We start from the raw sequence: 57,135 nt of genomic DNA on the forward strand, positions 1-57,135 counted from the left end.
GTGACCAACTCGGCGGCGGACAGGTCGGGCGGCAGGCAGTCGTGCTCGGGCATGTAACCGACCCGGGCGCGGACCTCCGCCGCCTCGGTGGTCGGGTCGAGACCCAGCACCTGAATCCGGCCGGCGGTCGGGGTCAGCAGGCCCAGCAGCAGCTTGATCAGCGTCGACTTGCCGGCACCGTTGGCGCCGACCAGGCCGACGACGCCCGGCTCGACCGTGACGGTCAGCTCCGACAGCGCGGTGACCCCGCCGCCGTAGACCTTCGTCAACGACTCGGTTGCGATCAGTGTCACGTCGACAGCCTAGAGAGAAAAGACAACGCCACGGCCCTGGCCACGACCCGGCGTTTCCCTGATTCTGCTCCGCCGGCAACCCCTAGGGATTTGGTAACCGCTCGGGGGGCTGACTGGCACGGCGCTGTCGGAGACACTGGCGGACATGATCAGCCGCCTGCTCCGTACTCCGGTGACCTGGATCGCGGTGGCCGTACTGGCCGCCGGATCGGCGCTCGGCCTGTACTGGTTCCAGCCGTGGAAACTGTTCACCAACTCCGAAGTGGCCGAGCAGTTGACCGTCGTCGCCACGCCGGCCGGCCCGAGCGCGTCCGCCGAGCCGAGCGCGTCCGCCGAGCCGACGCCCGCCGCCACCGGGCCCACCCTGGTCGGCTCCGGCGACTTCGTCAGCCACGAGCACGAGACGTCGGGCAGCGCCCGCATCGTCCGCACCGCCGACGGGCGGCACCGGCTGGAGCTGGTCGGGCTGGACACGTCAAACGGCCCGGATCTGCGGGTGTGGCTCACCGACCAGCCGGTGCTGCCCGGCAAGGCCGGCTGGCACGTGTTCGACGACGGCCGCTGGGTCGAGCTGGGCCGGCTCAAGGGCAACCGCGGCGATCAGGGGTACGACATTCCCGCCGATCTCGACCTGGCCGGTCTGACCAGTGTCTCCATCTGGTGCAAGCGGTTCGCGGTCTCCTTCGGTGCGGCTGCGCTGGACCGGACCTGAGCCGGGTCGGAACGGACCCGCCGGACCGGACGGCAGCCGGGTCGGGCCGCACCCGGGCGAAGCGGGGTCACCAGAGCAGTGGTGCTCTCGACCGATCGGCGGAGGGCTGCGAAACTGTGTGCCGGTCGCCGGAGTTGGGGGTTCGATGAGCAACGGGTGGGTGCTGCCCGACGAGGTGCTTCGGGACGCACCGGCATACACGCCGCGTCCCGGCGAGCTCGCGGATCTGGAGCTGTTGCTGACTGGCGCGTACGCGCCGTTGACCGGCTTCATGACCCGGGCCGACCTGGTCTCGGTCAGCCGGCGTGGCCGGCTGGTCGACGGCGCGCCCTGGCCGGTCGCGGTGACCCTCCAGGTGCCCGCCGCGCTGCTCGCGCAGCTCGACCTCACCGACCCGCAACGCCGCACGATCGTGCTCACCGACGGGGAGGGCGCGCCGGTCGCGGCGCTTGAGGTGGCCGACGCGTGGCAGGTGCGCGACGGGGTGGCGGGGGTCGGCGGGGCGGTCCGCCGGCTCGGTGACGGTGGACACGGGCCGTTCCAGCGGTTGCGGCGTACGCCCGAGGAGCTGCGCGCGTTGCTGCCACCGGGCCGGGTGCTCGGGGTGATCGCCGACCGGCCGTTGCACCGGCCGCAGCTGGCCCAGATCGCGCACGCCGTGCGTACCCTCAGCGCGCATCTGCTGGTCATGATCCCGGTGGGCGAGGACGGCACCGGCGGACTGCCGCCGGAGGCGCTGGTGCGCAGCGTCTTCGCCGCCCGCGACCGGATGCCGCCGGCGACCCTGGTCGCCGTGCCGCTGGCCCGCCGGCCGGACGAGATCAGCGACGCGCTGCTGCGGGCCCGGGTCTCCGCCGCGTACGGCGTCACCCACCTGCTCTCCACCGGCGAGATGCTCTCCGGGGCCGGGCTGCGGGTGTTGGTGCCGCGCGAGCTGGCCTACGACAACCGCGACGGCCAGTGGCGCTGGCGTGAGGACATCCCGCCACGCAACCGGCGTCTCGCCCTGACCCAGCAGGAGATCGAGGACCACCTCGACCGGGGGTTCCCGCTGCCCGAGTGGCACACCCCGCCAGCGGTGGCGAAGGAGTTGAGCCGGGCCCGGCCGCCCCGGCGGCACCGGGGTCTGGTGGTCTTCCTCACCGGCCTGTCCGGCTCGGGCAAGTCGACGATCGCCCGTGGTCTCGCCGACTCCCTGCGCGAGCAGGGCGATCGCACGATCACCCTGCTCGACGGCGATGTGGTGCGGCGCGAGCTGACCGCGGGGCTGGGTTTCAGCAAGGCGGACCGGGACACGAACGTGCGGCGGATCGGCTGGGTGGCCGCCGAGATCGCCCGCCACCGGGGCATCGCCATCTGCTGCCCGATCGCGCCGTACGCCCAGGCCCGGGCGGCGGCCCGGGCGATGGCCGTCGCCGCCGGCGCGGGCTTCCTGCTGGTGCACGTCGCCACGCCGCTGGAGGTCTGCGAGCAACGCGACCGCAAGGGCCTGTACGCGCGGGCCCGCGCCGGCCTGCTCACCGGAATGACCGGCATCGACGACCCGTACGAGGAACCCACCGACGCCGAGCTGGTGGTGGACACCACCGATCTCGGTGTGCACGAGGCGGTCCAGGCGGTGCTGCACCACCTCAACGAGACCGGGTGGGTCGAGCCGCGCCTGCCGTCGGTCTGACGCGGCGGAGAAGGCGATGAAGCGTACCGAGATCAGGCTGGCCGACGGCCGGGAGCTGATCTACTTCGACGAGCGCGACGACGCCGTCCGGGATCAGCCGGACCGTCGTGAGCTGCCCCCTCCCCCACCCCCCTCGCAGCTTCGGCACGATCCGCTCACCGACGAGTGGGTGGCGTTCGCCGTGCACCGGCAGACGCGGACCTTCCTGCCGCCGGCCGACCAGTGCCCGCTCTGCCCCTCGACGGCGCAGCGGCTCAGCGAGATTCCAGCCCCGGACTACGCCGTCGCGGTCTTCGAGAACCGGTTTCCGGCCCTGGGTGGTCGGGTGGTCGAGGAGCCGGCGGAGATCACCCCGTTCACTCCGGTCCGGCCGGGCCGGGGACGCTGCGAGGTGGTCTGCTTCACCGACGACCACCACTCCTCCTTCGCGGCTCTGCCGCCGAGCCGGGTCCGCACCGTGCTCGACGCGCTCGCCGACCGGACCGTGGCACTCGGCGAACTGGACGAGGTCGAGCAGGTCTTCTGCTTCGAGAATCGGGGCGTGGAGATCGGGGTGACCCTGCACCACCCGCACGGGCAGATCTACGCGTACCCGTTCCTGCCGCCGCGTACCCGGTCGCTGCTGGCCGCGGCCCGCCGGTACGCCGAGCGCACCGGTGGGCGCAACCTCTACGCCGACGTGTTCGCCGCCGAACGGGCGGCTGGCGAGCGGGTGGTGGCGGCGAACGAGCACTGGACGGCGTACGTGCCGGCGGCGGCCCGCTGGCCGTTCGAGGTGCAGATCGCGCCGCACCGGCCGGTGCCGGACATCCCCGCGCTCACCGACGCCGAGCGGGACGCCTTCGGCCCGCTCTACCTGGACCTGCTGCGCCGTTTCGACGGGCTGTTCGGCGTGCCGATGCCGTACATCGCCGCCTGGCATCAGGCGCCGGTAGGCGTCGACCGCGAACTGGGCCATCTGCACCTGCAACTGTTCAGCATCCGGCGGGCGGCGGACAAGCTGAAGTATCTGGCCGGCTCGGAGTCCGCGATGGGCGTCTTCATCAACGACGTCGCCCCGGAACGTGCCGCCGAGCTACTGCGCGCCGCCTGATGCCCACCCCGGTCCGCCGCTCGCTGCGGCGGAGCCTGGACGCACGGCGCCCGGCGCGTCGCACGCCGCTGCCGCGCGACGAACCGGCCGGTCGCAGCCCGGGACGCAGGCCCCGGGACGCAGGGCGCGGGGGGCCCGGGACAGGGCCCCCCGCAAGGGAAGGGACGGCTGGCTGTGCACGACAGCCGGGAAGGCTGGTTGCTCGGCGTTGCTGCCGGGCGGCGGTCACGGTCAGCCTTCCGGGGACGGGACTGGCATCTCGTCCACCCGGTACAACGAGGTGCACCGGCCCGGGTGACGCGCCCGGCGGGTGGCGCGACCCGGCGTACCGGAAGCGTCGAGCCCGCCGGCACGCGGTGCCGGCGGGCTCGATGGGGTGCTGGGGTGGCTCAGGCGGCCAGGCGGCGCGCCAGGTTCTCGTCGAGCGTGTTCATGAACTCGTCGGTGGTCTGCCACGGCGCGTCCCGCGAGATCAGCAGTGCCAGGTCCTTGGTCATCTGGCCGCTCTCGACGGTGTCGACGATTACCTGCTCCAGCGTGGTGGCGAACTCGGTGACCGCCGGGGTGCCGTCCAGCTTGCCCCGGTGGGCCAGGCCCCGGGTCCAGGCGTAGATCGAGGCGATCGGGTTGGTCGAGGTCTTCTCGCCCTTCTGCCACTGCCGGTAGTGCCGGGTGACGGTGCCGTGCGCGGCCTCGGCCTCGACGGTGCGGCCGTCGGGCGAGAGCAGCACCGAGGTCATCAGGCCGAGCGAGCCGAAGCCCTGCGCGACGGTGTCGGACTGCACGTCACCGTCGTAGTTCTTGCACGCCCAGACGTAGCCGCCCTCCCACTTGAGCGCGGCGGCGACCATGTCGTCGATGAGCCGGTGCTCGTAGGTGAGGCCGGCGGCGTCGAACTCCGCCTTGAACTCGTTCTCGAACACCTCGGCGAAGATGTCCTTGAACCGACCGTCGTACGCCTTGAGGATGGTGTTCTTGGTCGACATGTAGACCGGGTAGCCACGGTCCAGGCCGTAGCGGAACGACGCCCGGGCGAAGTCCCGGATCGAGTCGTCGTAGTTGTACATGCCCATCGCGATGCCGCCGCCGGGGAACTTGGCGATCTCCATCTCGACCGGCTCCGACCCGTCGGCCGGGGTGTAGGTGATGGTCACCGTGCCCGGTCCGGGCACCACGAAGTCGGTGGCCCGGTACTGGTCGCCGTGGGCGTGCCGGCCGATGATGATCGGCTTGGTCCAGCCCGGCACGAGCCGCGGCACGTTCGACATGATGATCGGCTCACGGAAGACGACGCCGCCGAGGATGTTGCGGATGGTGCCGTTCGGCGACCGCCACATCTTCTTCAGGCCGAACTCCTCCACCCGGGCCTCGTCCGGGGTGATGGTGGCGCACTTGACGCCGACGCCGTGCTCCTTGATGGCGTTTGCGGCGTCGATGGTCACCTGGTCGTCGGTGGCGTCGCGGTGCTGGATCGACAGGTCGTAGTAGTGCAGGTCGACGTCGAGGTAGGGCAGGATCAGCTGCTCCCGGATCTGCTTCCAGATGATCCGGGTCATCTCGTCGCCGTCGAGCTCCACGACCGGGTTGTTTACCTTGATCTTCGCCATCGGCCGGCGCTCCTCTCGGGGGACACGTGCTCAAGCAGTACGAGCGTACTGGATCCGCCTCGACCGGGAGCGCCTCGGCCACCCGGTTCGCCGACGAGCGGGCGCCGGACGCGCCGTCCGGGCCTGGCGGGACTTACCCCGCCAGGCCCGGCGCATGCGCGGTGGATCAGCTGGCCTGCTCCGGGTCGTGCACCCACTGCACCAGCTGAAGGATCACCCCGTTGGGGTCGGTCACCTGGAAGAACCGCTCTCCCCAGGGCTCGGTCTGGATCGGCGTGGTGATCGGCACGCCGGCCGCCTGGATGGTGGCGTACTCGGCGTCGATGTCGTCCACCACGAAGGCCACAAGCACGCCCTCGGCCCGCTGGTGCTTCAGGCTCTCCGGCTGGAGGCTGGCCAGCCCGGTACGCAGGAAGACCAGGTTGAACCCGACCCCGTCCCGGGCCAGCGAGACGAACCCGTCGGCCGACATCTCCTCCCGGAAGCCGAAGTGCTGCTTGACGAACTCGGCCGAGGCCGACACGTCCTGGACGTTTAGCGAGATGGCGGATCCGGTGATCTGCACGGGCCCTCCCCCGGAGAGTGGAAACTTTACTTCGTACATTGTACATCGTACTGCGTACGGCGATTTGGCCTGCGAAGATCGGAGGGTGCCCAACCACCGCACCGGAGGCGGCGATCCCGCCCACACCCTGCGTCTGCTCTGGCGGCAGCCCGACGAGGGCCCGCGCCGTGGCCCACGCCAGGGTCGCTCCCTGGACGACATCGTGACCGCCGCGATCGCGCTGGCGGACGCCGAGGGGTTGGACGCGGTGACCATGCGGGCGCTCGCCCAGGCGGTCGGGGTGGCCCCGATGACCCTCTACACCTACGTGCCGGGCAAGGCCGAACTGCTCGACCTGATGCTGGACGCGGTCTACGCCGCGATGCCCAGGCCGGACCGTTCCAGCCAACCGTGGCGGGCGCGGGTGGCCGCGCTCGCCCGGGACAACCGGGACCTCTTCACCGCCCACCCCTGGGCCGCCGAGGTGGCCACCGGCCGGCCACCGCTGGGGCCGGGCCTGATGGCCAAGTACGAGCACGAGTTGAGCGCCTTCGACGGCACCGGCCTGGACGACGTGACCCGGGACGCCGCGCTCACCTACGTCCTCGACTTCGTCCGGGCCGCCGCCCGGTCGGCGGCGGATGCACGGTCGGCGCAGGGCGACAGCGCCTGGACCGACGAGCAGTGGTGGGCGGCGAACGCCCCCCTGCTGGCTCAGGTGCTCGACGAGCAGCGGTACCCGACCGCCGTCCGGGTCGGCGCCGCGGCGGGAGCGGCCCAGAACGCCGCCTACCACCCCGACCGGGCGTACGAGTTCGGCCTGGCCCGCGTCCTGGACGGCCTGGCCGCCCTGATCGACGCCGCCGAACCCATGCAAGGAAGGGCCCCTTCTTAACGCCTGCGGTATAGAAAGGGCCCCCTATTAACATTCGCGGCGGCCGGGGGTGCAACGGCGAGCGCCCCGCGACCGGTGGCCGCGGGGCGCTGTCAGCGAACTGGTCACATACTTGCGATGTCGGCCTGCTTGGCGCGGACGGCCTCGGCGGCCTCCTTCAGAGCGGCCAGCTCGTCGGCGTCCAGGTCGGTCTCGACGACCCGCCGGACGCCGTCGCGGCCGATCTCGGCCTCCACGCCCAGGTACACACCGGAGATGCCGTACTCGCCGTCGACCCAGGCGCAGACCGGCATGACCTCGCCGGAGTCCTCCACCACGGCCTTGGCCATCCGGGCAGCGGCGGCCGACGGAGCGTAGTACGCCGAGCCCGTCTTGAGCAGCGCCACCACCTCGGCGCCACCGTTGCGGGTCCGGACCACCAGCTCCTCGATCTGCTCGGCCGGCATGACGTCGCGCAGCGGCTTGCCGTCCACGGTGCTCTTCGACGGCACCGGGACCATGGTGTCGCCGTGCGAACCCAGGGTCAGCGTCTTCACCGACTTGACCGCCACGCCCAGCGCCTCGGCCACGAAGTTGGTGAACCGGGCGGTGTCCAGCATGCCGGCCTGGCCGAGCACCCGGTTACGCGGGAACTGGGTGGCGATCTGGGCCAGCGCGGTCATCTCGTCCACCGGGTTGGAGACCACGATGACGACGGCGTTCGGAGCGTACTTCGCGACGTTCTCGGCGACCTGCCGGACGATCTTGGCGTTGGTCTCCAGCAGGTCCATCCGGCTCATCCCCGGCTTACGGGGCAGACCGGCGGTGATGACCACCACGTCCGAACCCTCGATGGCCTCGTAGCCCTCGCCGTTCGGGCCGGTGGTGACGCCTACCACCTTGGTCTCGAAACCCTCCACCGGGCGCGACTGGTTGAGATCGAGCGCGATGCCCGCAGGCTTGCCCTCGATGATGTCGGTGATCACGACGGTGTCGAAGACGTCGTACTCGGCCAGACGCTGCGCGGTGGTGGAGCCGTAGAAACCGGCGCCGACGACAGTGACCTTCTTACCCATGGTCGTCCCACTCCCTGATACCAGTCGGTTTTCCGGACGGTATCAGCCATCCTGGCACCGATCAGGGCAGGGGCGGATGGCCTTCCTTACATCTCCGCGCGTTCGACGACGTTGGTGAGCAGCATGGCGCGCGTCATCGGACCGACGCCGCCGGGCATCGGCACCAGCTTGCCGGCCACCTCGGCGACCTCCACGTCCACGTCGCCGGTGTAGCGGCCCTTGCCGTCCGGGCCGATCACCCGGGTGATGCCGACGTCGACCACCACCGCGCCCGGGGTGATCATGTCGGCGGTGAGCAGGCCGGGCACCCCGGCGGCGACGATGACGATGTCGGCGGCGCGGGTGTGCGCGGCAAGGTCGAGGGTGCCGGTGTGACACAGGGTCACCGTGGCGTTCTCGCTGCGCCGGGTGAGCAGCAGCCCGAGCGGGCGCCCGACGGTGTTGCCCCGACCGACCACCGCGACGTTTGCGCCACGCAGCGGCACGTCGTGCCGGCGCAGCAGCTCCACGATGCCGCGCGGGGTGCACGGCAGCGGCCCGTCGTAGCCGAGCACCAACCGGCCCAGGTTGACCGGGTGCAGGCCGTCGGCGTCCTTGTCCGGGTCGATCAGCTCCAGCACCCGCTGGGTGTCCAGGTGGGCCGGCAGCGGCAGCTGGACGATGTAGCCGTGGCATGCCGGGTCGGCGTTCAGCTCGGCGATTGTCTCGTCGACCTGCTCCTGGGTGGCGTCCGCCGGCAGCTCCCGGCGGATCGAGGCGATGCCCACCTCGGCGCAGTCGCGGTGCTTGCCGTTGACGTACGCCTGCGAGCCGGGATCCGACCCGACCAGCACCGTACCCAACCCTGGCACGGTGCCCCGTTCCGCCAGCGCCTTCACCCGCGTCCGCAGCTCGTCCTTGATTTTCGCCGCGGTCGCCTTGCCGTCCAGAAGCCTCGCCGTCACGCCTCAGATCGTCTCACGGCCCGCTCCGTCGAGAACACGCGCCCGAGAACCGCTTAAGGAAGGGCCCCCTATTAACGCCTCGTGTATAGGAAGGGCCCCCTCTTAACGCCTAGCTCAGTGGAAGAAGTGCCGGGTGCCGGTGAGGTACATGGTCACGCCGGCCTGCTTGCACGCGGCGATGACCTCCTCGTCGCGGATCGAGCCGCCGGGCTGCACGATCGCCCGCACGCCAGCGTCGAGCAGGATCTGCGGGCCGTCGGCGAACGGGAAGAACGCGTCCGAGGCGGCGACCGCACCGCGCGCCCGCTCGGCACCGGCCCGGCTGACCGCCAAGCGAGCGGAGTCGACCCGGTTGACCTGGCCCATCCCCACGCCGACCGTCGCGCCGTCGCGGGCCAGCAGGATCGCGTTGCTCTTCACCGCGCGTACCGCCCGCCAGGCGAAGGCCAGGTCGGCAAGGGTCGCCTCGTCGGCCGCGTCGCCGGTGGCCAGCCGCCAGGTCGTCGGGTCGTCGCCCTCGGCGTCGATGGCGTCGCGCAACTGCACCAGTACGCCGCCGGTCACCTGCCGCCACTCCGCCGGCAGCGGCTGGAACTCCGGAGCCCGCAGCAGCCGGATGTTCTTCTTGGCCTGAAGCAGATCGGCCGCGCCCGGCTCGTAGCCCGGTGCCACCACGACCTCGGTGAAGATCTCGGCGATCTGCCCCGCCAGTTCCACCGAGACCGGCCGGTTGACCGCGATCACGCCACCGAACGCGGAGACGGGGTCGCAGGCGTGCGCCTTGCGGTGCGCCTCGGCCACGTCCGCACCGACCGCGATGCCGCACGGGTTGGCGTGCTTGATGATCGCCACCGCCGGCTGGTCGGCGAAGTCGTTCGCCGCCCGCCACGCAGCGTCCGCGTCGACGTAGTTGTTGTACGACATCTCCTTGCCGTGCAACTGCTCGGCCTGAGCCAGGCCGGACGGACTGGCCGGGTCGGTGTAGAGCGCGGCGGCCTGGTGCGGGTTCTCGCCGTAGCGCAGCACCGCCTGCCGGCGCAGCGCCTGCCCGGCGAACTCCGGCCAGCCGTCGGCGGCCGGGGCGAGGGTGCTGGCGAACCAGTCGGCGACCGCCACGTCGTACTCGGCGATGTCGGCGAAGGCCCGCGCGGCAAGCGCCCGGCGCTGCGCCAGCGTGAAGCCGCCGGCTTCGAGCGCGGCCAGCAGCATCGGGTACGCGGCCGGGTCGGTCACCACCGCCACCGAGGCGTGGTTCTTGGCGGCGGCGCGCACCATCGCCGGGCCGCCGATGTCGATCTGCTCGACGCACTCGTCCTGGCTGGCGCCGGAGGCGACGGTCTGCTGGAACGGGTACAGGTTGGAGACCAGCAGGTCGATCCCGGCGATACCGTGCTCGGTGAGCTGGGCGGCGTGGGCGTCCTTGCGCAGGTCGGCGAGGAGGCCGCCGTGGATGCCCGGGTGCAGCGTCTTCACCCGGCCGTCGAGGATCTCCGGGAAGCCGGTCACCTGCTCGACTGCGGTCACCGGCACACCGGCACCGGCGATCGTCGCGGCGGTGCTACCGGTGGAGACGATCTCGACGCCAGCGGCGTGCAGTGCCCGGGCCAGCTCGACCAGGCCCGTCTTGTCGTAGACGCTCACCAGTGCCCGCCGCACCGGACGACGCCCGTCCTGGATGGAACCCACTCCGACCTTGACCTTTCTTCCGGTGATCGTCCAGCCCTCGCGGACCAGCCGGCCCACCTGCTCGACGAGTTGCTGCCGCTCGGCTTCCTTGATGCGCTCGGTGAGCGTGTCGACGTCGTCGTCGTCGCGGACCGGCACCGTCACCTGCGCGACGATCGGGCCGGTGTCCATCCCGGCATCGACGAAGAAGAGGGTCGCCCCGGTGACCTTCACCCCGTAGGCGAGGGCGTCGCGCGGGCCGTGGATGCCGGGGAAGGCCGGCAGCAGGGTGTTGTGCGTGTTGAGGTAGCGGTCGCCGAAGGCGGCGAGGAACCGGGGCCCGACCAGCTTCAGGAAGCCGGCGGAGATGACCAGGTCGGGCCGGTGCTCGGCGACCCGCGCGGTGAGCGCGGCGTCCCACTGCTCGCGGTCCGCATGGTCCTTGACCCGCTCCACGAAGGTCGGTACGCCCGCCGCGCCGGCCCGGTCCAGCCCGGCGATCCCGTCGCGGTCCGCGCCCACCGCGACCACCCGTGCGCCGTACGCCGGGTCTGCGGTCGCGTCCAGCAGGGCCTGGAGGTTGCTCCCGGAGCCGGAGACGAGGACGACGATGCGGGCGGGCTCGGTCACCGGCACACCCTATCCGGCGGCCGGTCGGCGTCCGGACGCTGGGCAGCGCCCCCTTCGCTGATCACCTGGGTCGCACGGACCGGGTACGCTGCCGGTCGCTCGGACCGGCGCACCTGCGGCCCGACCCCTTCCGCGAACATGTCTAAGGAGCACCCGCCATGCAGCCCGGATACCCCTCTCAGCCACCCCAGCAGATCGACAACAACATGACAATGTCGATCGTCGCGATCTTCCTGTTCTGGCCGCTGGCCATCCCGGCGATCATCAACGCGTCGAAGGTCAACCCGCTGCTCCAGCAGGGCGACTACGCCGGTGCCCAGGCCGCGGCGGCCGAGTCGAAGAAGTGGTCCAAGTGGGCCCTGATCGTCGGCATCGCCTGGATCGTGCTGATCATCATCTGCTGCGTGGGCACCAGCCTGCTCGGTGCGGCCAGCAACAGCGCCCTGGGCTACTGAGCCCGGATGCACTCCGGTAACCCCGGTCAGGACCCGTACGGCCAGCAGCCGCCGTACGGGGATCCGACCGCTGCACCCGCCGACAACCCGTACGCCCCGCCACCGGCCAACCCGTACGCCCCGCCACCGGCCAATCCGTACGCTTCGCCGGCCGAACCGTACACGCCGCCGGTCGACCCGTACGCCCCGGCGGCCGAGCCGGGTACGCCACCGGTCGACCCGTACGGCCAGCAGCCGCCCACCTCGGGACAGCCGTACGAGTCACCGGCCTCGGGGCAGCCGTACGAGCCGCCGGCCTCGCCCGCGCCGTACGACCCGTACGCGCCGCCGCCCGCCGGGCAGCCCTCGGCGTACGGGTCGCAGTACGGGCAGCCCTACCCGCCGACGTACGCCCCGCAGCCGTACGGCGGCACGCCGATGTACCCGAACGCCGGCTTCGCCGGGCCGGGCGGCCAGGAGAACACCCTCGGCCTGGTGGCGATGATCCTCGGCATCGCGGCGATCCCGTTGAACTGCTGCTACCTCGGCATCCCGCTGGGGTTGGCCGCGGTCATCACCGGCTGGCTGGGCAAGCAGAAGGCCGACCAGGGTCTGGCCAGCAACTCGGGGCAGGCCCTCGCCGGCCTGATCTGCGGCGCGGTCGGCCTCCTGCTGGGCTTGCTGCACATCGTGCTGCTGACGGTGAACTTCGCCCTGCCGGTGTAACCCTGAGCCGACTGGGTTCGCGGGGTGTCCCGGAATACCGGGACACCCTTCGACCTTTTCCGGCCTGGTCAGGCCGGGTCTTCCCCGGCCTGGCCACGCCACGTCGGTCCCGGCCTGGTCAGGTCGGGTCTCAGGGCAGGCCGATCAGATCGCACATCCGGCGCATCTGCTGGTCGAAGTACTCCTCCCGGGCCTCGATCAACCCATCGAGCTGACCGAACAGTTCGAAGCTGACGGCGCCGAAGCAGTGGATCCAGCCGACGGTGCCCCGGGCGAGCAGTGCCGCGGGGAGCCCGGGAAAGAGGGTGTCGCGGACGGCGGTGAGGTCGGCGTGCACCGCGCCGGGTAGCTCACCGGGGCCGGGATCGGTGAGACTGCCTGCGGTGTGGCCGTCGACCAGGATCGTGATCAGGGTGGCCGGGGTCCGGGCAGCCGCCGTGATGGTTTCCGGCGGAGCGGCGTAGCCGGGCACCGGGCTACCGAAGAGCAGGGCGTACTCGGCGGGACGGGACAACGCCCAGCGGCGTACCGCGTGGCAGACGGCGAGCCACCGGCCGCGCAGGTCGGCACGGTCGGTGACCTCGGCGTCGCCGGCCCGGGCGGCGTCGCCGAGGGCGTGGTAGCCGTCGACGATCAACGCGGTGATCGTCGGGCGGACCGCCGCCAGCATTGAGGCGACGTCGTCGTCGGGCGGACCGCCGCCAGCGATCAGGCGGCGGCGTCCTCGGGCGGACCGTGCCAGCGGTCAGGCGGCCAGTTGGGTGAGCCAGCGGGTGGCGGCGGCACCGAGCACCGCGCCCGCACCGATCACCAGGGTCGCCGCGAGCCCCACCTGCCAGCCGACCGGGCCGACCTCGGCCAGCCGACCCGCGCCGACCGGCCCGCCGGAAGCCTCCGCGACCAGGCCCAGCAGCAGGCCGGTCACCGGCCCGGCGAGCGCGGCCGGAAAGAGCACCGCCCCCCAGCTCAGCGGGGTCCGCCCAGCGGCGACCGGGCGGAGCAACCGGCGGGCCAGCCACCCGCCGACGGCCATCCCCACCAGGGCGGGCAGGGCCAGGATCGCGGCCGACCAGAAACCGTCGACCGGCCCGCTGGGCAGCCCGGCGAAGAGCGGCAGCGCCGGCAGCGCGCCGACGGAAACCTCACTGGTACGCACCGCCGTGTCGGTGCCCACGGCAAAACCGGGGCCGAGCAGGTAGCTGGTCGACCAGACGGTGGCGTTGGGCACGTAGGCCAGGCTCACCAGGGTGATGCCGGCCTGCCCGGCCACGCCGGTGCGGTAGGCGCCGATCAGGTCGGCCGCATCGCCGCCGCCGGTCGCCACGGCCAGCCCCGCCACGGCCGCACCCGCACCGAGCAACACCAGCCCGGCCACCAGCCCGGCCCGGAGCCCCTCCCGCAACGGCGTCGCTACCCGCGCAGCGAGCGCCTCGGCCACCCGGCTGGTGCGGGCGGCACCGAGGCCGGCGGCGAGCGTGCCGACGACAACGAGCGTCAGCCCGGCCCGCAGCGGCGAGACGCCGGACCCGGCCAGCATCGCGGCGAGCACACCCAGCAGGGCGTACGCGATGCCGACCGCCAGCGCGGCGACGAGCGTACGGCTCGGTGACCGGCTGCCGCGGGCCCCGGTCGCGCGGGTGACGTGCACCCCGGCGCGGATGAGCCGCCACACCGCCAGCGCGGTCACCGCGAGCGGTGCCAGGCCGAGCGAGCCGGCGGCGGTGACCAGCGGCACCCCGTGACCGAGCAACCAGCCGGCCGCCCCGGCGCGACCCGCGCCGAGCAGGCTGGCCGCGCCTTCGCTGAGCTGGAAGAGCCAGAGCACGAGCGCCACCGGCAGCCAGGAGGTGAGGGCGGCTCCACCGGCGGCGACCAGCGCGGCGACCACCAGCGGCGGGTGGCTGCGACCGGCTGGTTCGTCGCGCGGCAGCGGCGTTCGACGCGGCGGGCCGGCGCGGCCGGGCGGCCGGGCACCGGCGCCGCGACCGTCGGTGGCCCGGCGAGGCTGGTCAGGGGTGACAAAGGACATCGGCTCTACTCTGGCATGCCGCGTCGGCGTCGGCTGTCCGACACCGGGTCACCAGGGCGTTTATTCGGCCTGATCGCAAGTGGCGCCGCCCGCGTCGGTCTAGCCTCGGCAACAGGGCCGCGACCCACGTCGCAGCAGCCGATGTTCGGAGGGAAGCCGTGAACGCTCCGTATCCACCGCCCCCACCGCCGCCCGCGGGTCGGGACCGCACCACGCTCTGGGGCGTGCTGGGCATCGTGACCGGGCTGCTCTGCTGCGGCGTCCTCGGCATCGTCTTCGGCTGGTTGTCGATCCGCGACGCGCGACGGTACCGGCAGTCGCCCATCCTGGGTTACCTGGCGATCGCCTTCGGGGTGCTGAACATCGTCATCAGCCTGATCCTGCGGGCGACCGGGAACTACCCGTACTGGAACCGCTGAGAGGCCGACCCGAGGGTCGGCCTCTCAGCGATTGTCCGGACCGTCAGCGGGCGGACATGATCTCGCGCATCAGCTTCGCGGTCTCGGTCGGCGTCTTGCCGACCTTCACCCCGACCGCCTCCAGTGCCGTCTTCTTGGCGTCGGCGGTGCCCGCCGAGCCGGAGATGATGGCGCCGGCGTGCCCCATGGTCTTGCCGGGCGGGGCGGTGAAGCCGGCGATGTAGCCGACCACCGGCTTGGTGACGTTCGCCTTGATGAACTCGGCAGCCCGCTCCTCGGCGTCGCCGCCGATCTCACCGATCATCACGATGGCGTCGGTGTCCGGGTCGGCCTCGAACGCGGCAAGCGCGTCGATGTGCGTGGTCCCGATGATCGGGTCACCGCCGATACCGACGCAGGTCGAGAAGCCGATGTCGCGCAGCTCGTACATCATCTGGTAGGTAAGCGTGCCGCTTTTGCTGACCAGGCCGATCCGGCCGGCACCGGTGATGTCGGCCGGGATGATGCCGGCGTTGGCGGCCCCCGGGGAGGCGATGCCGGGGCAGTTCGGACCGATGATCCGGGTCCGCTCCCCCCTGGCCACGTTGTACGCCCAGAAGGCGGCGGTGTCGTGCACCGGTACGCCCTCGGTGATCACCACGGCCAGCGGGATCTCGGCGTCGATGGCCTCGATGACCGCGCCCTTGGTGAACTGCGGCGGGACGAAGATGACGGTGACGTCGGCACCGGTGTCCTTCATCGCGTCGGCGACGTTGGCGAAGACCGGCAGCTCGGTGCCGTCGAAATCGACGGTGCTGCCCGCCTTGCGCGGGTTGACGCCACCGACGACGTTGGTGCCGGCGGCGAGCATCCGCCGGGTGTGCTTGGAACCCTCGGAGCCGGTCATCCCCTGAACGATGACCTTCGAGTCCTTGGTCAGCCAGATAGCCATGTCGTCAGACCCCCGCAGCCGCCAGCTCGGCGGCCCGCTCGGCCGCGCCGTCCATGGTGTCGACCCGCTCGATGAGCGGGTTTTTCGCGCCGTCGAGGATCGCCCGACCGGCCTCGGCGTTGTTGCCGTCAAGGCGGACGACAAGCGGCTTGCTGACCTGCTCGCCGCGCTCCTGGAGCAGGGCCAGCGCCTGGACGATGCCATTGGCGACCGCGTCGCAGGCGGTGATGCCGCCGAAGACGTTGACGAAGACGCTCTTGACCGAAGGGTCGGAGAGCACGATCTCCAGACCGTTTGCCATCACCGCGGCGCTCGCGCCACCGCCGATGTCGAGGAAGTTGGCCGGCTTGACGTTGCCGTGCCGCTCACCGGCGTACGCGACCACGTCGAGCGTGGACATGACCAGGCCGGCGCCGTTGCCGATGATGCCGACCTCACCGTCCAGCTTGACGTAGTTGAGGTCCTTCTCCTTGGCGGCCTGCTCCAGCGGGTCGACGGTGGCCTGGTCGACCAGGGCCTCGTGGTCCGGGTGCCGGAAGCCGGCATTTTCGTCCAGCGAGATCTTGGCGTCCAGCAGCAGCAGCTTGCCGTCCTTGGTCTTGGCCAGCGGGTTCACCTCGACAAGCGTGGCGTCCTCGGCGACGAACGCCTGCCACAGGCCGACCGCGATCTCGACGACCTGGTCGGCGAGATCGGCCGGGAAGCCGGCGGCCTCGACGATCTCCCGGGCCTTCGCCTCGTCCACGCCCTTGACGGCGTCGATCGGGGCCTTGACGACCTTCTCCGGGGTCTCGGCGGCGACCTGCTCGATGTCCATGCCGCCGGCGACGCTGGCGATGCAGAGGAAGGTGCGGTTCGCCCGGTCGAGCAGGTACGAGAAGTAGTACTCCTCGGCCACGTCCGCGGTCACCGTGATCATGACCTTGTGGACCGTGTGGCCCTTGATGTCCATGCCGAGGATGTCGGTGGCGCGGGCCACCGTCTCCTCCGCGCCCTCGGCCAGCTTGACGCCACCGGCCTTGCCTCGCCCGCCTACCTTCACCTGCGCCTTGACGACCACCCGGCCGCCGAGGCGTTCGGCGATCGCGCGGGCCTCCTCCGGGGTCGTGGCGACGCCGCCGGCGAGCACGGGCAGTCCGTGCCGCTCGAACAGGTCCCGCCCCTGGTACTCGTACAGGTCCACGATTGCGCGTCCCGTCCCGTCTCCGCGGCGCACCGTCGCGCCGCCACCAGCGTATGGAAAGAAAACAGTGCAATGCCTGACATCAGTTGAAGTTGAGGCAGGCCATTGGGCGCAGCCTAGCGATGCCGGCACGGCCGGCAACCGAGCGGGTGCGCGGTGTGCGGTAATCCACAGCCGCACTCCACACTGTGTCACCGAGCCGCAGCGGAGCTGCCGGTATCACCCGTTCGGGCGATCTTGCGCGACCGGAATCGCAGGTCCGGCGAGGTCCGTAACCCCGGGCCAAGGCCGTCGTTGAGTCAGGTGTCGGCGCGCTGAGCAGCGCGAAGACGCGAAAAACGGCCGATGCCCTGTCGGTCGAGGGGTGGCGGCGGGGCATCGTGCATAGAGGGGCCGGGCGTGTGAGGGGTGCGTCCGGCCCCTCCCCTTTTGTGTCCACCGCTTTGTGTCCACCGCTTTTGTGTCCACCGCCGGCACGGACGCCAGCCCGGTTCCCCGACGGACACCAGCCCGGTGCACTTACCGACGCCAAGCGCCTACGAACGACCGCCAGGTCGGTTCACCGAAGGCCGGCAGGTCGGGCCCGGTGACGGGTGGACCACTCAGCCCACCGGCTGCGCGACGTTCTCCCGGACCCAATCCACGATGGACTGGGTCGTCGCGCCCGGCGTGAAGATCTTGGCCACGCCGAGCTGCTCCAGCTCCGGAAGGTCGGCATCGGGGATGATGCCCCCGCCGAAAACCACGATGTCCCGGGCGTCCCGCTCGTCGAGCAGTTCCAGCACCCGCCGGAACAGCGTCATGTGCGCGCCGGAGAGCACGGAGAGTCCGACCGCGTCGGCATCCTCCTGGATCGCGGTCTCCACGATCTGCTCCGGCGTCTGGTGCAGGCCGGTGTAGATGACCTCCATGCCGGCGTCCCGGAGGGCGCGGGCCACCACCTTGGCGCCACGGTCGTGGCCGTCCAGGCCCGGCTTGGCGACGACGACCCGAACACGAGAGCTCATCTGCGCATCCCTTTCACCGGCTCCGCGGCACTCAGCTGAACGAACGGTAACCCGCCCGACCGGAGCCGGGGAACTGGGGCGGGCCGGTATGACGGAACCCGGCGCCACCATAACCTCACACAGAGATACGGGTGGCGCGGGCGGAGTCAAGCGGGACGACTCCGCCGATCGGTCACTGTGCGCGACGAACGGCTGATAACCGGGGCGCCTCTCCAGCACCCCGAGCCATGACAATCTCGGACGGATTCGGACAGAACGGAGCGGCGAATTCGGCGCTCCGGCTTGTGACTCGACTGCCGGTTGGCTAACGTGTGCACGGTTGTCATCAGGCCTACGGACGGGTGACGACGCGATCAACCGCCGTTCGGGTCCCTGATCCGGAGGCCGGTCGACCGCATCGGAACCCCGACAACGGAGGGTATGCGTGCGCCAGCGCCTGTCGTCTGAGCCCGATCGATATCGCGGCCGTCGCCGCGTACCCACCCCCCCGAGAAGCCGCTACGCAGCGGTCGTCACCACCGCCTTCGTCGGTGCCGGTGTGGTGGCCCTGGGTGCCGGCGCACTGCCGGACGCCAAGAGCGTCAGCCCGTCGGTCCTCGACGAGCTGAAGCAGGCCTCGATCAGCAGCCAGGGCCTCGCGGACCGGGCCGACGCCGCCGATCGGGCCTCCCGCGACGGTCGAGACGGCCCGGAGATCGTCGAAGACTCCGGCGTCTGGCTGCTGCCCCTCCAGGGCTACGACTTCAAGTCCCCGTACGGCATCCGCTGGGGCAAGCTGCACACCGGCGTCGACCTGGTCGCCCCCGAGGGGACCCCGTACGTCGCGATCCACGAGGGCACGGTCACCAAGGCCGGCTGGTTCGGCGGCTACGGCAACGCCGTGATCGTCCAGCACGCCGACGGCAGCGAGGCGATCTACGGTCACTCCTCCGAGCTGAGCGTCCGCGAAGGCCAGCAGGTCAAGGCCGGCGACCAGCTCGGCCTGGTCGGCAACACCGGCCACTCGTACGGCTCTCACCTGCACCTGGAGATCCATGTCAAGGGCAAGCCGCTAGACCCGGTGCCGTGGCTGGTGGAGCGCGGAGTGGACATCAAGCTGCAAACCGAGGCAGTTTACAGCGAGGTAATCGAGGACTGACGCCTCGTAACGCCCGTTGACCGCCCGGATCGATCGATCCGGGCGGTTTTTCGTTGCCCGTCAACCAGAAAAGTGTCCCACCTCACAGCTGCAACTGTGGCGGACACCACCGGGCATCGACGCCGCCGCATCGGTCAGTCAGGCACAACCGAACCCAGAGCCGGACAGCCCGCCGACTCACCATCGGCACCCACCCCCACCCGGTACCCGGGGCGGACCGGACCGACACCAGGATTTCCAGGTCACGTACCACTCGATCCAGTGAGGTCCCGTCGTGCAGGACGACAGCTCCACCCCGAACCGGAACATCCCCGACGCCCCGGCCCGGCACCGCCGCCGCATCGGCTCGCGTGGCCGATACCTGGTCGTCGGTGCGGTCGCCCTGGTCGGGCTCGGCCTTGGCGGGGTCGCCGTGGCCAGCCGCGACGACCGCCCCACCCCCAGCCCGGTCGCCCACGACGCGCAGGCCCGGGCCGAGGCCGCCGACCGCGCCGACCGGTCGGCCCGCGAACCTGTCACCTCCGCCACGCCGGCCAGCCCGACGCCGTCGGCGAGCCCGACCGCAAGCGCCAGCCCGACCGCGAAACCGAGCCCGAAGGCCACCAGGACCACCAAGGCCGCGCCGAAGCCGAAGCCGACCAAGAGCGCGGCGCCGAAGTCGTCCTGGGTGCTCCCGATGGCCGGTGCCGCCATCACCTCGTGCTACGGCCCCCGCTGGGGCACCCTGCACGCCGGCATCGACTTCGCACTGCCCGCCGGCACCCCGGTCCGGGCCGCCTTCGGCGGCACCGTCACCAAGGTCGGCGACGTCGGCGACGGGTACGGCATCTCGGTCGTCATCGACCACGGCAACGGCTACCTCACCCACTACGCCCACCTGAGCATCGCCAAGGTGAGCGTGGGCGCGAAGGTCAGCACCGGGCAGACCATCGGCCTGGAGGGCTCCACGGGCGATTCCACCGGCCCGCACCTGCACTTCGAGGTGCATCAGGGACAGATGTGGAACCAGATCGACCCGGCGCCCTTCCTCCGCGCCCGGGGCATCGACGTGGCCTGCTGAGCCGGTAGGCGATCAGATCTTCTCGACCGGGGCGTGCCGTAGCACCAGCCAGAGGGTCTGATCGCCGAAGTCGATCTGGGCCCGGGCGCCGGGCCCGTGTCCCTCCACGGCCAACACCCGTCCCAGCCCGTACCGCTGGTGGTTCACCCGGTCCCCGGCGGCGACCTTCGGGCCCTGCGGCAGCTCGCTCGCGGTGGTCAGCCGGCTGCCGTCGACGCCGAGCTTGCGGGCCAGCTGGACGGCTCTCGGGGTACCCCCGGTGAAGCCGCCACCGGCCCGCTCGGCGCGACCACCCACACCGCCACCGGTGCCGTTCCAGGAGGTGTACGACCCCTCGGTCCGCTCCCAGCGGACCAGCTCGGGCGGCAACTCCTCGACGAACCGGGACGGCGGGTTGTAGGCCGGCTGACCCCAGGCCGAACGGGTGACCGCCCGGGAGAGGTAGAGCCGCTGCCGCGCCCGGGTGATGCCGACGTACGCCAGCCGCCGCTCCTCCTCCAACTCCCGGGTGTCGCCAAGCGAGCGCAGATGCGGGAAGACGCCGTCCTCCAGGCCGGTCAGGAAGACCACCGGGAACTCCAGCCCCTTGGCGGTGTGCAGCGTCATCAGGGTGACCACGCCCTGGTGGTCCGGGTCGTCCGAGGGGACCTGGTCGGCGTCGGCGACAAGCGCGACCTGCTCCAGGAAACCCGCCACGGTGGCGCGCTGGCCCTCCGCCGCGGTCGCCTCGACCCGTTCGGTGTACTCGCGGGCGACGCTCACCAGTTCCTGGAGGTTGTCCAGCCGTCCGGCGTCCTGCGGATCGAGGCTCTCCTCCAGCTCGGCCAGATAGCCCGAGCGGGCCAGGATCGCCTCCAGCACCTCCTCCGGGGTGCCCTCGGCGGCCAGTTCGCGGGCCGAGTCGAGCAGCGCCACGAACTCGGCGATGCCGTTGGCCGCCCGGGTCGAGATGCCCGGCGCGTCCTTGGCCCGCCGCAGCGCCGCACCGAAGGAGATCCGGTCGCGGCCGGCCAGCGCCTCCACGCACGCCTCGGCGCGCTCGCCGATGCCTCGCCGTGGCGTGTTGAGGATCCGCCGCAGGCTCACCGTGTCGTCGTCGTTTACCACCGCACGCAGGTAGGCCAGCGCGTCGCGGACCTCCTTGCGCTCGTAGAAGCGCACCCCACCGACGACCTTGTACGGCAGGCCGAGCCGGATGAACACCTCCTCGAAGACCCGGGACTGGGCATTGGTGCGGTAGAAGACCGCTACGTCACCCGGGCGGGCCTGCCCCGCGTCGACCAGCCGGTCGATCTCCCGGGTCACCCAGTCCGCCTCGGCGTGCTCGGTGTCGGCCACGTACGCGACGATCGGCTCGCCGGCGCCGGCATCGCTCCACAGCCGCTTCGGCTTGCGGGAGGTGTTGCGGTCGATCACCGCGTTCGCCGCGTTCAGGATGGTCTGGGTGGAGCGGTAGTTCTGCTCCAGGAGGATGGTGCGGGCGTCGGTGAAGTCGCGTTCGAATTCGAGGATGTTGCGGATCGTCGCGCCCCGGAAGGCGTAGATCGACTGGTCGGCGTCGCCGACCACGCACAGCTCCGCAGGGTCGAGCCCCTCGGTGCCGGAGACCAGCTCCTTGATCAGGATGTACTGCGCGTGGTTGGTGTCCTGGTACTCGTCGACCAACACGTGCCGGAACCGGCGTCGGTAGGTCTCGGCGACGTGCGGATGCGACTGGAGCAGGTGCACCGTCGTCATGATCAGGTCATCGAAGTCGAGCGCGTGCGCCTCACGCAGCCGCCGCTGGTAGAGCGCGTACGCCTCGGCCAGCGCCCGCTCGTTGGGCCCGGTGGCCCGAGCGGCGAAGGTCTCCGGGTCGACCAGCTCGTTCTTCAGGTTGGAAACCTGGGCGGCCAGACCGCGCGCCGGGTAGCGCTTCGGGTCCAGGTCGAGCTCGCGGGCGACAAGCTGCATCAGCCGGCGCGAGTCGTCGGCATCGTAGATCGAGAACGTCGACTTGAGGCCGGCGTGCTCGTGCTCGGCCCGCAGGATCCGGACGCAGGCGGAGTGGAAGGTGGAGACCCACATCAGTCGGGCCCGGGCACCGACCAGGGCGGCCACCCGCTCCTTCATCTCACCGGCGGCCTTGTTGGTGAAGGTGATCGCGATGATCTCGCCGGGGTGCACGTCCCGGGCGGCGAGCAGGTACGCGATCCGGTGGGTCAGCACCCGGGTCTTGCCGGAACCGGCACCGGCGACGATCAACAGCGGCGAACCGGCATGGGTGACCGCGTCCCGCTGGGGACCGTTGAGGCCCTCGACCAGTTGCAACGGATCGAGGCGACCAGGCGCGGGCCGGTGCGCCGGCAGCGCCCGCGCGGACTCGGACGGGGACGCGGAAATGTCGAAGAGAGGATGCATCGCACGCCGAGTCTATGCCGCCCGCCAGACATCCCCCGCCCGCCTCGACCGCTGTGCAAGGAAGGGCCCCTTGTTAACGCCTCCGGTAGAGCAGGGGCCCCTTCTTAACGGCTTTCCTTGCGCGCCGCCGGGTCCGGGCGGCATACTCAACGGCGTGTTCGAGCAGCGCTACTACTTTTTCTACGGCTCCGGGAGTCCGGCAGCCGTAGGTCGCGCCTGATCGACAAGACCTGCGAAAGCCCCGGGCTCCTCGGAGTCCGGGGCTTTTTCGTCCCGGGATCCGGGCACCGGGCACCAGACCGTGAGAGGTACCCGAAGATGACAGACGTGATGGAGCAGAGTGGCGTCCCGGCCGGCGCCGGCCCGAGCTCGACTGGCAACGGCCCCGCCGGTAACCTCGGGCCCGCGCCGGGCAACCCGGGCACCGGCACCACGGAACCGATCGCCGCCGCCCGGATCGCCGAGATCCGGGTACGGATCGACGAGATCGACCGCACCCTCATCGAATTGTGGCAGGAGCGGGCCGCGCTGTCCCGCGAGGTCGGCGCGACCCGGATGGCCTCCGGCGGGACCCGGCTCGTGCTCTCCCGGGAACAGGAGATCCTGGAGCGCTTCCGCTCCGAGCTCGGCGCCGACGGCACCCAACTCGCCCTGCTGCTCCTGCGCGCCGGTCGCGGCCCACTCTGAGCGCCGAACCAGTGTCAGGTACGCCGGCACCCGCCGAGCCGGCCGGTGTCACGTACGCCGGCCCCGCCGAGCCTGGACGCAAGCCGCACCAGGACCCGGGCCGCAACCGGGGCGCGGCACGGGACCCCGGCCGCAACCGGGACGCGGCACGGGACCCCGGTCGCAACCGGGACGCGGCACGGGACCCGGGCCGCAACCGGGACGCGGCACGGGACCGGGGCCGCAACCGGGACGCGGCACGGGACCGGGGCGCCGGCCGTTGATGACGGCCGACGCCCCGGATCACTGAGGAGGCACTACCTTCACCGCCGTTCCCGGTATGGATGGTCCGGTGCGACGGTGTCTGTGGGGCTACTCCGTCGCGTGCACCACGTCGCGTACCTCGGCGAAGTGGCAGGCGCTCGGGTGGCCGGACTTGTCCCGGATCTGAAGGAGCGGCTCCTGCTCGGCGCAGATGTCCTGGGCTTTCCAGCAGCGGGTGCGGAATCGGCAGCCCGACGGCGGGTCGGCCGGCGACGGCACATCGCCGGTCAGCACGATCTGGTCCCGGTGCCCGCGCAGCTTCGGGTCCGGCACCGGCACCGCCGACAGCAGCGCCTGGGTGTACGGGTGGGTGGGGCTCTCGTAAATCTCGTCCTCGGTGCCGATCTCGACGATCTTGCCGAGGTACATGACCGCGACCCGGTCGGCGATGTGCCGGACCACCGACAGGTCGTGGGCGATGAAGATGTACGACAGGCCCAGCTCGTTCTGGAGCTTCTCCAGCAGGTTGATCACCTGCGCCTGGATGGAGACGTCCAGGGCCGACACCGGCTCGTCACAGAGGATGATCTCCGGGTTGAGCGCCAGGGCCCGGGCGATGCCGATCCGCTGCCGCTGGCCGCCGGAGAACTGGTGCGGATACCGGTTGATGTGGTCGGGGTTGAGACCGACCAGCTCCAGCAGCTCTTGCACCTTGCCCCGCCGCTCGCCCTTCGGCACCACGTCCGGGTGCACCTGGAACGGCTCGCCGATGATGTCGCCGACCGTCATCCGTGGGTTCAGCGACGTGTACGGGTCCTGCATCACCAGTTGGATGTTGCGCCGGCCCCGCCGGCGCTCCTCGCCACCGACCTTGGACATGTTCTTGCCCTGCACGAACAGGTCACCGGAGGTCGGCGTCTCCAGCCCGACCAGCATCCGGGCCAGCGTCGACTTGCCGCAGCCGGACTCGCCCACGATGCCGAGCGTCTCGCCCCGGCGCAGTTCGAGGTTTACCCCGTCCACCGCGCGCACCGCGCCGTACTGCTTCCTGAAAACGATTCCCCGGGTCAGTGGGAAGTGCTTGACCAGGTTCCTGGTCTCCAGCACCAGATCACTCATCGCCCTTGACCTCCTTCCAGAAGTGGCAGGCGGCCGTCCGGCTCGGCGACACCTGGTACAGCGGTGGCGCGGGATCCTTCCGGCAGACGTCCTGCGCGTACCGGCACCTGGGGTTGAACGCGCAACCCGGCGGAATGTTGGTAAGTGCCGGCGGCAGGCCCTTGATGGCGCTGAGTTCCTGGCCCTTGAGGTCCAGGCGCGGGATCGACTCCAGCAGCCCCTTGGTGTACGGGTGTGCGGGGCTGGCGTAGATGTCGTTCACGCCGGCTTCCTCGATGACCCGGCCGGCGTACATGACCGAGATCCGGTCAGCCACGTCGGCCACCACACCCATGTCGTGGGTGATCAGCACCAGGCCCATGTTCCGTTCCCGCTGCAACTCGGCCAGCAGCGCCATGATCTGGGCCTGCACCGTCACGTCCAGCGCGGTGGTCGGCTCGTCGGCGATCAACACCTCGGGGTCGAGGGCCAACGCCATCGCGATCATGACTCGCTGCCGCATACCGCCGGAGAACTGGTGCGGGTAGTCGTTCACCCGCTGCTTGGCCGCCGGGATCTTGACCAGGTCGAGCAGCTCGACGGCGCGCGTCTTGGCGTCCTGGCGGGACATCCCCCGGTGCTTGCGGAACAGCTCGGCGAGCTGGAACCCGACGGTGAAGACCGGGTTCAGCGCGGAGAGCGCGTCCTGGAAGATCATCGCGATCCGGTTCGCCCGCACCTTGCGGCGCTCGGACTCCGGCAGCTTGAGCAGGTCGACGCCGCGGTAGAGGATCTCCCCACCGGTGATGAAGCCGGGTGGCGTGTCCAGGATGCCCATGATCGCCTGGGCGGTCACGCTCTTGCCGCAGCCGGACTCACCGAGGATCGCCCGGGTCTCGCCGGCCCGCAGGTCGAAGCTCACCCCGTTGACGGCGTGGGCCACGCCGTTGCGGGTGCGGAACTCCACGTGCAGGTCCTTGACCTGCAACGGCAGCGCGTTCGGATCAACGCCGGCCAGCGCGTCCAGCTTGACGTTCACATCAGTGCTCATGGTTCGCTCGCTCATGCGACTCACCGGAACTTCGGGTCGAGGGCGTCACGCAGGGCGTCACCCATGAGGATGAAGGACAGCACCGTGCCCACCAGCAGACCGCAGGGGAAGAGCAACAGCCACGGGTCCTCCAGGAAGTAGACCTGGTGGGCGCTGATCATGATGCCCCAGGACTGCGCGGGCGGCTGCAAGCCGACGCCGAGGAAGGTCAGCGTCGCCTCCGCGGCAACGAACTGGCCGAGCACGATGGTGGCGTACACCAGCATCGGAGCGATCGCGTTGGGCAGGATGTGCCGGAACATCACCCGGCCGTTGCGGGCCCCGACCGCCTTCGCGGCGTGCACGTAGTCCAGGTCCTTCGAGGAGATCACGCTGCCTCGGATGATCCGGGCGATGGTCGGCCAGGCCAGCAGGAACAACACCAGGCTGATGGTCCAGATGTTCTGCCGCTTGATCACGGTGAGGAACACGATCGCGCCGAGCAGGAACGGCAGCGAGAAGAAGATGTCCATCACCCGGGAGATGACCGCGTCCACCCAGCCGCCGTAGTAGCCGGCGAGCAGGCCGAGCAGGCCACCGACGATCACGATCGCCGAGGTCGCCATCATCGCGATCACCATCGACGGGCGGGCTCCGTAAATGGCGTGCGCGTAGTAGTCACAGCCGAGGATGTCGGTGCCGAACAGGTGCTCGGCGCTCGGCGTGAGCCGAGACCGGTTGGTGTTGCAGTCACGCGGGTCCTGGCTGGTCCAGAGCCACGGGAAGGCCGCCATCGAGCCCACCACGAGGATGTAGAGGAACGCGATCACGAAGACCGGGTCGCGCACCAACTGCCGGCGGGCGTCCGCCCACAGGCTGGCGCTGCGCTCCTTACCGCCGGTGGCGGGCTGGTCCGGGATCGGACCGTCGCCGGCGACCGGTCCGCCACCGATCGCAGTGCCTGCGCTCGTCAGATCACTCATGCCGACACTCCGCTCCGCTCCGTGCCGCCATGAGGCAGCGTCGTGCTGAGCCGGACGATTCGCTCGCTCATGTCCACACCTCGTTTCGCTGGGCCCTGCCGTGGGCGGGGGTCTCCCGCCGGTCACTCGCCACGGTGCCGTCACTCATAGCGGATCCTCGGGTCGAGCACCGCGTACAGGAGGTCCACCAGCAGGTTGGCGAGCAGGACGACCAGCACCAGCATGGTCACCACGCCGATCACCACAGACGACTCGCCGGTCCGGGCGGACATCGTCACCAGCCGACCGATGCCGGGCACGTTGAAGATCGTCTCGGTGACCACGGCACCGGCCATCGCCGCACCGATGTCGACACCCAGGAAAGTGATCACGGGGATCAACGAGTTGCGCAGCGTGTGCACGCCGATCACCCGCTTGTTGGTCAGGCCCTTGGCCTTGGCCGTCCGGACGTAGTCGGCCCGGATGTTCTCCATGATGCTCGTCCGGGTGAGCCGGGCGGTAGTGGCCAGCGACACCGCGCCGAGCACCATGCCCGGAATGATCAGGCTGGCGAACGGATAGTCGGGCTTGAAGCCGGGGGTGAAGACGCCGACAGAGATCACGTCGGGAATCCAGTCCTGCCCCCGCAACACGTTCCCGAACTTGACCCCGACGAACTCCCGAACCACCACACCGAGCACGAAGATCGGCACCGAGATGATGAAGACCGTACTGATCTTCACCAGGTTGTCCGCGAAGCTGCCGCCCCGCAGGCCGGCCCAGACACCAGCCGCGATGCCGACGACCGCCTCGAAGACGATCGCGATCAGCAGCAGCTTGAGGGTGAACGGGATGGCGTCGGCCACCAGGTCGGTGACCTCCCGCTGACGCAGGTTGATGCCGAAGTCGAAGTGGAAGAAGATGCCCTGCAACCGGTCCAGGAAGAGCCCGAAACAGGGATTGCCCCGCTCGTCCAGGCAGGGGTCGCCGTAGCCGAGACGCTCGGTTACCGCTTGCAGCAGAGCGGGCGGTGGGGTCCGGTCACCGAAGAGCGCCCGGACGGGGTTCCCGCTGAACTGGATCGCCAGCGAGGTGATGTAGTGAAGCAGGAACATGGTGCCCAGCACGGTCGGGATGAACTGGAGCAACCGTCGAATGACGTAGCGCCCCATCGCGGGGTCTCCTCTCGGCGCTGACATGGCGGCAACGATCACCCTGGTGGGGTGACCGTTGCCGCCACGTCGTGTTACGGCTGGATCAGGAGGCTGAGGCTCAGTTCTGCTTCAGCGAGGTCGCGCCGTAGTCAGCGTCCGCGACGGCGTTCCACACGAACTGGTCCACGTTCTCGCTGTAGATGGCCGCTTCCTTGCGCCACCACATCGGGATGACCGGCAGGTCCTCGGCGAGAAGGTCCTCGGCCTGCTGGTAGAACGGGATGGCGGCCTGCATCGACTCGGCCGAGTCACCCTGCGTCATCAGCGCGTCGAACTGCTCGTTCTTGTAGCCCGAGTTGTTGCTGCCCGCGGAGGAGCCGTACAGCGGGTACAGGAAGGTCTCCAGGAACGGGTAGTCCGGGCCCCAGCCGAGACGGTACGGACCGGTGAACTTCTTCTGGTCCGCGGTCTCGAGGTACTCGGCGAACTGGAGGTTGACCTTCAGCTCGTAGTCGATGCCCAGGGCGGCCTTGATCTGGTCGCCGACCGCCTGAAGCCACGCGTCGTGGCCAGCACCGGCGTTGGCCCACAGGGTCAGCTTCTTGCCGGCCGGCCAGCCGCCGGCCTCGTCGAGCAGCTGCTTGGCCTTTGCCGTGTCCGGGGTGCAGTACTGGCAGATGTTCTCCCGGCCGCCCTCGAAGCTCGGGGCGACGAAGCCGCTGGCCGGAGCGAACCGGCCGTCGAAGACGGCGTCGATGATCGACTGGCGGTCGATCGACAGGGAGATGGCCTGGCGGATCCGCTTGTCCTTGAAGTCATCGTTGTACAGCGGGAAGCCGACGTAGGTGAAGCTGTCACCGGCCAGCTCGAACATCCGGTCGCCGTACTGCTGCTTGGCCTCCTTGTAACGGGCCGGCGGCAGGGTGTACATCACGTCCAGCTCACCGGCCTGGAAGGCGGCGTAGCCGGCGTCGACGTCAGCGAAGATGCGGTACTCGATGCGGTCCGGCTTGCCCGGCTCGCCCTTCCAGCTGTCGCTGCGGTTCAGGTTGATGGCGACGTTGTGCTGCCAGCTACCGTCGATCTTGTACGGCCCGTTGCCGATCGGGGTCTCGTTGCACTTGGCGATGTCGTCGACGCACGCCTGGGCCATCGGGAAGAAGCCCGGGTAGCCGATCGTGGTCGGGAAGCCGGAGAAGGGTGCCTCCAGCTCGACGGTGAAGGTGAGGTCGTCGACCTTCTTGAGGCCGGCGAGCTCCTTGGCCTTCGGCTCCGGGGCCTTCTGCGGGCCGTCGCCGTCCGGGTCGGTGGACTGGACGTCCTTGATGCCCGCGATGCGCTTCATGAAGTAGCCGTTGTTCTGGGCGTTCGGCCCATAAGCGGCGAAGTTCCACGAGCGGATGAAGGCGTCGGCGTTCACCGGCTCGCCGTTGTCGAAGGTGTAACCGCTCTTGATCTTGATCGTCCAGAGCTTCTGGTCGTCCGACTCGACCGACTCGGCCAGGTCCATCTCGACCGCCGAGCTCTCGGCGTTGTACTTGACCAGACCGCGGTACAGCTGGCGGATCACGTACAGCGACGGCTCGTCGTCACCGCCGGAGGGCGTCAGGAACGCCGGCTCCGCGTTGTAGACACGCAGCGTGCCGCCGGCCTGGCCGGCGTTGTCGTCGCTGTCGCCTCCGCCGCCACAGGCGGTGGCCAACATGGCGGTGGCGGTCGCCGCGACCGCCACCTTTAGGAATTTCCCGCGCATGGGAGTGCCTCCTCAGGGCGCTCGGCTCACGAGGGGGTGTGAGGTGCCTGCCACTGTGACACCCGATGCGCCCAAGCCGGAAGGCGTGTTATCAAGCCGATACCCGCCCGGGACGGGGTCGACATCCACCTGGAGTCGCGTTCAGTGCCCGCCGGACGCATGGTATGAGCTGGCCGTCAACGCATTTTTGCGCCTGAACGGCCGATTGGCAGGGCGACCCCGAGGGGCCCTGGGAAAGCCCGGACCCCTGACGTGAGTCGCACCACTTCTCCTGACATGCTAGCCGAACGGACGAGGTCATCTCCACCCGGGCGACCGAGCTTGTCACCCGGCTGATCAGTCCGCCGACAGATCGGGAGTCACACCAACCGTCGATCCGCCGCCCACCGGGACAACTCGTACCGGTTGGACATCTGGAGCTTGCGGAGCACGTTGGAGACGTGCGTCTCGACCGTCTTGATCGAGATGTACAGCTCCCGGGCGATCTCCTTGTACGCGTACCCCCGGGCGAGCAGCCGCAGCACCTCGCGCTCCCGGTTGGTCAGCTGGTCCAGCTCCGGATCGGCGACCGGGGCGTCCGGACGGGCCGCGAAGGCGTCCAGCACGAACCCGGCCAGCCGCGGGCTGAACACGGCGTCGCCGTCAGCCACCCGGCGGATCGCCGCGGCCAGTTCGTCCGGCGAGATGGTCTTGGTGACGTAGCCCCGGGCACCGGCCCGGATCAGCCCGATCACGTCCTCGGCGGCGTCGGAGACGCTGAGCGCCAGGAAGCGCACCTGGGGATGGCTGCGTCGCATCGCCTCCAGCACCGCCCGGCCGCCGCCGTCGGGCATGTGCACGTCGAGCAGGACGACGTCCGGCTCGGTGGCCGCGATCCGGCTGACCGCCTCGGCCACCGTGCTCGCCTCGCCCACCACCTCGACGTGCGCGCCCAGTTCGGCGCGTACGCCCGCGCGGAACATGGCGTGGTCGTCGACCAGGAACACCCGGAGCCGCTCCGGCCCGCTGTCCGCCGGCTCAACCGGTCGCGTCGACTGCTCGGCCATCATCTGTCCCTTTCCGCCGTGGCCGACTCCCGGGTGATCGGCAGGATCAACCGGACCTCGGTCCCCTCCCCCGGCCGAGAGCGGATCTCCGCCCGGCCGCCGTGCCGCTTCATCCGCCCGACGATCGAGCCCCGCACGCCGTGCCGGTGATGTTCCACCGTATCCGGGTCGAACCCCGCCCCCCGGTCCCGTACGAAGACGCTCACCTGTTCCGGCTCCACCTCGGCGTACAGGGAGATGGTCTGCACCCCGGCGTGGCGGGCGGCGTTCACCAACGCCTCGCGGGCCGCGGCGACCAGCGCGCCGACCCGCTCGTCGGTCGCCCGGTCACCGACCACCACAGCCTCGACGGTGATCGCGAAAGTGTCCTCGACCTCGGCGGCGGCCTGCTCCAGCGCCGCCGCGAAGCGTTCGGTCGGCGACGCGGTGGGCTTGTAGAGCCAGTTACGCAACGACCGCTCCTGACCCCGGGCGAGCCGCTGCACGGTCTTCACGTCGGTGGCGTTGCGCTGGATCAACGCAAGGGTGTGCAGCACCTGGTCGTGCACCATGGCCGCCAGCTCGGCCCGCTCCTGTTCGCGGATGCGCCCCTCGCGCTCGGAACGGAGCTGGTTCCAGGTCCGCCAGAGCACCGGCGCGGCCACCACGCCGACGCCGGCCAGCCCGACCAACGCGAAGATCACGCCGTTGACCACGGCATCCAGGTTCTGTGCCGGGGAGTAGACGGCCGCGACCCCGATGATGCCGACCGCGACCAGTACCCCGCCGCCGACGAAGCGGAGCACGAAGGCCCGCCGGTCGCTCTCCTCGATCACCGCGCCGAGCCAGGGCACCGGCATGGACTCGCCCCACTGCCGCCGCCGCTCCGGCGCGGACTGGTGCCAGATCACCCCGGCGCCGACCGCGATGATGGCGACCAGCCAGCCCGCGGTGCCGGCCGCGCCGATCGAGTCGAAGACCAAGACCTGGATCAGCAGTACGCCGAGCCCGATCGCGACGAAGGGCAGCAGTTGCCCGAGGTCCCGGCGGGGCGGTACGGCGGTGTCGCCGGGGCGCACCGGGACCACTGCCCAGAAGGCTGCGTAGAGCAGCAGGCCGAGCCCGCTCAACCCGAGCAGCACCATGAACGCGACCCGGACCCGGATCACTGGGACACCGAGGTGCTCGGCGATGCCGGCGGCCACCCCGGCCGCCATCCGGTGCTCCGGAGCGCGGTAGAGGCGAGGTGGCTGGCTTACTGCGCTGATCGTGGGCTCCCTGGTCAGGACGGGTCAGGGCTGGCGAGTGCGGCCCGGTCCGATCGTCACACGTGGCGAGGTCAGCCGACCACGGGGACGCCCCCGACATTCCGGGCTGCCGGATCTCAGGGTGGGGTCAGGGTCGCCTCCGGAGGCCGCTCGGGCGCCCGGCGCAGCAGGATCGGAGGCATGACCGACGATGCTGCCCAGCGACCGGGGCCGACGGAACCGGAGTGGACGCCGCCCGTCGAGCCGGCCGCGCCCGAATCACCCGGCGCCGCACCGGAGAACATCGCGGCAGCGGACCCGAGCGAAGCGACCGCCACCGCGCCACCGGCTGCCGCCACCGCGCCACCGACCGGAGCGCCGCCGCGAGCGGACCGCCCGGCAGGCCCGCCACCGCCCGGGGCCGGGCCGACGAACCCGCCACCGCCGGGGTCCGGCCCGACGAACCCGCCACCGCCCGGGGCCGGGCCGGGTGCGGCCTTCGGTAGTGCCGGCTTCACCTCGCGGTACGGGCTGGTCCGTCCCCGTGACGGTCGCTACCTGGCCGGCGTGTGCGCCGCCGTCGGGCGGGCCACCAACACCGATCCGGTGCTCTGGCGGGTGCTACTGGCGGTGCTGGGCTTCTTCGGCGGCGTCGGCATCCTGGTCTACGTCGCCGCCTGGCTGATCATCCCGAACGAGGGCGACACGGCCTCGCCGGTCGAATCCATGCTGGGCCGGGGGCGCTCCAGCATGTCGCCGATCACCGTGATCGTGCTCAGCATCCTGGTGGCGGTGAGCTTCGGCTACATCGTCACCGACGCGTTCCGCGCGGTGCTGCTCGGCGCGGCCATCCTGGTCGGCGGCGCGCTGCTGCTCAACCGCCAGCAGCGGGAGCCACGCCCGGGCGAGCCGCCGGCCACACCATGGGCCGCGCCGACCGCACCCTGGGCCGCGACCGGCCCGGTGCCGCCGGGCACACCCACCGCCCCGGTGCCGCCGGGTACACCGGCAGTTGTGGTGCCGCCGGTCAGCCACCCCGCCCCGACCGCGTACCCGCCACCGCCCGTCGGCGGCACGGCGACCGCAACCGCGGTGCCGGCCGCCTTCCCGCCGTACCGCTCGACCACTGACGTCCCGCCGCCCGCAGTCCCGGCTGCCGGCCACCCCGAGGAGCCCACCCTGAACCTGCCTCCGGCACCGGCGTGGCCGTCGACCGGCACCCCGACCGCGCCGCTCGCCCCACCGGTCTACCGTCCCCCGTTCGCCCCGCACGGCCCGTACGCCGGGCAGACCATCCAGGCACCGCCGCCGGTCAGCCCCAGACCGCCTAAGCCGCCAAAGAAGCCCCGCGAGCGCTCCGCCCTCGGCGCGGTGACCTTCTCGTTGATCTTCGTCGCGCTGGGTGTGGTCGGCATCCTCGACCTGCTCGACGTGTTCGCGGTAGGTGCGTCCGCCTACTTCGCCGCAGCACTCGCCGTGATCGGTCTGGGTCTGCTCGTGGGTACCTGGTTCGGTCGGGCCCGCTGGCTGATCGCGCTCGGCCTGGTGACCGCCGCCGCGTTGGGCGTGGCCACCATCGCCGAGTCGTACGACCGGGTCCGTGGGGTGGACGGGGCGGTCACCTGGGCGCCGACCGACCACCGCGACCTCGCCGTGCGGTACGAGCAGAGCTTCGCCAGCGCGGTGCTCGACCTGCGGGCGGTCGACTTCGACAAGCAGGACACCGAGATCACCGTGGTCATCAACTTCGGCGAGGCCAAGGTGGTGGTGCCGCCGAACGTGGACGTCACCGCCGTGACCCAGATCAGCGCCGGGGAGGCCAGGGTCTTCGGCCAGCGCACCGCCGGCCTGGACAACCCGCTCGCAGAAATCGTCGACCTGGGCGCGGACGGGGCCGGCGGCGGAAAGCTGCGCCTCAACCTGCACGTCAACGCCGGACAGATGGAGGTGACCCGATGAGGACCCACCGCACCGACCTGGTGTCCTTCGCCTTCGGGCTGCTCTTCCTCGCACTCGCCGCCTGGTGGCTGCTCGCCCAGTTGCTCGGTCTGGTGCTGCCGCCGGTCGGCTGGTTCCTGGCCGGCGGGCTGATCCTGATCGGCGGGCTCGGCCTGATCGGCGCGCTGAGTTCCAGTCGCTACGCCGCCCGGCCGGAGCCGTCCGCCCCGTCCGCCCCGACCGGTCCGACCGGTCCGACCGGCCCGACCGCCCCGACCGGCCCGACCGGCCCGACCGGTCCGCAGCCCTGGGACACCACCGGCGCGCAGCCGGTGAGCCTCACCGAGGCGGAGCCGACCGACGCCGAGCCGCGCCGCACGCCCGAGCCGGCTGCCGAGCGTACGCTCGACCTGGCCAGTGAGGACGAGACGCCGCCGGGTCAGCGCGGGTCGGCATTCTGACCACGCCGCAGCCGGTCACCGCTGGCGGCGGAGCGGTCGGCCGGGGCCGACGGCCTGACCATGCGGCACCGGCCGCCGGCCGCCTATGCTGGCCGTTGTGCCTCCGCCGTCCCCGGCCGCTCACGCCGCGGGTTCCTCGCGGGTCGCCGGCTCGTGCGGGCCGTCCGCGGCGGGGCCGACCCCCGCCGGGCGGCGATCTCGCGTCAGTCGCCTCTACCTCGTCAGGAGCCCGTTCGACATGACCCAGTCCCCCGCCGTGCGCGTCCCCGGTCGTTCCGGCCCGGCCCGCCTCGGCGAGCGCGCCGCCCGTACCCTCGTCTCCGAACTCGCCCGGATCAACACCCCGAAGGCCGCTCTGCTGGTCGGCGCGACCCCGGAGTCCGCCGTGCTGGCCGCCGCGTTCGAGGCGCTGCTGCCCGGCGACACCCTCACCGTGGTCCCGGCCGAACGGGTTAGCGCCGTGGCGCTGCGGGAACACGTCACCGCGCAGGGCCGCTGGATCGCCGATCGGGTACGCGTGCTGGAGAGCCTCGCCGAGGCCGAACCGGCCGCCGTGGTGGTCGCCGGCGAGGCGTACGTCGGCACGGCCGACGAGACCCGGGCCGCCGTCGAGACGCTCACCAAGTACCTGACCGACGGCGGGGTGCTCAGTGTGGCCACCGCCGTCGCCCGCACCGCCGGTGCCGCCGCCGAGTTGGAGCGCCAGGGCGCGCTGCACGGCGTCGGCGCCGACCTGGTGCTGCGCAACTCCCCGCCGGTACGGGTGTACCGGCTCCGCTTCACTGCGGCGCAGGCCGGCACGGCGGAGCAGCTCGCGCCGGCCTACCGCCCGTCGAGCGTGCCGATCACCCGCGACATGCACATCGACTCCAACGGCGTGGCCGCCGCCGGCATCGCGCTCGGCCTGGCCGCGCTGACCCGGCTGGCCCGGCCGAAGTCGAAGCTCTGGCTGGTCCCCGCGCTGGCCGCCGCACCGGTGGCGGCCTTCTTCCGGGACCCGGAGCGGGACGTACCGGAGGACCCGTCGGCCGTGGTGGCCGCCGCCGACGGTCAGGTGCTGTCGGTCCAACGCCTGCACGACGAGCGCTTCGGCGACGGCGAGTTCCTGCGGGTCGCGGTCTTCCTGTCCGTGCTCGACGTGCACGTCAACCGCGCTCCGGTGGCGGGCAAGGTGGTGGACTACTTCGTCGCGGACGGCGGGTTCGTCAACGCGATGAAGCCGGACGCCGAGCACAACGTGGCCGCCTACACGGTGCTTGACACCACGCACGGCACGGTGGTGGTGGCGCAGCGGACGGGCCTGATCGCCCGCCGGATCGTGCAGCGTGCCCCGGTCGGCTCGCTGCTGGCTCGGGGTGAGCGGTTCGGGCTGATCCGGTTCGGTTCGCGGACCGACGTCTACCTGCCGGCCGACGCGGCGGAGCCGCTTGTCGGTCCGGGTGACAAGGTGATCGGCGGCTCGACGGTCATCGCCCGCTGGCGCTGACCGGGACAGCGAAGCGGGGATCGGGACAACGCAACGGGGCGCTGCGGTCGACCGCAGCGCCCCGTTGTGCTTACCAGGAGGTCAGATGGTGCGACGCTGGCGCAGCCAGAGCACCGGCCCGCTGACCAGGTAACCCACCACGATCAGGCAGAAGGTGAGCCGGACGTCGATAAGCGCGCCGATCACCGGCGCGAGCCAGACCCACGGCGGCAGCTTGACCAGCCGGGCGAGCTTCGCGTACGGGAAGCTGCTGACCATGGTGAAGGCGAGCAGCGCCACTCCGGCGATCTGCACCGCCCCCGGCACCGGGAGGCCGATGACCACCATCAGCGCCAGCACGGCCGCCGCCATCGTGGTCGGCACGCCGGAGAAGAAGCGACCGTCGCTTGGCGAGACGTTGAACCGGGCGAGCCGGATCGCGGCGCAGGCCGCCACGAGCGCCGCGGCCACCGCGGCGGCAGCCGTCGGCACCTCCCCGGCGAGCGAGGCGTAGACCACCACGGGCGCGGCCAGGCCGAAGGAGCACATGTCGGCAAGCGAGTCCATCTGGGCGCCGAACGGGCTGGACACCCCGAGCTTGCGGGCCAGCGCGCCGTCCAGACCGTCGAAGGCCACGCAGGCGATGAGGAGGAAGGCGGCGAGCCGGACGTTGCCGTGCATGGCCACGAAGATCGCGTTGATGCCGAGTAGCAGGCTGGCCAGGGTGCAGGCGTTTACGAGCGCGAACTTCATCCGCCGGGCCGGTGTCCGGGCACCGGGCAGCAGCGGGACGTTTGTCGCGGCCGGCTCGTCCGGCGCGGGGCTCGGCACGCTGGTGTGGGTCACCGGCGGCAGCGGCGCGACTGCGGGACTGATCGGCGCGATTGTCTCGATCCTGGCGCGGTCGAACCGCTGAAGGCCGTACCGGCGACGCGGGCGGTCCGCGTAGCGGGGCTCGGGCAACATGTCGGTTCCGCCGTGCAGTTCCGCACCTCGGCGGCCGACGCGGACCAGCAGGACCTGACGAGCGAGGGTGCCGCTGCGACGCAGCGGGCCCGTCCAGCTTCGCCCTGCGGGACGCGGGCTGTCAGTCGTACGACGCCGGCGCCATGGGGCTCTCGGCACGTTTCCTCCATCACCGGATCGGGTGGCCGCCGCGTGGGGCGGGTGTCCGGCTGTCTCGTGCCGGACCTTTCGGGCCCGGCAGCCATTTTGCGGAGTACACCATCGCACAGGGGGGTGGGGATTGGCGATAGCTGCCGGCGGTACTTATATCTCCCGTAACCGTGCGAACCGCCGCGTTTATTCCCATCCCGGGCGCGATCGCCCGTTTTCCCCATCGGCCCTTACCTGACTGTACCGGAGGTGGTCACCACCGGCCCGGTGAGCAGCGGCCGGCAGCTACGCGACCCGGCTCACCCGGGCACCCGCAGCATCTCGGCAGCGATCTCCGTGAGCGGCAGTTCTTGCAGCTCGGGACGGGTGAACCAACCGGCGCGGGCGGTCGAGCCGCCGGCCAGCTCGGTCACCGCCGGCTCGGTCGGTACGTCGACCGCGACCCGGTAGACGACCCGGATGCCATGCCAGTCAATGGGGTACCCTTCGGGGCCGAGTGCTGCCGGATTGTGGAGATTGTCCACTCCGATCAGCTCGATCACCCGGCCCAGCTGACCCGACTCCTCGACCAGTTCCCGTAGCAACCCGGTGACGGGCTGTTCGCCGTGGTCCGTTCCGCCGCCCGGCAGGTGCCACCGGCCGGCACCCGGATAGCCCTCCGCGATCAGGCACAGCAGCACCCGGTCGGTGGGATCGGTGACCAGACCGTACGCGCCGAAGCGCCGCCGACGCCGGGCTTCGGGTGCGGGGAACGGCTCCCGACGGCGCAGCGCACCCGATGGCAGCGGGACCACCGGAAGGCCGAGGGCCTCGGCGGTGAAGGCCAGCAACGGCAGCCCGGCCGCCTCCGCCAGGCTCACCCAGCGGGCCAGATCGGTGCTGCCCTCCGCCTCGGCCCGCAGCGTGCCGCCGGCAACCGCCAAATCGAAGATCATCCGGTCGGTGTGCAGGGCCACGCCCTGGTCCGGGTACGGCACCACGTCCGCGACCACGGCCCGCAGCCCGGTCACCTCGACCGAGAGCCCGGTCTCCTCGGCGACCTCGCGGACCACCGCCTGCGCGGGATGCTCGGCGTGTTCCAGGCCGCCGCCGGGCAACGACCAGACGCCGGGAAAGTCGGCCGCCCGGGACCCCCGCACCAGCAGCACCCGCGCCCGCTCGGCGTCCCACACCACCCCGTACGCCCCGACTCGCCGCATCTGCTCCACGCTCGCCCCTCCCACCCGCCGACGGCCGCCGACCTACCGTCGACGGCCGTCGATCATGAAGTTATCGCCCCCCGCCCCGGCGTGCCATGACAATAACTTCATGATCAACGGGGAGTCGGGCGCGGAGTGGCGGGTGAGGAAGCGTGCGTGCTGCGGGTCAGGTGAGGCGCGCGGGAAGGGTACGGCCCAGGTGAGGCGGACGAGGAGCGTGCGGGTCAGGTGAGGCGGGCAGCCTGGACGGCTTCGGCGGTCACCTCGGTGAGGCGGTCGGTGGGCAGGGCACCGAGTTCCTCGCGGGCGAACCAGCGGGCCTCACAGGTGGAGCCGCCGACCTCACCGACGGTCGGCGGAGCCGGCTGGTCCACCACCACCCGGTAGAAGGCGCGTACGCCGTGCCAGTCGATCGGGTAGCCCTCCGGGCCGAGCGAAGCCGCGTCCCGGTGGCTGACGACTCCGAGCAGCTCGACGAGGCGCCCGGTCTGCCCGGTCTCCTCCACCAGTTCCCGGATCAGTGCCGCACCCGGCTGCTCGCCGTAGTCGGTGCCGCCACCCGGCAGGTGCCAGCAGCCCGCGCCCGGGTAGCCGTCGGAGACCCGGGTCAGCAGCACCCGCCCGTCCGGGTCGGTGACCACGGCGTACGCGGCGAAGCGCTGCGCCCGGTGCAGCCCGTCGGGACCGGGGACCGCGTAGAAGGAAGGAAACTCCGGCGGCTCGTCGGGCACGATGTCCGCCGAGGAGGTGGGCAGCCCGAGGGCCCGTGCGGTGAACGAGCGCAGCGGCAGCTGCCGAGCCTCGTCCAGGGTGAACCAGCGGGCCAGGTCGGTCGGGCGGTCGACCCGGTCGGTAAGCGAACCACCGCGCACCGAAACCCGGTAGACCAGGCGGTCGGTGTGGATGGTGATGCCCCGCTCGGGCAGGGCCCGCATGTCCGCCAGCACGTCGTGCAGGTCACCGACGGCCACTGACAGACCGGTCTCGATGGCGGTCTCCCGGACGACTGTGTGCTGCGGATCCTCGCCGTGGTCGACCGCCCCGCCGGGCAGGGACCACGTACCGGGTGTGCCGGAGCGCTCCGATGCGCGGACCAGCAACACTCGGTCTACCGAATCAGTACAGACTGCGTATGCCGCGATCCTGCGCAGCGGCTCCAGCATGGTGGTCACGGAGCCAAATTCTCCTCGTGACCGGTTACCGAAGCGGAAAAGAGTCGGATTCCTGACTGATCACTCCCCCTGAGGTCGAGTTCAGGGTATGGATCCGGGCTGTCACCGAGGTCGATACGCGTCGTGACGCGGACCGTTGAGGCATGACTTCCACCTCGCAGGCCCCGTACAAGCAACTCCGCCGCCCGACCACCGACCGGATGGTGGCCGGGGTGGCCAGCGGCCTCGGCCGCTACTTCGGTGTCGACCCCAACCTGGTCCGGGTCGTCTTCGCCGTCGCCACGGTGTTGACCGGAGGGATCGCCGCACTCACGTACCCGATCATGTGGTTCCTGATGCCCGAGGAGCCGGCCGGCGCGCCCGCCTGGCCGCACCCGGCACCCTACGGACCCGCCGGCACCCCGCCGCACCCGGCACCCTACGGACCCGCCGGCACCCCGCCGCACCCGGCACCGCACGCGCCGGCCGGTGCTGCGCCGCACCCCGCCTGGCCGTTTCAGGGGCCAGCCGGCACCCCGCCGCAGCCCGGCCACGCACCTCAGGGCGACGCCGCAGCACAGGGCGACGCCGCAGCACAGGGCGACGCCGCAGCACAGGGCGACGCCGCAGCACAGCCGGCACCGGTGGCGCGGCCGACGCCTGCGCCGCCGGCCGGACCGGAGGCGTGAGCCGGCGTCACTCCCACTCGATGGTGCCCGGCGGCTTGCTGGTGACGTCCAGGACCACCCGGTTCACCTCAGCCACCTCGTTGGTGATCCGGGTGGAGATCCGGGCGATCACGTCGTAGGGCAGCCGGGACCAGTCGGCGGTCATCGCGTCCTCGCTGGAGACCGGGCGCAGCACCACGGGATGCCCGTAGCTGCGCCCGTCGCCCTGCACGCCGACGCTGCGTACGTCGGCCAGCAGCACCACCGGGAACTGCCACACGTCCCGGTCCAGGCCAGCGGCGGTCAGCTCCTGGCGGGCGATGTAATCGGCCCGGCGGAGCACGTCGAGGCGCTCCCGGTCGACCGCGCCGATGATCCGGATGGCCAGGCCGGGGCCCGGGAACGGGTGCCGCCAGACCATCGCCTCGGGCAGGCCGAGCTGGAGTCCGAGCGTACGGACCTCGTCCTTGAAGAGCGTGCGCAGCGGCTCGACCAGGGCGAATTTCAGATCCTCGGGCAGCCCGCCGACGTTGTGGTGACTCTTGATGTTTGCGGTGCCGGTGCCGCCGCCGGACTCGACCACGTCCGGGTAGAGGGTGCCCTGCACCAGGAACTCGACGTCGCCGTGTGCGGCGATCTCCCGGGCGGCGGCCTCGAAGACCCGGATGAACTCCCGGCCAATGATCTTGCGCTTCTGCTCCGGGTCGGTCACCCCGGCCAGCGCGCCGAGGAAGCGGTCGGCCGCGTCGACCACCTTCAGCTTGATGCCGGTGGCCGCGACGTAGTCCTTCTCCACCTGCTCGGCCTCGCCCGCGCGCAGCAGGCCGTGGTCGACGAAGACGCAGGTCAGTTGGTCGCCGACGGCCTTGTGCACAAGCGCGGCGGCGACCGCGGAGTCCACCCCGCCACTGAGGCCGCAGATGACCTCCTTGTCGCCGACCTGCGCGCGGATCCGGGCCACCTGCTCGTCGATGATGTTCTCGGGCGTCCAGGTCGGCTCGATCTCGGCGATCTCGTACAGGAAGCGGGTCAGCATCTCCTGCCCGTACGCGGTGTGTCCCACCTCGGGGTGGAACTGCACGCCGGCCCGGCGGCCGGCCAGGTCCTCGAAGGCGGCGACCGGCGCACCGGCCGACTCGGCGGTCACCGTGAAGCCGTCCGGCGCCTCGGTCACGCAGTCGCCGTGGCTCATCCAGACCGGCAGGTCGGCCGGCAGGTCGCGGAGGAGCACGCCCGGTTCGAGCAGGCGGGGCCGCAGCGGGGTGCCGCCGTACTCGCGGTTGCCGGTGCGCGCCACCGTGCCGCCAAGCGAGCGGGCCATCGCCTGGAACCCGTAGCAGATGCCGAAGACCGGTACGCCCGTGCGGAACAGCCCGTCGTCGACCTGCGGCGCGTTCGGCTCGTAGACGCTGGCCGGGCCGCCGGACAGGATGATCGCGGCCGGGTTCTTGGCAAGCATCTCGGCCACGGGCATGGTGTGCGGGACGATCTCGGAGTAGACCTTCGCCTCGCGTACCCGGCGGGCGATCAGCTGGGCGTACTGGGCACCGAAGTCGACCACGAGGACAGGACGCGGCAGGCTCATGTGCAGAAAGCCTACCGACAGTCAAGGCCCGCCCTGGCCCGGCCCCACCCACCCGACAACCTCGCCGATCATGCACTTTCCGTCGCCGTTATGCCTTTTACGCACCTTATGCCCCGACAACAAGTGCATGATCGCGGGGGTCAGGGGTGGGGGTGGAGGGCGGCGGGGGCGTGGGCGGGGACGGCGGGGGTTTGTGGGGGGACCGCACGCAGGCGGCGGTAGGGGGTGCCTAGCGGGGGGCGGGGGTCCTCGTGGTTCTTGTTGGGCCACATCGACATGGCGCGTTCGGCTTGGGCGGTGATGGTGAGCGAGGGGTTGACGCCGAGGTTTGCGGAGATGGCGGCGCCGTCGACCACGTGCAGGCCGGGGTGACCGTAAACCCGGTGGTACGGGTCGATCACGCCGTCGGCGGGAGTCGCGCCGATCACCGCGCCGCCGAGGATGTGCGCGGTCATCGGGATGTCGAACGGCTCGGTGAGCGCGCCGCCCGGCGTACCGTCGATCTCCTCGGCGAGCAGCCGGACCGCCCGGTTGCCGGCCGGGAGCCAGGTCGGGTTGGGGGTGCCGTGCCCCGGGCCGGAGACCAGCCGGCGGCCGAACGGGCCGCGCCGCAGCCGGGTGGTGAGCGAGTTGTCGGCCGACTGCATCACCAGCGCGATCACCGTACGCTGCGACCAGCCGCGTACCGAGAGCATCCGGGCGGCCAGCACCGGCTGCCGCAACAGCTGCCCGAACCAGCGGCGGACCCGGTGCGGCCCGCCGTCCACCAGCAGCGACTGGAGCAGCCCCATCGCGTTGGAGCCCCGCCCGTAGCGGACCGGCTCGATGTGGGTCTGCCCGTCGGGGTGGAACGAACTGGTGATCGCCACCCCTTCGGTGAAGTCCACCCCCCGCGCCCGGGCCTGCCGGTGCGGCATGGTGGCACCGAGGATCGCCTCCGAGTTGGTCCGGGTCAGCTCGCCGAGCCGGGGCGAAAGCCCGGGCAGGTCGCCGCCGGCCCGCATCTCGTGCAGCAACCGCTGGGTGCCGAGCGCGCCGGCAGCGAAGATCACCTGGTCGGCGTGGATCACCTCTGGTCGCCGCCGGAGCCAGGCACCGGTACGCCGGGTGTGCACCGCGTACCCGCCGTCGACCGGCCGGACCGCGGTCACCGTGGTCAGCGGATGCACCCGGGCACCGAGCCGCTCGGCCAGCCAGAGGTAGTTTTTCACAAGCGTGTTCTTCGCGCCGTACCGGCAGCCGGTCATGCAAGCGCCGCAGTGGGTGCAGCCGACCCGGTCCGGACCGGCGCCACCGAAGTACGGGTCGGCCACCCGCTCGCCCGGACGCCCGATGTGCACGCCGACCGGGGTGGCGTGGAAGGTGTGCCCCACCCCCATCCGCTCGGCCACCCGCCGCATCGCCCGGTCCGCCCCGGTGACCTTCGGATATGTGGTCACCCCGAGCATCCGCTTCGCCTGGTCGTAGTGCGGTGCCAGTTCGGCTCGCCAGTCGGTGATGTCCCGCCACTGCGGGTCGGTGTAGAAGGCGTCAAGTGGCTCGTAGAGCGTGTTGGCGTACACCAGGGAACCGCCGCCGACTCCCGCACCGGAGAGCACCAGCACCCCGCCACCGGCCCGCCGGTCGGCGGCTCGTAACAGGGTGATCCGTTGCAGGCCGAAACAGCCAAGTCGCGGGGCCCACAGGAAGCGGCGCAGTCGCCACGACGTCTGCGGGAACTCGTCGTCGGCGAACCGCCGACCGGCCTCCAGCACACCTACCGAGTAGCCCTTCTCGGCCGCCCGGAGCGCGGCGACGCTGCCGCCGAAGCCCGATCCGATGACGAGCACGTCGTACCGCATACCGAAATCATTACTCGCGGGTAGCCCTCGCGCCAGGAGCAGTTTTCGCGTGATCATGCATCTGGTCCGCCCACACTCCACCGGGTGCCCCACCGGCGTCGCCCGACGCCGCAACCTCGGACCCGCCCCACCGCGTTGGACGGGTATCGGATGAAGGAGACGCCAATGGCGTTCGGAGCGGACCGACGACGGTTGACCCTGCTGCTGGCGGGGCTGGCCACGGTACTCCTGCTGGCCGGTGGCGCGCTGGTGGTGGCGCGCACGGTGACCGCCGACCGGGCGACGCCGGCCGCCGGGCAGGCCGGACCGGACCCGACACCGAGTGAACAGCCCAGCCCCAGCCCGAGCACCCCGCCACCCGGCGCCGACCTCACCGGCCCGCTCAATCTGCTGCTGGTCGGCGTCGACACCCGGGTCAGCGTGCCCGGTTGGGAGCCGCACGCCGACGCCGTACTGGTCCTGCACGTGCCGGCCGGGTTGTCCCGGGCGTACCTCTTCTCGCTCCCCCGGGACCTGGTGGTGGACGTCCCGGCCTACCAGGCGGCCGACTACCGGGGTGGACGGACCAAACTCACAAACGCGATGAGCTACGGCAGCCGGGTGCCGGGCAGGGCCAAGAAGCCCGATACCGCCCAGGGGTACGAGCTGCTGCGGCGCACCGTGAGCGACTACACCGGGCTGCGTATCGACGCCGGGGCGGTGCTCACCTTCGGCGGCTTCGACAAGCTTGTGGACAGCCTCGGCGGCGTCGACATCCACGTCGACCAGCGGGTGGTCTCGCGGCACCGCCGCCCGGACGGCAAGCACCGGGAACCGGGGCCCGGGATCGGCGGCTACGTCGGGCCGCAGATGGTCTACGAGCCCGGTGATCGACACCTCAACGGCTGGCAGGCGCTTGACTATGCCCGCCAGCGTTACCTACCCGGCGGCGACTACACCCGACAACGCCACCAGCAGCAACTGATCCGGGCGCTGGTTCGGAAGATCCTCGACGCGGACCTGGCCCGCCAGCCGGAGCGGGTCGAGCAGGTGACCGACGCGCTCGGCGACATGCTGGTCTACGTCGGCGGACGGCGGATGGTCGACTTCGCGTACGCCCTCGGTGGGCTCTCCCCGGACGCCCTCACGCTTGTCGTCCTGCCGGGTGCGGCGGTCGGTCGGGGCAACGCCTACCGGGGCGAGGAACTGACCCGGGTCGGCGTCCGCTTCCTCACCGAACTACGCGCCGGACGCGCCGACGCCTACCTCGCCGAGCATCCGAAGCTGCGGGTGCCGGACTAGCCGAGCCAGGCCGGCGCTCAGGGCAGGGTCGGCGCTCAGGGCAGGGCGGTGCTCAGGGCAGGGCCGGTGGGGTGGTGCCGGTGAGCCAGGCGTCGAAGAACGGGCCCAGCGCGCGTCCCGACACCCGTTCGGCCAGGGCGACGAAGTCCTCGGTGGTCGCGGTGCCGTTGCGGCGCTCGGTGGTCCAGGTGCGCAGGATCTCGAAGAAGGCGTCGTCACCGACGGTACGCCGCAGCGCGTGCACGGCAAGCGCCCCGCGTTTGTAGACGGCGCTGCTGAACATCTGTCCCGCGCCCGGGTCGAGGGTACGCCGGGACCAGTCCGTCGCCGCGTACTGGCGCTCGAAGGTGCGCTGGGCGGTGGCTCCGCCGTCGTGCTCCTCCCACAGCCACTCGGCGTAGCTGGCGAAGCCCTCGTTGAGCCAGATGTCACGCCAGCCGGCCAACGCCACGCTGTTGCCGAACCACTGGTGCGCCAACTCGTGCACGACCACGGCGTAGTTCGGTTCGCCCCGGCGGAAGAAGCCCGGCCCGTAGACCGGCCGGGACTGGGTCTCCAGCGCGTACCCGATCCGCTCGTCGGCGACCACCACCCCGCCGTACGCCTCGAACGGGTACGGCCCGAAGCGGTCGGCCAGGAAGTCGGCGATCTCGCCGGTACGGGCAAGTGACCTCGCCTCCGGGCCGGTGGCGGACAACCCGGCGGGCACGGCGGTGACCAGCGGCTTGCCGTCGTGGCTGCCGGTGGCCACCCGGTAGTCGCCGATCACAAGCGTGCTCAGGTAGCTCGCCATCGGCGACCGCTCCGCCCAGCGCCAGGTGGTCCAGCCGTCGGCGCTGGTCCGCTCGCCGGGCACCCCGTTGCTCAGCGCGGCGAGGCCGTCGGGGACGGTCACCTCGATGTCGTAGGTGGCCTTGTCGGAGGGGTGGTCGTTGACCGGGAACCAGGTCGCCGCCGAGTGCGGTTGGCCGAGCGCGATCGCACCGTCCTCGGTGTGCTGGAAGCCGCCGTCGCCCAGTACGCCGTCGGCGACCGCCTCGGGCACACCCGCGTACGCCACCTCGACGGTGAACCGGCTGCCGGTGGCGAGCCCCTGGTCGGGAGTGACGACCAGTTCGCCGTCGTCGTGCCGGAACTGCGCCGGGGCACCGTTCACCGCGACCGTGCCGACGTCCAGCCCGGTCAGGTCCAGGTTGAACCGGGACAGTCCGTGGGTCGCGGTCGCGGTGACCTCGGCCCGGCCGGTGAGCCGGTCGTCGGCCGGGTCGTAGCGCACCGCCAGCCGGTAGTGGTCGACGTCGTACCCGCCGTTGCCGCTGCCCGGTACGTACGGGTCGGCGAGGTCCGCGCTGCCGGGCCGGAACTCGCCGTCCGACCGCCCGTCCCCGGTGCAACTGACAAGTGCGACGGCGGCCACCACCGCGACCGCGCCGGCCCCCCACCGCTGCCCGAACCCCCTGCTCACCGCCCGAGCCTACCGCCACGTAAGCGTTGATCATGAGGTTAGCGGCAGTGTAGAGATCAACCACTGCCGCCAACCTCATGATCAACGGGAGAAATGGGGTGGGTGGGGGGAGGGGGTCAGCGGTCTAGGATGAGGCTGACCTTTTGGAACTCCTTGAGGTCGCGGTAGCCGCACTTGGCCATCGCGCGACGCAGGCCGCCGAAGAGGTTGAGCTGGCCGTCGGGCTCGTCGGCGGGGCCGAAGAGCAGGCGTTCCATCGAGCCGAGGGGCTCGCCGGCGGTCTCGAAGGCGCCCCGGGGCAGTGACGGGTGGCTGGCGGCCGAGTGCCACCAGGCACCGCCGGCCGGCGCCTCCGCGCAGAGCGACAGCGGCTCGCCGAGCATCACCGCGTCCGCGCCACAGCCGAGCGCCTTGGCGATGTCACCGGAGGTACGGATGTCCCCGTCGGCGATCAGGTGCACATACCGCCCGCCGGTCTCGTCCAGGTAGTCGCGTCGGGCCGCGGCGGCGTCGGCGATCGCGGTGGCCATCGGCACCCGGATGCCGAGCACCGACTCGGTGGTGGACCACTCGTCGCCACCGATGCCGATGATCACACCGGCCGCGCCGGTCCGCATCAGGTGCAGCGCGGTCTTGTAGTCGGTGCAACCGCCGACGATGACCGGGAGGTCGAGGTCGGCGATGAACTCCTTGAGGTTGAGCGGCTCGTCGGTGGTCGAGACGTGCTCGGCCGAGACGATGGTGCCCTGGATGACCAGGATGTCCACGCCCGCGTCAAGGATCACCGGGGCCAGCGCCAGGGTGTGCTGCGGAGAGACCCGTACCGCCACCGTGCCGCCACCCTCGCGCAGCTCGCGCACCCGCTCGGTGATCAGATCCGGCCGGATCGGCTCGGCGTAGACCTCCTGGAGCCGCTTGGTGGCGCGGGCGTCCTCGTCCAGCGCGGCCAGCTCCTCCAGCACCTTTGTCGGGTTCTCGTAGCGGGTCCACAGCCCTTCGACATTGAGTACGCCGAGCCCGCCGAGCTGCCCGAGCCGCACCGCCGAGGCCGGGCTCATCGTCGCGTCCGAGGGGTGCCCCACGCAGGGAATGCCGAACTGGTACGCGTCGAGCTGCCAGCCGGTGGAGACGTCGTCCACGTCCCGGGTGCGGCGGCTCGGCACGATGGCGATGTCGTCCAGGTGGTAGCCGCGCTGCGCGGTCTTGCCCAGCCCGATCTCGACCACGTCACGCATGGGGCACTCCTGTTGGGTTCGGGGGTGATGGGGGGTGTCAGCGGGTGTGGTAGTTCGGTGCCTCGACGGTCATCTGGATGTCGTGCGGGTGGCTCTCCTTGAGCCCGGCCGCAGTGATCCGGATCAGCTGGCCGCGTTGGTGCAGCTCGGCGATGCTCTCCGCGCCCGCGTACCCCATCGCCGAGCGCAGGCCACCGATCAGCTGGTGGGCGACCCGGGACAGCGGCCCCCGGTACGGCACCTGGCCCTCGACCCCCTCCGGGACCAGCTTCTCGTCACTGGCCACGTCCTGCTGGAAGTAGCGGTCCTTGGAGTACGACTTGGCCTGTCCACGGGACTGCATCGCACCGAGCGAGCCCATCCCCCGGTACGCCTTGAACTGCTTGCCGTTTACAAAGATCAGCTCGCCGGGGCTCTCCTCGCAGCCGGCCAGCAGGCTGCCGAGCATCACCGTGTCGGCCCCGGCGACAAGCGCCTTGGCGATGTCGCCCGAATACTGGATGCCGCCGTCACCGATCACCGGTACGCCGGACGGCCGGGCCGCCCGGGCGGCCTCCATGATCGCGGTGATCTGCGGCACCCCGACACCGGCCACGATCCGGGTGGTGCAGATGGCACCCGGGCCGACGCCGACCTTCACCCCGTCGGCACCGGCGTCGACAAGTGCCTTCGCCCCGGCGTAGGTGGCCACGTTGCCGCCGACGATGTCGATGGCCACGTCCTTCTTCAGCCGGGCGACCATCTCCAGCACGGCCCGCTGGTGCCCGTGCGCGGTGTCCACGATGAGCACGTCGACGCCCGCGTCGACAAGCGTCCGGGCCCGCTTGTAGGCGTCCTCGCCGACGCCGATCGCCGACGCCACCCGCAGCCGGCCCGCGTCGTCCTTGGTGGCGTTCGGGTACTGCTCGCTCTTGGTGAAGTCCTTGACGGTGATCAGCCCACGGAGCTTGCCGGAACCGTCGACGATCGGCAGCTTCTCGACCTTGTGCTGGCGCAGCAGGGCCAGCGCCTCGTCCTTGCTCACCCCGACCGACGCGGTGATCAGCGGCGCCCGGGTCATGATCTCGCGGACCGGGGTGGCCGGGTCGGAGACGAAGCGCATGTCCCGGTTGGTGACGATGCCCACGAGCTGCCCCTGCGGGTCCACCACCGGCACGCCGGAGATGCGGTACCGCCCGCAGAGCTGGTCGACCTCGCGCAGGGTGTCGTCCGGGCTGGCGGTGACCGGGTTGGTGATCATGCCGGACTCGGAGCGCTTCACCAGGTCGACCTGGAGCGCCTGATCCTCCACCGAGAGGTTGCGGTGCAGCACGCCGATGCCGCCCTGGCGGGCCATCGCGATCGCCATCCGCGCCTCGGTCACGGTGTCCATCGCGCTGGAGAGCAGCGGAATGGAGAGGGTGACGTTGCGGGTCAGCCGGGTGAGGGTGTTGACCCGGCTGGGCACCACGTCCGACTCGCCCGGCTGAAGAAGCACGTCGTCGAAGGTCAGCCCCAGCGGCACCACCCGGGCCGACCCGGCGGGCAGCTCAGGCAGATGGCCGCCCAGCTCGCCGGCCTCGGTGCCGGCGGAAAGGTCGGTGCGGGGCGAATTCTCCACGATTGCGCTCCTGAGCTGCTCGAACGGGCTTCAGTGAGTGGCACTGGTGGGCACCGGCGAAGGCCGGGCGAGGTGCGTCGCCCCCATCGTACCCAGTGCCCTGGTCGGCTCCCGCGTGCGGCGGCCCGCCCGTCGCCGGTGCCCGTTACCTGACGGGGGCAGGCGTCGGCGGATGCTTGGGTCTACGGTGAGGGGGTGCACGACGAGCCCATCGACCCGTTCACCGGCGACCCGACCGACCCGACGGCCGGGCTGGACGAGCCTGGTCGCGACGATCCGCTCGACCCGCTGACCGACGGCGAACGTCGGGACGTGCTTGAGGATCTCGCCGATCTGGAGATCTACCAAGCGCTGCTCGCGCCGATCGGCGTACGGGGGCTCGTGATCGAGTGTGAGGACTGTCGGGAGCCGCACTACTTCGACTGGGACCTGCTCCGGGGCAACCTGCGTCATCTGCTGAGTTCCGGGCAGCCCCGGGTACACGAGCCCGCCTACGACCCCGATCCCGACCACTACGTCACCTGGGACTACGCCCGGGGCTACGCCGACGGCGTGCACGACACCCTCAGCGAGGGCACCGGGGACGAGCCCGGCTCGCGGGACTGAGCCACGCCCAGGCGGCCGGAGCCCTCCCCCGCCCAGGCGACCCGGCCAGCCGACCCGACCCAGGCGACCCGACCCAGCCGACCCGGCCCAGCCGACCCGACCAGCCGACCCGGCCCTGGCGACCCGGCCCAGGCGACCGGGCTCAGGCGACCAGGCCGGCGCGGAAGCCGGCGGCCACGGCGTGCGCCCGGTCCCGGGCACCGAGCTTGCGGAACAACCGCCGGGCATGGGTCTTCACGGTGTCCTCGGAGACGAACAACTCGCGGCCGATCTCGGCGTTGCTCTTCCCCTCGGCCATTCCGAGCAGCACCTGCAACTCCCGTTCGGTGAGGCCGATCGCGGACCGGTCGGGCCGAGCGCCGGCCGGTCGGTCCGAGCCGGTCCCGGCCTCGGCGTCCGGCTCGGCCGGATCGTCGCCACGCTGCGCCGGCACCATCGCCGGTCCGCCCGGGGTGTCGCCGGCCGGCCAGGTCGACGCGCCGTCACCGGTCGGCCGGCCACCCGGCGTCGGCCGGCTCGGGCTGCCCACCGCGGCGGCGTCCCGGGCCGGGTCCGCGATCCGGTGCCGGTTGGCCCGGCCGGGTGCGGCCAGCAGCAGCAGCGCCTTGGCGACCGCGCTGGTGAGATCGTGATCCGCGCCCTGGATCAGCCCTCGGGCCCCGGCGCTGATGGTGGCCGCCGCCGCCTCCGATTCCTCGGTGCCGAGCAGCAGCACGGCGGCCTGCGGCGCGCGGGCCAGCACCCGGCGGACGAAGCCGGCGCTGTCCGGCCGGGTGAGCGCGGTGTCGGCGAGCACCACGTCGGCGGGACGCTCGGCCAGCCGCAGCATCACCTCGGGATCGGAGACGGCCGTCCGCACGGCACCGGACAATCCCAGCCGCGCCGCCGCGGAGGTCAGGTGCTGCGCCGCGAGCGGCGTCCGAACGCACACGAGAACCGTACGCACAGTGATCTCCTCTCCGAAGATGAGCAGACCACGAGCAGGCAGGCTCGGGAGGAGGTTCCGGGCAATCCTCCCTACTTTTCCGACAGTTGGGGCATATGCCGCAGGTTGCCGGGATCTTTGGATCAAAGACGTGTGAGCCGAGACCCGCCCGGGTAACGAGGGTCCAGGCCGGGAACGGTGCGCCTGCGCGGCCCGTCACCCGGACAGCCGGCCATAGGAACATCTCGCGGTGCCGCGCGAGAGGAGGGGTGCTGATGTCGAACGTACGTAGACTGCCCGGACCCATCGTCGACCTCTGGGACTGGCAACGTCTCGGCGCCTGCCGGGGCCGGGACAGCGCCCAGTTCTTCCACCCCGACGGCGAACGCGGTTCCTCCCGGCTGCGCCGCGAGTCCGGCGCCAAGGCGGTCTGCCGCGCCTGCCCGGTCCGCGCCGAGTGCGCCGCGCACGCCCTGGCCGTCCGCGAACCGTACGGAGTGTGGGGCGGCTTCAGCGAGTCCGAGCGGCTACGGCTGCTCGCGGTCGGCTGGGAGGACCTCGCCGACCGCCGGCAGAACCGCGTCGACGTCGCCCGACTGGAGGCCCGGCTGGGCAGCGCCCACCGGTCGACCGTTCCCACCCAGCGCAACGTCGCCTGACCAGACGGCTCACCGACGCCGCGCCCCGACTCCGGGGCGCGGCGTCGTCGTACGCCCACCGACACGCCCGCACCGGGCTCAGGTCAGCATTGCCGGTGCCGCCGGTGCGCCCGCCGGGCTCAGTGAGCGTTACCGGTGCCGCCGGTGCGCCCGCCGGGCTCAGGTGAGCGTTGCGGGGCGCTTCCCGTGCACCCCGGGCCAGGTTCAGGTGACGGTCACGGTGACGGCGTGCCAGCCGGTGGCGCCGTCGGGGGCGACATCCTGCCGCTGCCCGGTCTGCGTCTGACCGGTGCCGTCGGTCGCCCGCACCTGGAGGGTGTGCTCGCCGGGGCTGGCCATCCACCGCCACGACCACTGCACCCAGGTGTCCACCGAGACGGTCGGGGCCAGCTCCGCCGCCTGCCAGGGGCCGCCGTCGACGCGTACCTCCACCCGGCTGATGCCACGCTGCTGCGCCCAGGCGACCCCAGCCACCATGACCGGGCCGGCGACCGGCCGGTTGCGCGGGCGCGGCGTGTCGATCCGGGACTGCGTCTTCACCGGCCCCTGAGCGGACCAGCCCCGGGGCACCCAGTACGCGTCGAAGTCGGCGAAACTCGTCAACTCCAGCTCGGTGACCCACTTGCAGGCCGACACGTACCCGTACAGGCCGGGCACCACCATCCGGACCGGAAAGCCGTGCGCCACCGGCAACGGCTCGCCGTTCATCCCCACCGCGAGCAGGGCGTCCCGCCCGTCACGCAACACCGCCGTGGGCGTACCGCAGGTCCAACCGTCCACCGAGCGCCCGACCACCTGGTCGGCCCCGTCCTGCGGCTCCGCCTCGGCCAACAGCTCCCGGATCGGTACGCCGAGCCAGCGCGCGTTGCCGATCAGGTCACCGCCCACCTCGTTGGACACGCAGGCCAGGGTGACGTACCGCTCGACCATCGGCCGGGCCAGCAGGTCGGCGTAGCTCAACGTGATCGGGTTGCGGACCCGGCCGTGGATCCGCAGCCGCCAGGTGTCCGGATCGACCTGTGGCACCACCAGCGCGGTGTCGATGCGATAGAACGACTTGTTCGAGGTGACGTAGCTGGCCAGGCCCAGCGTGCCCAGGTCGGCCCCGGGCGGCACCGGGCGCGCGGCGGAGACCGGCACGGGCAGCGTGATCGCGTCCCGGACGGCGGAGACACTGCGGCGCCCGGCCAGCCACCGCCCGGCGAGACCGCCGACGGCGGCCACCCCGAGCACCGCGCCGACCCCGCCGAGGAACCGCCGCCGTGATCCGGCGTCCACCGCCCGTGGGCCGCCCGCTCCCGGATCCGGTGAGCCGGGCAGCTGCTCCGCCGGGCCGGGTGGCGACCAGGGCCACGGGTCGAGTTCGAGCGGACCGGCGACGAACGCCCAGAGCGTCAGGCCGCCGACCGCCGCACCGATCAGCGACGGCAGCGCGTCGGCCGCGTCGGCACCGGCCCGGGTCAGCGCCGCCGCCGCGCCGAGGGTGGCGAAGGCCGCGACGCCGGCCAGGCCGACCAGCAGCCGGCGGGCGGCGAGTATCCCCAGCAGGGCGGCAAAGCCGCCGAGCAACAGCGCCGTGCCGACCAACAGAGCGATCTTGTCGGACGTGCCGAAGACCGCGATGCCGAACCGCTTGACCGGTTCGGGAACGGTGTCCACGACCAGCCCGCCGACCGCGACGAGTGGCGATGACCGGGGCCCGGTCAACGCCGCCACCAGCTCGGCGGTGCCGATGGTCGCGGCGGCGGCGGTGAGACCGGCCAGGGCGGCGTACCGGGGTGTCGTACTGCTCACCGACTCAGTGTTTCCGACCCGGCCCCCGCTGCGGTAGCCACCACCGCCGGGCCAGCACGCGCATGGGGCGCACCGTCATCGACGGTGCGCCCCACGTTCCGGCGTACGGCAGGGGTCAGAAACCCGGGCCGTGCTGGTGGCTGTGCCCGTGGCCGTGCGAGTGACCGTGCCCACCGGCGGCGGCCTCCGGCTCGGCCGGCTTGTCCACCACGAGGCTCTCGGTGGTCAGCAACAGGCCGGCGATCGACGCGGCGTTGGTGACCGCGTTCCGGGTCACCTTGACCGGGTCGATGATGCCCTTGTCGGCCAGGTCGACGTATTCGCCGACCGCGGCGTCGAGGCCCTGGCCCCACTGGCTACCGGCGACCTTCTGCACCACGACGTAGCCGTCGTGGCCGGCGTTCTGGGCGATCCAGCGCAGCGGCTCGACCAGCGCCTTGCGCACGATCGACACACCGACCTTCTCGTCGCCGGTGAAGCCCAGGTCGTCGTCGAGCACCGGCAGGATCTGCGCCAGCGCGGCACCGCCGCCGGGCACCGTACCCTCCTCGACCGCGGCCTTGGTCGCGGCAATGGCGTCCTCGATGCGGTGCTTGCGCTCCTTCATCTCGACCTCGGTGGCCGCGCCGACCTTGACCACCGCGATGCCGCCGGAGAGCTTGGCCAGCCGCTCGGCGAGCTTCTCCCGATCCCACTCGGAGTCGGAAGCCTCGATCTCCTTGCGGATCTGGGCGACCCGGTCGGCGACCTCGCTGGCCTGCCCGCCACCGTCGACGATCGTGGTGTTCTCCTTGTCGACCACGACACGCCGGGCGGTGCCGAGCACCTCCAGGCCGACCTGGTCGAGCTTGTAGCCCAGCTCGGGGGCGACCAGCTCGGCGCCGGTGAGGATCGCCATGTCCTGGAGCATCGCCTTGCGGCGGTCACCGAAGCCGGGCGCCTTGACCGCGCAGACCTTGAGGGTCTTGCGGATCGAGTTGACCACCAGGGTGGACAGCGCCTGACCCTCGACGTCCTCGGCGATGATCAGCAGCGGCTTGCTGTTCTGGAGGACCTTCTCCAGCAGCGGCAGCAGCTCCTCGATCGCCGAGATCTTCTGCGTGGTGATCAGGATGTACGCGTCCTCCAGGACGGACTCCTGCGCCTCGGCGTCGGTGACGAAGTTCGGCGAGATGAAACCCTTGTCGAACTGGAGGCCCTCGGTGACGTCCAGCTCGGTGTGCAGGGCCGAGCCCTCCTCGACGGTGATCACACCGTCGCGACCGACCCGCTCCATCGCCTCGGCGATCAGCTCACCGATTGTGGCGTCCTGCGCCGAGATCGTCGCCACGTGCGCGACCGACTTCTTGTCGGAGACCTCGACGGCCTTGCCGAGCAGCGCCTCGGAGACCTTGGCGGAGGCGGCGTCGATGCCCCGCTTGAGGCCGGCCGGGTTGGCGCCCGCGGTGACGTTGCGCAGGCCCTCACGGACCATGGCCTGGGCCAGCACGGTAGCGGTGGTGGTCCCGTCGCCGGCGACGTCGTTGGTCTTGGTCGCCACCTCCTTGACCAGCTGCGCGCCGAGGTTCTCGTACGGGTTGGTGAGCTCGATCTCCTTGGCGATGGTCACGCCATCGTTGGTGATCGTGGGCACACCGAATTTCTTGTCCAGGACGACGTTGCGCCCGCGCGGCCCGAGGGTGACCTTTACCGCGTCCGCGAGCGCGTTGACACCGTGCTCCAGCTGGTGCCGGGCGTCGTCCGAGAAGCTCAGGATCTTCGCCATGAATGTCCCTTCGAAGCGACGTTGCCCCGGCCCGGCGAGCCGGACCGGGGCAACGACACTGATCGGTTGCTTACTTCTCGATGATCGCGAGGACGTCGCGGGCGGAGAGCACCAGGTACTCCTCGCCGGCGTACTTGACCTCGGTGCCGCCGTACTTCGAGTAGAGGACGGTGTCGCCGACCTTGACGTCCATCGGGATCCGGTCGCCGTCGTCGTCGAAACGGCCAGGGCCGACAGCGAGGACGGTGCCCTCCTGCGGCTTCTCCTTGGCGGTGTCGGGAATCACGATGCCCGACGCCGTGGTGGTCTCAGCCTCGTTCGCCTGGACCAGGATCCGGTCCTCGAGCGGCTTGATCGCAACCTTGGTCGCGGTAGTCACGGGCATACCCTCCTGGGGTACTGGTTTCGTTGCCGGTCGGCATGCCGACCGGCGTCAATCTGCCACATGCCACCGGGCGGGGCCGTCGTCGCGGGTGCCGGTCCGCCTGGCGTTCAACCCCCGGACACCAGGGCCCGGGCGTTGGCACCCTCAGGGTGAGAGTGCTAATCGCAGGTTATTCCTCGGCTAGCACTCCGTCAAGGAGAGTGCCAACGCCGTCCACCTCGTGTCGCCGTCCGAGCACCACCCGCACGCCTCCCAGGGCGAGCGTTGATCAATAAGTTTGCGCGGGCTCCGGACGCGAACTTCTAGGTCAACAGGGTGCGTGGAGGATGGGCGTGGGGTGGGCGGAAGAATGGGGATGTGGATCTGGAGCAGCTCGCGGCGTTGCGTACCGCCGAGGGGGTGGCGGCGCTCGACTCGGCGGCTCGGGTCGCCGGCGGTGATCCGCTGGCGGCAGCGGGGGCGCTGCGCTCGGCCGGGGTGCCGGCCGGGTTGGCGGCGGCGGCGCTGACCCAGGCGGAGCTGCGCCGCCGGGCGGTCGCCAAGTTCGGGCCGGCGGCGGAGCAGATGTTCTTCACCCGACCCGGCCTGGAGCAGGCCACCCGGCAGGTTGTCGCGCGTCGGCGCGCCCGCCGGTTGCGCGCCGCCGGGGTGACCACCCTGGCCGACCTGGGTTGCGGGCTGGGTGCCGACGCACTCGCCGCCGCCCGCGAAGGCATCCGGGTGTACGGCGTGGAGGCCGACCCGGTCACCGCCGCGTTGGCCGAGGCGAACGCGCGAGCGGCGGGACTGGCCGAACGGTTCACCGTGGAGTGCGCCGACGCCACCGCGTTCGACGTCTCCCGGGTCGAGGCGGTCTTCTGCGATCCGGCCCGCCGCCGGGCCGGCACCGGCCGCCGGATCTTCGACCCGAACGCGTACTCACCGCCGTGGGACTTCGTCACCGGGCTGGCCGACCGGGTGCCGTACACGGTGGTGAAGGTGGCCCCCGGCCTCGACCACGCCCTGATCCCGACCGGCGCCGAGGCGGAGTGGGTGAGCGTCGACGGCGACCTCGTCGAGGCGACCCTCTGGTGCGGCCCGCTCGCCGAAACCCCCCGCCGCGCGACTTTGTTGAAGGAAGGGCCCCCTGTTAACGCCTCCGGTAGTAAAGGGGCCCCCTCTTATCACTCCGCCAGCGAGCCCGCCGTCTACCAGCTCACCGGCACGGGAGCGGCCGAGGCGCCGGTCGGGCCGGTACGCGGCTTCGTGTACGACCCGGATCCAGCGGTGGTCCGCGCGCACCTGGTCGCCGAACTGGCCACCGAGCTGGACGCCACGCTTGCCGATCCGGCCATCGCCTACCTCTACGCCGATCGGGCCACACCGACGCCGTACGCCCGTTGCCTGGCGGTGACCGACGTGCTGCCCTTCTCGCTCAAGCGGCTGCGTGCGCTGCTCCGGGAGCGCCGGGTCGGCCGCGTGGAGATCCGCAAGCGCGGCTCCGCACTGGAACCCGAGCGGCTCCGGCGCGATCTGCGGCTGACCGGCGATCAACCGGCCAGCCTGGTGCTGACCCGGGTCGCCGGGGCGCCGACGGTGCTGATCTGCCAGCCAACCGGCTGACCGGCCGCCGAAACGCCGGGCGAGGGCCTGCGGGCCGCCCCCGAGGCCGAGTCAGGACGCCGAAAAGCCGCTGGCCGGTGGCCGGGGCCGAGGGCTAGGTTGACCACGTGGCGGGACGGGGTACGCCGGCGATGGTGCTGCTGGCGAAGCGGGGAATCACCCATCGCACCCACCCGTACGATGTGCCGGCGGACGTACCGAACTACGGCGCGCTGGTCGCCGCCGCGCTCGGCGTCGCTCCGGAGCGGGTCTTCAAGACGCTGGTGACCGAGGTGGACGGCGCACTCACCGTGGCGGTGGTGCCGGTCACCGGCGAGCTGGACCTGAAGGCCCTCGCGGCAGCGGTGGGCGGCAAGCGGGCGACGCTGGCCGAGCGGGTGGCGGCCGAACGGGCCACCGGCTACGTACGCGGCGGGATCAGCCCGCTCGGGCAACGCAAACGGCTGCCCACAGTGCTCGACGCCGCCGCCCTCGCGCACCCCACGGTGTACGTGTCGGCGGGTCGACGCGGGCTCCAGGTCGAACTGGACCCCGCCGACCTGATCGCGCTCACTGACGCCCGCACGGCCCGACTCACCGGCAACTGACCCCCGACCGACCACTCGACCGGCCGCTGGACCGACGCGACTCGACCGGCCGCTAGATCGACGACTCGACCGGCGCGACTCGACCGGTGGCTCGACTGACCCCTGCTCCGGGCCGCCTACCGGTGGCCGGTGTCAGCGACGTTGCCGAATTGTTACCGCCCCCAACAA

The 57,135-nt window shown here is 71.5% G+C and carries 49 protein-coding genes and 3 pseudogenes (1 of these 52 running past the window's edge); 20 read left to right on the forward strand and 32 right to left on the reverse strand.

Annotated features, from left to right (window positions below; translation table 11 throughout):
• Positions 1-293 carry the 5' portion of an ABC transporter ATP-binding protein gene (locus QQG74_RS27335; protein WP_341717543.1) on the reverse strand. The gene continues 622 nt to the left of window position 1, outside the view, so 293 of the gene's 915 nt are visible here — the first part of the coding sequence; its start codon is at positions 291-293; its stop codon lies beyond the left edge, outside the window.
• 145 nt (positions 294-438) lie between these two features.
• Between QQG74_RS27335 and QQG74_RS27340 the strand changes: the two genes are divergently transcribed.
• From QQG74_RS27340 to galT, 3 genes are all read left to right on the forward strand, one after another.
• The gene (locus tag QQG74_RS27340; protein WP_341717544.1) at positions 439-1,005 is read left to right on the forward strand and encodes a DM13 domain-containing protein; all 567 of its coding nucleotides are present in this window, start codon (positions 439-441) and stop codon (positions 1,003-1,005) included.
• Between the two features lie 145 nt (positions 1,006-1,150).
• Positions 1,151-2,680, forward strand: a complete 1,530-nt coding sequence (gene cysC, locus QQG74_RS27345; RefSeq protein WP_341717545.1) for an adenylyl-sulfate kinase — start codon at positions 1,151-1,153, stop codon at positions 2,678-2,680.
• A gap of 16 nt (positions 2,681-2,696) precedes the next feature.
• The gene (gene galT, locus QQG74_RS27350) at positions 2,697-3,773 is read left to right on the forward strand and encodes a galactose-1-phosphate uridylyltransferase (RefSeq protein ID WP_341717546.1); all 1,077 of its coding nucleotides are present in this window, start codon (positions 2,697-2,699) and stop codon (positions 3,771-3,773) included.
• 389 nt (positions 3,774-4,162) lie between these two features.
• On the opposite strand, the gene QQG74_RS27355 is transcribed toward galT, so the two are convergent.
• Entirely contained in the window at positions 4,163-5,380 is a 1,218-nt protein-coding gene (locus QQG74_RS27355) for an NADP-dependent isocitrate dehydrogenase (protein ID WP_341717547.1), read from the reverse strand.
• Between the two features lie 166 nt (positions 5,381-5,546).
• Entirely contained in the window at positions 5,547-5,945 is a 399-nt protein-coding gene (locus QQG74_RS27360; protein ID WP_341717548.1) for a VOC family protein, read from the reverse strand.
• Between the two features lie 85 nt (positions 5,946-6,030).
• On the opposite strand from QQG74_RS27360, the gene QQG74_RS27365 reads away from it, so the two are divergent.
• The gene (locus QQG74_RS27365) at positions 6,031-6,819 is read left to right on the forward strand and encodes a TetR/AcrR family transcriptional regulator (RefSeq protein WP_341717549.1); all 789 of its coding nucleotides are present in this window, start codon (positions 6,031-6,033) and stop codon (positions 6,817-6,819) included.
• Positions 6,820-6,923: 104 nt separating this feature from the next.
• On the opposite strand, the gene mdh is transcribed toward QQG74_RS27365, so the two are convergent.
• The 4 genes and pseudogenes from mdh to purN all read right to left on the reverse strand — a co-directional run.
• Positions 6,924-7,874 (reverse strand): malate dehydrogenase, encoded by a 951-nt coding sequence (mdh, locus tag QQG74_RS27370; protein WP_341717550.1) that lies wholly within the window; start codon positions 7,872-7,874, stop codon positions 6,924-6,926.
• 86 nt (positions 7,875-7,960) lie between these two features.
• On the reverse strand, positions 7,961-8,818 hold the full coding sequence (locus QQG74_RS27375) for a bifunctional methylenetetrahydrofolate dehydrogenase/methenyltetrahydrofolate cyclohydrolase (RefSeq protein WP_341717551.1): 858 nt from the start codon (positions 8,816-8,818) through the stop codon (positions 7,961-7,963).
• A 114-nt stretch (positions 8,819-8,932) separates the two neighbouring features.
• Positions 8,933-10,504 (reverse strand): bifunctional phosphoribosylaminoimidazolecarboxamide formyltransferase/IMP cyclohydrolase, encoded by a 1,572-nt coding sequence (gene purH, locus QQG74_RS27380; protein ID WP_341721410.1) that lies wholly within the window; start codon positions 10,502-10,504, stop codon positions 8,933-8,935.
• A 9-nt stretch (positions 10,505-10,513) separates the two neighbouring features.
• Positions 10,514-11,113 (reverse strand): annotated as a pseudogene (purN, locus tag QQG74_RS27385) (phosphoribosylglycinamide formyltransferase); the annotation flags it as partial.
• A 158-nt stretch (positions 11,114-11,271) separates the two neighbouring features.
• Here purN and QQG74_RS27390 point away from each other — a divergent pair.
• Positions 11,272-11,568, forward strand: coding sequence for a CD225/dispanin family protein (locus tag QQG74_RS27390; protein WP_341717552.1), 297 nt, complete (start codon positions 11,272-11,274; stop codon positions 11,566-11,568).
• A gap of 6 nt (positions 11,569-11,574) precedes the next feature.
• On the forward strand, positions 11,575-12,273 hold the full coding sequence (locus QQG74_RS27395) for a DUF4190 domain-containing protein (RefSeq protein WP_341717553.1): 699 nt from the start codon (positions 11,575-11,577) through the stop codon (positions 12,271-12,273).
• 130 nt (positions 12,274-12,403) lie between these two features.
• Here QQG74_RS27395 and QQG74_RS27400 read toward each other — a convergent pair whose 3' ends face one another.
• Together QQG74_RS27400 and QQG74_RS27405 are read right to left on the reverse strand one after the other, a co-directional pair.
• Positions 12,404-12,943, reverse strand: a complete 540-nt coding sequence (locus QQG74_RS27400) for a TetR-like C-terminal domain-containing protein (protein ID WP_341717554.1) — start codon at positions 12,941-12,943, stop codon at positions 12,404-12,406.
• 75 nt (positions 12,944-13,018) lie between these two features.
• Entirely contained in the window at positions 13,019-14,302 is a 1,284-nt protein-coding gene (locus tag QQG74_RS27405) for a DUF6350 family protein (RefSeq protein WP_341717555.1), read from the reverse strand.
• Between the two features lie 158 nt (positions 14,303-14,460).
• Here QQG74_RS27405 and QQG74_RS27410 point away from each other — a divergent pair, with 158 nt between their 5' ends.
• Positions 14,461-14,721, forward strand: coding sequence for a DUF4190 domain-containing protein (locus QQG74_RS27410; protein ID WP_341717556.1), 261 nt, complete (start codon positions 14,461-14,463; stop codon positions 14,719-14,721).
• Between the two features lie 43 nt (positions 14,722-14,764).
• Here the strand turns inward: QQG74_RS27410 and sucD are convergent, their stop codons facing one another.
• The 3 genes from sucD to QQG74_RS27425 all read right to left on the reverse strand — a co-directional run bounded on the left by sucD (position 14,765) and on the right by QQG74_RS27425 (position 17,842).
• Complete coding sequence (sucD, locus tag QQG74_RS27415) at positions 14,765-15,652, reverse strand: succinate--CoA ligase subunit alpha (protein ID WP_341717557.1); 888 nt, start codon at positions 15,650-15,652, stop codon at positions 14,765-14,767.
• 4 nt (positions 15,653-15,656) lie between these two features.
• On the reverse strand, positions 15,657-16,835 hold the full coding sequence (gene sucC, locus QQG74_RS27420; protein ID WP_341717558.1) for an ADP-forming succinate--CoA ligase subunit beta: 1,179 nt from the start codon (positions 16,833-16,835) through the stop codon (positions 15,657-15,659).
• Positions 16,836-17,437: 602 nt separating this feature from the next.
• Positions 17,438-17,842 (reverse strand): cobalamin B12-binding domain-containing protein, encoded by a 405-nt coding sequence (locus QQG74_RS27425; RefSeq protein ID WP_341717559.1) that lies wholly within the window; start codon positions 17,840-17,842, stop codon positions 17,438-17,440.
• Between the two features lie 424 nt (positions 17,843-18,266).
• Here QQG74_RS27425 and QQG74_RS27430 point away from each other — a divergent pair, with 424 nt between their 5' ends.
• Complete coding sequence (locus QQG74_RS27430) at positions 18,267-18,980, forward strand: M23 family metallopeptidase (RefSeq protein WP_341717560.1); 714 nt, start codon at positions 18,267-18,269, stop codon at positions 18,978-18,980.
• Positions 18,981-19,254: 274 nt separating this feature from the next.
• Positions 19,255-20,040, forward strand: a complete 786-nt coding sequence (locus QQG74_RS27435; protein ID WP_341717561.1) for a peptidoglycan DD-metalloendopeptidase family protein — start codon at positions 19,255-19,257, stop codon at positions 20,038-20,040.
• A 12-nt stretch (positions 20,041-20,052) separates the two neighbouring features.
• Here the strand turns inward: QQG74_RS27435 and pcrA are convergent, their stop codons facing one another.
• Complete coding sequence (gene pcrA / locus QQG74_RS27440; protein WP_341717562.1) at positions 20,053-22,440, reverse strand: DNA helicase PcrA; 2,388 nt, start codon at positions 22,438-22,440, stop codon at positions 20,053-20,055.
• A 318-nt stretch (positions 22,441-22,758) separates the two neighbouring features.
• Here pcrA and QQG74_RS27445 point away from each other — a divergent pair, with 318 nt between their 5' ends.
• Positions 22,759-23,127, forward strand: a complete 369-nt coding sequence (locus tag QQG74_RS27445) for a chorismate mutase (protein WP_341717563.1) — start codon at positions 22,759-22,761, stop codon at positions 23,125-23,127.
• 11 nt (positions 23,128-23,138) lie between these two features.
• Positions 23,139-23,390 (forward strand): hypothetical protein, encoded by a 252-nt coding sequence (locus QQG74_RS27450; RefSeq protein ID WP_341717564.1) that lies wholly within the window; start codon positions 23,139-23,141, stop codon positions 23,388-23,390.
• An 88-nt stretch (positions 23,391-23,478) separates the two neighbouring features.
• Here the strand turns inward: QQG74_RS27450 and QQG74_RS27455 are convergent, their stop codons facing one another.
• From QQG74_RS27455 to QQG74_RS27485, 7 genes are all read right to left on the reverse strand, one after another.
• Positions 23,479-24,489 (reverse strand): dipeptide ABC transporter ATP-binding protein, encoded by a 1,011-nt coding sequence (locus tag QQG74_RS27455; RefSeq protein ID WP_341717565.1) that lies wholly within the window; start codon positions 24,487-24,489, stop codon positions 23,479-23,481.
• Positions 24,482-25,519 (reverse strand): ABC transporter ATP-binding protein, encoded by a 1,038-nt coding sequence (locus QQG74_RS27460; RefSeq protein WP_341717566.1) that lies wholly within the window; start codon positions 25,517-25,519, stop codon positions 24,482-24,484. The genes QQG74_RS27455 and QQG74_RS27460 overlap by 8 nt, the downstream gene beginning before the upstream one ends.
• Positions 25,520-25,539: 20 nt before the next feature.
• Positions 25,540-26,481: an ABC transporter permease gene (locus QQG74_RS27465; protein WP_341717567.1), complete on the reverse strand. Its 942-nt coding sequence runs from the start codon at positions 26,479-26,481 to the stop codon at positions 25,540-25,542.
• A 140-nt stretch (positions 26,482-26,621) separates the two neighbouring features.
• Positions 26,622-27,632 carry an ABC transporter permease gene (locus QQG74_RS27470; RefSeq protein WP_341717568.1) on the reverse strand — a complete coding sequence of 337 codons (1,011 nt, stop codon included), beginning with the start codon at positions 27,630-27,632 and terminating at the stop codon, positions 26,622-26,624.
• 100 nt (positions 27,633-27,732) lie between these two features.
• The gene (locus QQG74_RS27475; protein ID WP_341717569.1) at positions 27,733-29,367 is read right to left on the reverse strand and encodes an ABC transporter substrate-binding protein; all 1,635 of its coding nucleotides are present in this window, start codon (positions 29,365-29,367) and stop codon (positions 27,733-27,735) included.
• Positions 29,368-29,726: 359 nt separating this feature from the next.
• Positions 29,727-30,413: a response regulator transcription factor gene (locus tag QQG74_RS27480; RefSeq protein ID WP_341721411.1), complete on the reverse strand. Its 687-nt coding sequence runs from the start codon at positions 30,411-30,413 to the stop codon at positions 29,727-29,729.
• Entirely contained in the window at positions 30,413-31,678 is a 1,266-nt protein-coding gene (locus QQG74_RS27485) for a PspC domain-containing protein (RefSeq protein ID WP_341721412.1), read from the reverse strand. The genes QQG74_RS27480 and QQG74_RS27485 overlap by 1 nt, the downstream gene beginning before the upstream one ends.
• A gap of 162 nt (positions 31,679-31,840) precedes the next feature.
• On the opposite strand from QQG74_RS27485, the gene QQG74_RS27490 reads away from it, so the two are divergent.
• The 3 genes and pseudogenes from QQG74_RS27490 to QQG74_RS27500 all read left to right on the forward strand — a co-directional run bounded on the left by QQG74_RS27490 (position 31,841) and on the right by QQG74_RS27500 (position 35,524).
• Positions 31,841-33,598, forward strand: coding sequence for a PspC domain-containing protein (locus tag QQG74_RS27490; protein ID WP_341717570.1), 1,758 nt, complete (start codon positions 31,841-31,843; stop codon positions 33,596-33,598).
• Positions 33,595-33,777 (forward strand): annotated as a pseudogene (locus QQG74_RS27495) (hypothetical protein); the annotation flags it as partial. The gene QQG74_RS27490 and the pseudogene QQG74_RS27495, both read left to right, overlap by 4 nt.
• 499 nt (positions 33,778-34,276) lie before the next feature.
• Positions 34,277-35,524 (forward strand): phosphatidylserine decarboxylase, encoded by a 1,248-nt coding sequence (locus QQG74_RS27500; RefSeq protein ID WP_341717571.1) that lies wholly within the window; start codon positions 34,277-34,279, stop codon positions 35,522-35,524.
• Positions 35,525-35,605: 81 nt separating this feature from the next.
• Here the strand turns inward: QQG74_RS27500 and QQG74_RS27505 are convergent, their stop codons facing one another.
• The 3 genes from QQG74_RS27505 to QQG74_RS27515 all read right to left on the reverse strand — a co-directional run bounded on the left by QQG74_RS27505 (position 35,606) and on the right by QQG74_RS27515 (position 38,990).
• Positions 35,606-36,553, reverse strand: coding sequence for a phosphatidylcholine/phosphatidylserine synthase (locus QQG74_RS27505; RefSeq protein WP_341721413.1), 948 nt, complete (start codon positions 36,551-36,553; stop codon positions 35,606-35,608).
• Between the two features lie 365 nt (positions 36,554-36,918).
• Positions 36,919-37,827, reverse strand: a complete 909-nt coding sequence (locus tag QQG74_RS27510) for an NUDIX domain-containing protein (RefSeq protein ID WP_341717572.1) — start codon at positions 37,825-37,827, stop codon at positions 36,919-36,921.
• Positions 37,828-38,042: 215 nt separating this feature from the next.
• Positions 38,043-38,990: an NUDIX hydrolase gene (locus QQG74_RS27515; protein ID WP_341717573.1), complete on the reverse strand. Its 948-nt coding sequence runs from the start codon at positions 38,988-38,990 to the stop codon at positions 38,043-38,045.
• Positions 38,991-39,133: 143 nt separating this feature from the next.
• Here QQG74_RS27515 and QQG74_RS27520 point away from each other — a divergent pair.
• Positions 39,134-39,367: pseudogene (locus QQG74_RS27520) on the forward strand (PspC domain-containing protein); the annotation flags it as partial.
• 298 nt (positions 39,368-39,665) lie between these two features.
• Here QQG74_RS27520 and guaA read toward each other — a convergent pair.
• Together guaA and QQG74_RS27530 are read right to left on the reverse strand one after the other, a co-directional pair.
• Positions 39,666-41,222: a glutamine-hydrolyzing GMP synthase gene (gene guaA, locus QQG74_RS27525; RefSeq protein WP_341717574.1), complete on the reverse strand. Its 1,557-nt coding sequence runs from the start codon at positions 41,220-41,222 to the stop codon at positions 39,666-39,668.
• A 140-nt stretch (positions 41,223-41,362) separates the two neighbouring features.
• Positions 41,363-43,063, reverse strand: coding sequence for a GMC family oxidoreductase (locus QQG74_RS27530; RefSeq protein WP_341721414.1), 1,701 nt, complete (start codon positions 43,061-43,063; stop codon positions 41,363-41,365).
• Between the two features lie 165 nt (positions 43,064-43,228).
• On the opposite strand from QQG74_RS27530, the gene QQG74_RS27535 reads away from it, so the two are divergent.
• On the forward strand, positions 43,229-44,344 hold the full coding sequence (locus tag QQG74_RS27535) for an LCP family protein (protein WP_341717575.1): 1,116 nt from the start codon (positions 43,229-43,231) through the stop codon (positions 44,342-44,344).
• A gap of 52 nt (positions 44,345-44,396) precedes the next feature.
• Here the strand turns inward: QQG74_RS27535 and QQG74_RS27540 are convergent, their stop codons facing one another.
• From QQG74_RS27540 to guaB, 3 genes are all read right to left on the reverse strand, one after another.
• Positions 44,397-45,764, reverse strand: coding sequence for a M1 family metallopeptidase (locus tag QQG74_RS27540; RefSeq protein ID WP_341721415.1), 1,368 nt, complete (start codon positions 45,762-45,764; stop codon positions 44,397-44,399).
• Positions 45,765-45,925: 161 nt separating this feature from the next.
• A complete protein-coding gene (locus QQG74_RS27545) occupies positions 45,926-47,044 on the reverse strand; it encodes a GuaB3 family IMP dehydrogenase-related protein (protein ID WP_341717576.1) in 1,119 nt (372 codons plus the stop codon).
• A gap of 37 nt (positions 47,045-47,081) precedes the next feature.
• Positions 47,082-48,644, reverse strand: coding sequence for an IMP dehydrogenase (guaB, locus tag QQG74_RS27550; protein ID WP_341717577.1), 1,563 nt, complete (start codon positions 48,642-48,644; stop codon positions 47,082-47,084).
• Between the two features lie 195 nt (positions 48,645-48,839).
• Here guaB and QQG74_RS27555 point away from each other — a divergent pair, with 195 nt between their 5' ends.
• Positions 48,840-49,250, forward strand: a complete 411-nt coding sequence (locus QQG74_RS27555) for a DUF5319 domain-containing protein (protein ID WP_341717578.1) — start codon at positions 48,840-48,842, stop codon at positions 49,248-49,250.
• A gap of 142 nt (positions 49,251-49,392) precedes the next feature.
• Here the strand turns inward: QQG74_RS27555 and QQG74_RS27560 are convergent, their stop codons facing one another.
• Positions 49,393-50,196 carry a helix-turn-helix transcriptional regulator gene (locus QQG74_RS27560; RefSeq protein WP_341717579.1) on the reverse strand — a complete coding sequence of 268 codons (804 nt, stop codon included), beginning with the start codon at positions 50,194-50,196 and terminating at the stop codon, positions 49,393-49,395.
• A 254-nt stretch (positions 50,197-50,450) separates the two neighbouring features.
• Here QQG74_RS27560 and QQG74_RS27565 point away from each other — a divergent pair, with 254 nt between their 5' ends.
• Positions 50,451-50,834 carry a WhiB family transcriptional regulator gene (locus QQG74_RS27565; RefSeq protein ID WP_341717580.1) on the forward strand — a complete coding sequence of 128 codons (384 nt, stop codon included), beginning with the start codon at positions 50,451-50,453 and terminating at the stop codon, positions 50,832-50,834.
• 204 nt (positions 50,835-51,038) lie between these two features.
• Here QQG74_RS27565 and QQG74_RS27570 read toward each other — a convergent pair whose 3' ends face one another.
• The 3 genes from QQG74_RS27570 to groES all read right to left on the reverse strand — a co-directional run bounded on the left by QQG74_RS27570 (position 51,039) and on the right by groES (position 54,778).
• Positions 51,039-52,628: a molybdopterin-dependent oxidoreductase gene (locus QQG74_RS27570; RefSeq protein WP_341717581.1), complete on the reverse strand. Its 1,590-nt coding sequence runs from the start codon at positions 52,626-52,628 to the stop codon at positions 51,039-51,041.
• Between the two features lie 115 nt (positions 52,629-52,743).
• A complete protein-coding gene (gene groL / locus QQG74_RS27575) occupies positions 52,744-54,393 on the reverse strand; it encodes a chaperonin GroEL (RefSeq protein ID WP_341717582.1) in 1,650 nt (549 codons plus the stop codon).
• A 70-nt stretch (positions 54,394-54,463) separates the two neighbouring features.
• A complete protein-coding gene (groES, locus tag QQG74_RS27580) occupies positions 54,464-54,778 on the reverse strand; it encodes a co-chaperone GroES (protein WP_193386273.1) in 315 nt (104 codons plus the stop codon).
• A gap of 357 nt (positions 54,779-55,135) precedes the next feature.
• Between groES and QQG74_RS27585 the strand changes: the two genes are divergently transcribed.
• Positions 55,136-56,380, forward strand: coding sequence for a methyltransferase domain-containing protein (locus QQG74_RS27585; protein ID WP_341717583.1), 1,245 nt, complete (start codon positions 55,136-55,138; stop codon positions 56,378-56,380).
• Positions 56,381-56,487: 107 nt separating this feature from the next.
• Complete coding sequence (gene ybaK / locus QQG74_RS27590; protein WP_341717584.1) at positions 56,488-56,967, forward strand: Cys-tRNA(Pro) deacylase; 480 nt, start codon at positions 56,488-56,490, stop codon at positions 56,965-56,967.
• Positions 56,968-57,135 lie beyond the last annotated feature (168 nt).

The sequence above is a fragment of the Micromonospora sp. FIMYZ51 genome (assembly GCF_038246755.1).
Taxonomy (GTDB): Bacteria; Actinomycetota; Actinomycetes; order Mycobacteriales; family Micromonosporaceae; genus Micromonospora.

What these genes read in the sequence shown, in the direction of transcription:
- QQG74_RS27340 (WP_341717544.1), top strand. Translation starts at nt 439, where the DNA reads ATGATCAGCCGCCTGCTCCGTACTCCGGTGACCTGGATCGCGGTGGCC.
- cysC (WP_341717545.1), top strand. Translation starts at nt 1,151, where the DNA reads ATGAGCAACGGGTGGGTGCTGCCCGACGAGGTGCTTCGGGACGCACCG.
- galT (WP_341717546.1), top strand. Translation starts at nt 2,697, where the DNA reads ATGAAGCGTACCGAGATCAGGCTGGCCGACGGCCGGGAGCTGATCTAC.
- QQG74_RS27355 (WP_341717547.1), bottom strand. Translation starts at nt 5,380, where the DNA reads ATGGCGAAGATCAAGGTAAACAACCCGGTCGTGGAGCTCGACGGCGAC.
- mdh (WP_341717550.1), bottom strand. Translation starts at nt 7,874, where the DNA reads ATGGGTAAGAAGGTCACTGTCGTCGGCGCCGGTTTCTACGGCTCCACC.
- QQG74_RS27390 (WP_341717552.1), top strand. Translation starts at nt 11,272, where the DNA reads ATGCAGCCCGGATACCCCTCTCAGCCACCCCAGCAGATCGACAACAAC.
- QQG74_RS27395 (WP_341717553.1), top strand. Translation starts at nt 11,575, where the DNA reads ATGCACTCCGGTAACCCCGGTCAGGACCCGTACGGCCAGCAGCCGCCG.
- QQG74_RS27400 (WP_341717554.1), bottom strand. Translation starts at nt 12,943, where the DNA reads ATGCTGGCGGCGGTCCGCCCGACGATCACCGCGTTGATCGTCGACGGC.
- QQG74_RS27405 (WP_341717555.1), bottom strand. Translation starts at nt 14,302, where the DNA reads ATGTCCTTTGTCACCCCTGACCAGCCTCGCCGGGCCACCGACGGTCGC.
- sucD (WP_341717557.1), bottom strand. Translation starts at nt 15,652, where the DNA reads ATGGCTATCTGGCTGACCAAGGACTCGAAGGTCATCGTTCAGGGGATG.
- QQG74_RS27425 (WP_341717559.1), bottom strand. Translation starts at nt 17,842, where the DNA reads ATGAGCTCTCGTGTTCGGGTCGTCGTCGCCAAGCCGGGCCTGGACGGC.
- pcrA (WP_341717562.1), bottom strand. Translation starts at nt 22,440, where the DNA reads ATGCATCCTCTCTTCGACATTTCCGCGTCCCCGTCCGAGTCCGCGCGG.
- QQG74_RS27445 (WP_341717563.1), top strand. Translation starts at nt 22,759, where the DNA reads ATGACAGACGTGATGGAGCAGAGTGGCGTCCCGGCCGGCGCCGGCCCG.
- QQG74_RS27455 (WP_341717565.1), bottom strand. Translation starts at nt 24,489, where the DNA reads ATGAGTGATCTGGTGCTGGAGACCAGGAACCTGGTCAAGCACTTCCCA.
- QQG74_RS27460 (WP_341717566.1), bottom strand. Translation starts at nt 25,519, where the DNA reads ATGAGCACTGATGTGAACGTCAAGCTGGACGCGCTGGCCGGCGTTGAT.
- QQG74_RS27465 (WP_341717567.1), bottom strand. Translation starts at nt 26,481, where the DNA reads ATGAGTGATCTGACGAGCGCAGGCACTGCGATCGGTGGCGGACCGGTC.
- QQG74_RS27470 (WP_341717568.1), bottom strand. Translation starts at nt 27,632, where the DNA reads ATGGGGCGCTACGTCATTCGACGGTTGCTCCAGTTCATCCCGACCGTG.
- QQG74_RS27475 (WP_341717569.1), bottom strand. Translation starts at nt 29,367, where the DNA reads ATGCGCGGGAAATTCCTAAAGGTGGCGGTCGCGGCGACCGCCACCGCC.
- QQG74_RS27480 (WP_341721411.1), bottom strand. Translation starts at nt 30,413, where the DNA reads ATGGCCGAGCAGTCGACGCGACCGGTTGAGCCGGCGGACAGCGGGCCG.
- QQG74_RS27490 (WP_341717570.1), top strand. Translation starts at nt 31,841, where the DNA reads ATGACCGACGATGCTGCCCAGCGACCGGGGCCGACGGAACCGGAGTGG.
- QQG74_RS27500 (WP_341717571.1), top strand. Translation starts at nt 34,277, where the DNA reads ATGACCCAGTCCCCCGCCGTGCGCGTCCCCGGTCGTTCCGGCCCGGCC.
- guaA (WP_341717574.1), bottom strand. Translation starts at nt 41,222, where the DNA reads ATGAGCCTGCCGCGTCCTGTCCTCGTGGTCGACTTCGGTGCCCAGTAC.
- QQG74_RS27530 (WP_341721414.1), bottom strand. Translation starts at nt 43,063, where the DNA reads ATGCGGTACGACGTGCTCGTCATCGGATCGGGCTTCGGCGGCAGCGTC.
- QQG74_RS27535 (WP_341717575.1), top strand. Translation starts at nt 43,229, where the DNA reads ATGGCGTTCGGAGCGGACCGACGACGGTTGACCCTGCTGCTGGCGGGG.
- QQG74_RS27545 (WP_341717576.1), bottom strand. Translation starts at nt 47,044, where the DNA reads ATGCGTGACGTGGTCGAGATCGGGCTGGGCAAGACCGCGCAGCGCGGC.
- QQG74_RS27565 (WP_341717580.1), top strand. Translation starts at nt 50,451, where the DNA reads ATGTCGAACGTACGTAGACTGCCCGGACCCATCGTCGACCTCTGGGAC.
- groL (WP_341717582.1), bottom strand. Translation starts at nt 54,393, where the DNA reads ATGGCGAAGATCCTGAGCTTCTCGGACGACGCCCGGCACCAGCTGGAG.
- groES (WP_193386273.1), bottom strand. Translation starts at nt 54,778, where the DNA reads ATGCCCGTGACTACCGCGACCAAGGTTGCGATCAAGCCGCTCGAGGAC.